The sequence below is a fragment of the Paenibacillus alba genome (genome assembly GCF_013204855.1).
GTDB lineage: Bacteria > Bacillota > Bacilli > Paenibacillales > NBRC-103111 > Paenibacillus_E > Paenibacillus_E alba.
Genome location: NZ_JABMKZ010000030.1, coordinates 57,672 through 105,310, shown reverse-complemented (window position 1 = coordinate 105,310; position 47,639 = coordinate 57,672). Strand labels below are relative to the sequence as shown.

39 protein-coding genes and 1 riboswitch (1 of these 40 only partly in view) are annotated in these 47,639 nt (G+C 50.3%); of the genes, 33 read left to right on the top strand and 6 right to left on the bottom strand.

Annotated features, from left to right (window positions below; genetic code table 11):
- Positions 1 to 842 precede the first annotated feature (842 nt).
- Positions 843 to 1,847: an N-acetylglucosamine kinase gene (locus HQN90_RS28045; RefSeq protein WP_173225038.1), complete on the bottom strand. Its 1,005-nt coding sequence runs from the start codon at positions 1,845 to 1,847 to the stop codon at positions 843 to 845.
- A 5-nt stretch (positions 1,848 to 1,852) separates the two neighbouring features.
- Complete coding sequence (locus HQN90_RS28040) at positions 1,853 to 3,148, bottom strand: 6-phospho-beta-glucosidase (protein WP_173225035.1); 1,296 nt, start codon at positions 3,146 to 3,148, stop codon at positions 1,853 to 1,855.
- 241 nt (positions 3,149 to 3,389) lie between these two features.
- On the opposite strand from HQN90_RS28040, the gene HQN90_RS28035 reads away from it, so the two are divergent.
- The 11 genes from HQN90_RS28035 to HQN90_RS27985 all read left to right on the top strand — a co-directional run bounded on the left by HQN90_RS28035 (position 3,390) and on the right by HQN90_RS27985 (position 15,531).
- Positions 3,390 to 4,256: a MurR/RpiR family transcriptional regulator gene (locus HQN90_RS28035; protein WP_173225032.1), complete on the top strand. Its 867-nt coding sequence runs from the start codon at positions 3,390 to 3,392 to the stop codon at positions 4,254 to 4,256.
- A gap of 176 nt (positions 4,257 to 4,432) precedes the next feature.
- On the top strand, positions 4,433 to 5,347 hold the full coding sequence (gene murQ, locus HQN90_RS28030) for an N-acetylmuramic acid 6-phosphate etherase (RefSeq protein WP_173225029.1): 915 nt from the start codon (positions 4,433 to 4,435) through the stop codon (positions 5,345 to 5,347).
- A 46-nt stretch (positions 5,348 to 5,393) separates the two neighbouring features.
- Positions 5,394 to 6,824 carry an ABC transporter substrate-binding protein gene (locus tag HQN90_RS28025; RefSeq protein ID WP_173225026.1) on the top strand — a complete coding sequence of 477 codons (1,431 nt, stop codon included), beginning with the start codon at positions 5,394 to 5,396 and terminating at the stop codon, positions 6,822 to 6,824.
- A gap of 93 nt (positions 6,825 to 6,917) precedes the next feature.
- Positions 6,918 to 7,829: a carbohydrate ABC transporter permease gene (locus tag HQN90_RS28020; RefSeq protein WP_173225023.1), complete on the top strand. Its 912-nt coding sequence runs from the start codon at positions 6,918 to 6,920 to the stop codon at positions 7,827 to 7,829.
- A gap of 16 nt (positions 7,830 to 7,845) precedes the next feature.
- The gene (locus tag HQN90_RS28015; protein WP_079410583.1) at positions 7,846 to 8,706 is read left to right on the top strand and encodes a carbohydrate ABC transporter permease; all 861 of its coding nucleotides are present in this window, start codon (positions 7,846 to 7,848) and stop codon (positions 8,704 to 8,706) included.
- Between the two features lie 30 nt (positions 8,707 to 8,736).
- Positions 8,737 to 9,708, top strand: a complete 972-nt coding sequence (locus HQN90_RS28010) for a GNAT family N-acetyltransferase (RefSeq protein WP_173225020.1) — start codon at positions 8,737 to 8,739, stop codon at positions 9,706 to 9,708.
- On the top strand, positions 9,705 to 10,409 hold the full coding sequence (locus HQN90_RS28005) for a PIG-L deacetylase family protein (RefSeq protein WP_079410588.1): 705 nt from the start codon (positions 9,705 to 9,707) through the stop codon (positions 10,407 to 10,409). The genes HQN90_RS28010 and HQN90_RS28005 overlap by 4 nt, the downstream gene beginning before the upstream one ends.
- An 87-nt stretch (positions 10,410 to 10,496) precedes the next feature.
- Complete coding sequence (locus tag HQN90_RS28000) at positions 10,497 to 11,639, top strand: exo-beta-N-acetylmuramidase NamZ family protein (protein WP_173225017.1); 1,143 nt, start codon at positions 10,497 to 10,499, stop codon at positions 11,637 to 11,639.
- Between the two features lie 29 nt (positions 11,640 to 11,668).
- Positions 11,669 to 12,586 (top strand): N-acetylglucosamine kinase, encoded by a 918-nt coding sequence (locus HQN90_RS27995; RefSeq protein ID WP_173225014.1) that lies wholly within the window; start codon positions 11,669 to 11,671, stop codon positions 12,584 to 12,586.
- Positions 12,587 to 12,652: 66 nt separating this feature from the next.
- Complete coding sequence (nagZ, locus tag HQN90_RS27990; RefSeq protein WP_173225011.1) at positions 12,653 to 14,302, top strand: beta-N-acetylhexosaminidase; 1,650 nt, start codon at positions 12,653 to 12,655, stop codon at positions 14,300 to 14,302.
- Positions 14,302 to 15,531, top strand: coding sequence for an anhydro-N-acetylmuramic acid kinase (locus HQN90_RS27985; RefSeq protein WP_420851091.1), 1,230 nt, complete (start codon positions 14,302 to 14,304; stop codon positions 15,529 to 15,531). Before nagZ ends, HQN90_RS27985 begins: the two co-directional genes overlap by 1 nt.
- A 684-nt stretch (positions 15,532 to 16,215) precedes the next feature.
- Here the strand turns inward: HQN90_RS27985 and HQN90_RS27980 are convergent.
- Together HQN90_RS27980 and HQN90_RS27975 are read right to left on the bottom strand one after the other, a co-directional pair.
- A complete protein-coding gene (locus tag HQN90_RS27980; RefSeq protein ID WP_173225005.1) occupies positions 16,216 to 17,868 on the bottom strand; it encodes an MORN repeat-containing protein in 1,653 nt (550 codons plus the stop codon).
- A gap of 50 nt (positions 17,869 to 17,918) precedes the next feature.
- Positions 17,919 to 18,305 carry a DUF4280 domain-containing protein gene (locus tag HQN90_RS27975; protein ID WP_173225003.1) on the bottom strand — a complete coding sequence of 129 codons (387 nt, stop codon included), beginning with the start codon at positions 18,303 to 18,305 and terminating at the stop codon, positions 17,919 to 17,921.
- 195 nt (positions 18,306 to 18,500) lie between these two features.
- Between HQN90_RS27975 and HQN90_RS39725 the strand changes: the two genes are divergently transcribed.
- The 11 genes from HQN90_RS39725 to HQN90_RS27920 all read left to right on the top strand — a co-directional run bounded on the left by HQN90_RS39725 (position 18,501) and on the right by HQN90_RS27920 (position 34,686).
- Complete coding sequence (locus tag HQN90_RS39725; RefSeq protein WP_173225001.1) at positions 18,501 to 21,773, top strand: stalk domain-containing protein; 3,273 nt, start codon at positions 18,501 to 18,503, stop codon at positions 21,771 to 21,773.
- 17 nt (positions 21,774 to 21,790) lie between these two features.
- On the top strand, positions 21,791 to 24,559 hold the full coding sequence (locus HQN90_RS27965; protein ID WP_173224998.1) for an adenylate/guanylate cyclase domain-containing protein: 2,769 nt from the start codon (positions 21,791 to 21,793) through the stop codon (positions 24,557 to 24,559).
- Between the two features lie 21 nt (positions 24,560 to 24,580).
- On the top strand, positions 24,581 to 25,069 hold the full coding sequence (locus tag HQN90_RS27960; protein ID WP_173224995.1) for a GNAT family N-acetyltransferase: 489 nt from the start codon (positions 24,581 to 24,583) through the stop codon (positions 25,067 to 25,069).
- A 56-nt stretch (positions 25,070 to 25,125) separates the two neighbouring features.
- Positions 25,126 to 28,158 carry a HEAT repeat domain-containing protein gene (locus tag HQN90_RS27955; protein ID WP_173224992.1) on the top strand — a complete coding sequence of 1,011 codons (3,033 nt, stop codon included), beginning with the start codon at positions 25,126 to 25,128 and terminating at the stop codon, positions 28,156 to 28,158.
- 40 nt (positions 28,159 to 28,198) lie between these two features.
- Positions 28,199 to 28,636 (top strand): ATP-binding protein, encoded by a 438-nt coding sequence (locus HQN90_RS27950; protein WP_173224990.1) that lies wholly within the window; start codon positions 28,199 to 28,201, stop codon positions 28,634 to 28,636.
- The gene (locus HQN90_RS27945; protein WP_173224987.1) at positions 28,633 to 28,968 is read left to right on the top strand and encodes an STAS domain-containing protein; all 336 of its coding nucleotides are present in this window, start codon (positions 28,633 to 28,635) and stop codon (positions 28,966 to 28,968) included. The genes HQN90_RS27950 and HQN90_RS27945 overlap by 4 nt, the downstream gene beginning before the upstream one ends.
- 54 nt (positions 28,969 to 29,022) lie before the next feature.
- Entirely contained in the window at positions 29,023 to 30,408 is a 1,386-nt protein-coding gene (locus tag HQN90_RS27940; protein WP_173224984.1) for a PP2C family protein-serine/threonine phosphatase, read from the top strand.
- A 126-nt stretch (positions 30,409 to 30,534) separates the two neighbouring features.
- A complete protein-coding gene (locus HQN90_RS27935) occupies positions 30,535 to 31,455 on the top strand; it encodes an eCIS core domain-containing protein (protein WP_173224981.1) in 921 nt (306 codons plus the stop codon).
- Positions 31,455 to 33,467 carry a hypothetical protein gene (locus tag HQN90_RS27930; protein ID WP_173224979.1) on the top strand — a complete coding sequence of 671 codons (2,013 nt, stop codon included), beginning with the start codon at positions 31,455 to 31,457 and terminating at the stop codon, positions 33,465 to 33,467. The genes HQN90_RS27935 and HQN90_RS27930 overlap by 1 nt, the downstream gene beginning before the upstream one ends.
- Positions 33,468 to 33,480: 13 nt before the next feature.
- Positions 33,481 to 33,999 carry a YbjN domain-containing protein gene (locus tag HQN90_RS27925; RefSeq protein ID WP_173224976.1) on the top strand — a complete coding sequence of 173 codons (519 nt, stop codon included), beginning with the start codon at positions 33,481 to 33,483 and terminating at the stop codon, positions 33,997 to 33,999.
- 429 nt (positions 34,000 to 34,428) lie between these two features.
- Positions 34,429 to 34,686, top strand: a complete 258-nt coding sequence (locus tag HQN90_RS27920) for a hypothetical protein (protein ID WP_173224973.1) — start codon at positions 34,429 to 34,431, stop codon at positions 34,684 to 34,686.
- A 168-nt stretch (positions 34,687 to 34,854) separates the two neighbouring features.
- On the opposite strand, the gene HQN90_RS27915 is transcribed toward HQN90_RS27920, so the two are convergent.
- Positions 34,855 to 35,826, bottom strand: coding sequence for a bile acid:sodium symporter family protein (locus HQN90_RS27915; protein ID WP_173224970.1), 972 nt, complete (start codon positions 35,824 to 35,826; stop codon positions 34,855 to 34,857).
- Positions 35,827 to 35,981: 155 nt separating this feature from the next.
- A riboswitch (TPP riboswitch) is annotated at positions 35,982 to 36,080 on the top strand.
- 113 nt (positions 36,081 to 36,193) lie between these two features.
- Between HQN90_RS27915 and HQN90_RS27910 the strand changes: the two genes are divergently transcribed.
- From HQN90_RS27910 to HQN90_RS27870, 9 genes are all read left to right on the top strand, one after another.
- Positions 36,194 to 36,814 (top strand): thiamine phosphate synthase, encoded by a 621-nt coding sequence (locus tag HQN90_RS27910; protein ID WP_173224967.1) that lies wholly within the window; start codon positions 36,194 to 36,196, stop codon positions 36,812 to 36,814.
- Positions 36,815 to 38,038: a glycine oxidase ThiO gene (gene thiO / locus HQN90_RS27905; protein ID WP_173224964.1), complete on the top strand. Its 1,224-nt coding sequence runs from the start codon at positions 36,815 to 36,817 to the stop codon at positions 38,036 to 38,038.
- Positions 38,035 to 38,238: a sulfur carrier protein ThiS gene (gene thiS / locus HQN90_RS27900; RefSeq protein ID WP_173224960.1), complete on the top strand. Its 204-nt coding sequence runs from the start codon at positions 38,035 to 38,037 to the stop codon at positions 38,236 to 38,238. The genes thiO and thiS overlap by 4 nt, the downstream gene beginning before the upstream one ends.
- A gap of 5 nt (positions 38,239 to 38,243) precedes the next feature.
- Entirely contained in the window at positions 38,244 to 39,011 is a 768-nt protein-coding gene (locus tag HQN90_RS27895) for a thiazole synthase (protein WP_173224957.1), read from the top strand.
- Between the two features lie 129 nt (positions 39,012 to 39,140).
- Entirely contained in the window at positions 39,141 to 40,013 is an 873-nt protein-coding gene (thiD, locus tag HQN90_RS27890; RefSeq protein ID WP_173224954.1) for a bifunctional hydroxymethylpyrimidine kinase/phosphomethylpyrimidine kinase, read from the top strand.
- Positions 40,010 to 40,657 (top strand): thiamine phosphate synthase, encoded by a 648-nt coding sequence (gene thiE / locus HQN90_RS27885; protein ID WP_173224951.1) that lies wholly within the window; start codon positions 40,010 to 40,012, stop codon positions 40,655 to 40,657. Before thiD ends, thiE begins: the two co-directional genes overlap by 4 nt.
- Positions 40,658 to 40,671: 14 nt before the next feature.
- Positions 40,672 to 42,456, top strand: coding sequence for a phosphomethylpyrimidine synthase ThiC (thiC, locus tag HQN90_RS27880; protein ID WP_173224948.1), 1,785 nt, complete (start codon positions 40,672 to 40,674; stop codon positions 42,454 to 42,456).
- Positions 42,457 to 42,742: 286 nt separating this feature from the next.
- Positions 42,743 to 43,345 carry an ArsR/SmtB family transcription factor gene (locus HQN90_RS27875; protein ID WP_079410647.1) on the top strand — a complete coding sequence of 201 codons (603 nt, stop codon included), beginning with the start codon at positions 42,743 to 42,745 and terminating at the stop codon, positions 43,343 to 43,345.
- A gap of 2 nt (positions 43,346 to 43,347) precedes the next feature.
- Entirely contained in the window at positions 43,348 to 44,463 is a 1,116-nt protein-coding gene (locus HQN90_RS27870) for an aminopeptidase (protein ID WP_173224945.1), read from the top strand.
- Between the two features lie 97 nt (positions 44,464 to 44,560).
- Here the strand turns inward: HQN90_RS27870 and HQN90_RS27865 are convergent, their stop codons facing one another.
- Entirely contained in the window at positions 44,561 to 45,412 is an 852-nt protein-coding gene (locus HQN90_RS27865; RefSeq protein ID WP_079410653.1) for an AraC family transcriptional regulator, read from the bottom strand.
- A gap of 155 nt (positions 45,413 to 45,567) precedes the next feature.
- Between HQN90_RS27865 and HQN90_RS27860 the strand changes: the two genes are divergently transcribed.
- Together HQN90_RS27860 and HQN90_RS27855 are read left to right on the top strand one after the other, a co-directional pair.
- A complete protein-coding gene (locus tag HQN90_RS27860; protein WP_173224942.1) occupies positions 45,568 to 46,419 on the top strand; it encodes a sugar phosphate isomerase/epimerase family protein in 852 nt (283 codons plus the stop codon).
- A gap of 911 nt (positions 46,420 to 47,330) precedes the next feature.
- Positions 47,331 to 47,639 carry the beginning of a TVP38/TMEM64 family protein gene (locus tag HQN90_RS27855; protein WP_173224938.1) on the top strand. The gene runs 357 nt beyond the window's last position, so only the first 309 of its 666 coding nucleotides appear in the window; its start codon is at positions 47,331 to 47,333; its stop codon lies beyond the right edge, outside the window.

Here is a 47,639-nt window from a genome sequence, read left to right as displayed (position 1 = left end):
GTAAAAAGCATAAAAACACCGCGCTTTCGATGAAATAGGCTTTATAGCTCTATATTCATAGTAACGCGGTGAATTGGTAAAGTTCAAGTATTTTCTCAACAGCCTGATAATCGCAGGCTTTCTGGCATTTTCTCTTGATTTGATCGAAGAAGCCTGCACTTTTGCAGGCATTCGACGTGAGGGTGTGGCTGGTTGGAATCTCGCTCTCGCCGATGCCGGCAGATGCCTTGGGAGCGTCTATGCCGCGATTTTTAGCAAATTCCTGCGAATATGCATCCTTTTCGTCCTCAGAATCAGCAAAATCGTGAAAAGCCTGCGATTATGCATCTTTTGGAGACCTTTTCCCGAATCCAGGAAGGAAAAGCTCAAAAAGCCTGCATAATCGCAGGCTTTCTGCTATTCTCACCCGATATGGCCGAAAATGCCTGCACTTTCGCAGGCTTTCAGCGTGGGGGCTGTGGCTGACTAGCTGGTTGGAATCTCGCTGGAATCTCACTGGAATCTCGCCGAAGCCGGCAGATGCCTCGGGAGCGTCTATGCCGCGATTTTTCGCAAATTCCTGCGAATATGCATCCTTTTCGTCCTCAGAATCAGCAAAATCGTGAAAAGCCTGCGATTATGCATCTTTTGGAGACCTTTTTCCGAATCTAGGAAGGAAAAGCTCAAAAAGCCTGCATAATTGCAGGCTTTCTGGCATTTTCACTTGATTTGATCGAAAAAGCCTGCACTTTCGCAGGTTTTAGCTTGACGGAGGGCTGTGGCTGGCTGGAATCTGCTGGTATCTCGCGAAATCTCGCCGAAGCTGGCAGATTGCCTCGAGTGCGTCTATGCTCTCATACCATCTAAGAAATCCGAAGCTCCACAGCCTCAATTGCTTTCCCGCGAGTCGCAGCATCCACTGGACCGCCGTGAGCAAGCTCAAGCGCCCAAAGAACTGCGCCCGTAGCTGGCGGGACTTGGAGAATAATGAACTGACAAGTATGATCGGTCATGCGAGTCACATAGTCCTTATAGGTTTGCAGCAGCAAAGGACTTTCGGCTTTAACCCAGACAGAGCCTGCTAGGATAATGTCGACGTTTTGCCCGAAATCCAGATTGTGCATACAGCCAACCGTGGAATAGGCCAATTGCTTGGCTGTATTATCGAGAATCGCTAGAGCTACGGCATCTCCCTGATCAGCGGAGGCAAATAGAATTTGCACCAGCTTGGTGATGGGAAGGCTTCGCTTCAGCATGCCATCGAGGGCAAACTCCATGAACAACTCTTTGCGGTCAACTTGCAGCAGCTCCATGACAGGGCTCTTCAGCTCGGTTTCCGGTCCCATTCGGTAGAGAGAATCATAGACGGCTCGAAGGGCTTTGCGGGCCAGGAAGAACCCGCCGGCTTCATCGCCGGATAATTCACTGCCCACGCCGCCCACCTGCAGGCGCTTGCCGCTTGGGGAAATCCCTCCGGTTACGGTGCCGGAGCCATTGATGGAACAAATGCCGTAACCTTGTGCACTGCCGGCTTTGACACCGAGGAACGAGTCATTGTCCAGTGCATAGTTCGTGAAGCCAATGCGCTCAATAACCTCGCACAATTGCTCCTTCTGGGAAGGGATGTCCGCGCCCGCCAATCCGAAGGCACCAGCTGCAATATCCGCCATAGACAACTGATTACGTGTCAGTAAATGCTGGATATGCTCGTTCATAATGCGGAAAGTGCTAACGTAAGCATCCTTGAACTGCTCATGGCTGCAGGTGCTGGTATGAATGTGATCAATAAAATTCCCTTGTGTATCAAACAAGAAGTAGTCGGTTTTGCTATTCCCGCCATCGACGCCAATGATATAGTTTCTACTCATAGCCTTTACTTCTCTGCATTGAAAAATTGAGGAAGATACGCTTTATGAGCTTCCTTCAATTCATTGAAACACTGATGGGCAGCATTGTAATCGCCAACAAGCGGGTTCATCAACAGCGCGCGCATTGCAGCATCTTCACTGCCGTTTACGGCTGCGGCTACCGTTTCGCGCTCATAAGCTTTGACCATGCGCATGTAATCAATGATATGTTGGTTGTTGAAGTCTTTCACTTTGATCGGTTCAGCCCCATTTTTCCCAATGACGGCACAGACTTCAACGGCGTCGGTGTCTTCCATGAATTCCAGTGCGCCCTTGTTAAGGAGGTTAACGACATGAACCTCTTGTTTGTCGTTATAGATAGCATCGACCAAACTGATGGCTACTTCCGAGTAGTTAGCGCCGCCGCGAGTGGAGAGCAGCTCCGGTTTGATGTGCAATTCGGAGTCCAAGTAAATGTTCAGCAGCTCTTCCTCGATTTGCATGCATTTTTCGCCGCGCGTCAATTCACTTTCTTTCAGCAATTTCAGCTTCTTCTCTTTGAAGTAATAATACTCCATATAAGAAGAAGGGATAGCTCCCACCATTTGAATGACCTCTTTGCTAAAGCCGCTGGAAGGGATGTTTTTCATCGCTTCGCTGTTAAGTCCCATTTCAAGGGCAGTTTTCACATATTCTTTGCCGTCCTGCTCAATTGCAGTAATCCAGCTTAGATGATTAAGTCCCACATAAGTGAAATTAGGATGGTCTAGGTGCAGCGTTTCACGAATGCTTTTGAACATATTGTAAGGAACGTTGCATAAGCCCAGCATTTTCACATCGGAATGGTTCAGCAGGGCTTCGGTAATAATGCCGGCAGGATTAGAGAAATTAATGAGCCAAGCATCCGGGCACAGCGCTTTCATCCGATCGGCAATATGGAGCATAACGGGAATGGTGCGCATAGCTTTGAAAAATCCACCGATACCGCATGTTTCTTGACCGATTAAATCATATTTCAATGGAATGGTCTCATCGAGTACACGGGCAGGCAGCTTGCCTACGCGGATTTGTGATAATACAAAGCTGGCATCTTGCAGCGCTTCATCCAGGTTCTCAGTAAGAATGACGCGGCAAGGCATATTCGCAGCAAGGATCATACGTTCACATAGCTTTCCTACAATATCCAGCTTCCTTGCATCAATATCCATCAGAACAAGCTCAGCTATCGGCAGCGCATCTTTTCGCTTAATCATGCCTTCAATCAGTTCTGGGGTGTAAGTGCTTCCTGCTCCAATGATGGCTATTTTTAACGTTGAATTCATTCCCGTATTCACCCTTCCTAGTTAACTCAAGTATGTCATAATTATAGCACCGTATTTTCAAGATCTGCAATATAATTTGGAATTTAATTTTATTTTGATAGTTTTATTTTGAAATAAAAATTTATTTACTAGTATGCCAAATTCCGTCAAATTTAGATATTCATCTTGTTTTTTTTGGAAATTATACGTATGATGAAAGTGAATTTCAGCTCTGAAACTCTAGGATGAGTAGGGAAAACATATGTCCATTAACGATAATATTTTGATTAAAATCCGCGAAATGAAAGATAGCTTAACACCGGTAGAGAAGCTGGTAGCGGATTATATTTTAGAAAATTTAGAAGATATCCCGCATCTTTCGATCAAGAGTCTTGCTCAATTAACGAAGACCAGCGATGCATCCGTGCTCCGTTTCTGCAAAACGATGGGGTACAAAGGGTACCGCAACTTCATAGTGAGTATTTCAGCGTCCATTGGTTCTATGGATGAAGAACAGCGGGATCAGTATACGGATATCCAGCCTGGAGATGACTTGTCCATTATTATCTCTAATATTTCTCGGAATAATAGCAAATCGATCGAAGACACGCTCAGTGTCATTGATAAAAACGAAATCGCTCGCGCGGTGAAAGTGCTGTGCGACAGCAATCGCATCGTATTTTTTGGAATCGGCGCTTCCGGCTTGGTCGGTATTGATGCGGAGCAGAAATTTTCGCGGATTAACAAGATGTGCCATACCTATACGGACGGGCATAGCCAGCTTACGGCGGCAACACTTTTGGGCAAAAGTGATGTGGCGATCTTTATTTCGAACTCCGGCAGCACGCTGGAAATTCTCGAAGCGCTCGACATCGCCAAAAAGAACGGTGCCTGCATTATCGCGATTACGAAATATAACAAAAGCGAGTTAGCGGACAAAGCGAATATTGTTTTAAGCATTTCGACGCCTGAACTCACGATCAGGAGCGGGGCCATGGGATCGCGCATTGCGATGCTGACGGTTATTGATATTCTTTTTGCCGGGGTTGCCAGCAGTGAATACAAGCATGTGAAGAAGTATTTGAGCAAAACGCATGATATTATTGCCAGCAGCAAACATCGGCGGTAATGAACAAGGCAATGGCAGGGAAAGATAAAGCCATTGTCTTTTTTTGTTGTAATTTAAAATAAAAAATCAAATTTTTATTGTAAAATAAAATAAAATTTCAAAATGTATTGACCATGATGAAATTTTTCGTTAGTATACAGGTATGAAATTCAAACAAACAGGACAGGAGGATGGCTATGGATGAGTATCTGTCAGGATTGACTACGGAAGAGATTAATGAAAATACGCTGACGATAGATGAATGTACAACGGAACAAATGCTTCGTTTGATGAATGAGCAGGATGCAAAGGTGCCAAACGCTGTGGCAGCTGAGATACCGCAGATTATGAAAGCGGTTGATATTTTGCATCAGGTTCTCAAGAACGGTGGCAGAATGTTTTACGTAGGAGCAGGATCCTCTGGCAGACTCGGTGTGCTCGATGCTTCTGAATGTCCGCCGACTTTTGGGATTGATCCGATGCTGGTGCAAGGTCATATTGCCGGAGGCGATGGGGCATTAAGAACAGCAGTTGAAGGCTTTGAGGATAACGCAGAGGAGGGGGTCGCACTCATTGAACGATGCGGCGTGACCGACAAAGATGCTGTGATCGGAATTACAGCCAGCGGAAGCGCACAGTTTGTCATTGCAGGCTTGAAGAAGGCAAGGGAGCTTGGGGCTGCAACGATTGGCGTTGTGAATAACAAGGATTCCAAATTAGTTGCCGTCTGCGATGTATGTATCGCGCCTGTTGTTGGGCCGGAAGTCATTATGGGATCTACCCGATTGAAAGCGGGCACAGCACAGAAGCTGGTTCTCAATATGCTGACAACTTGTACGATGGTCAAACTTGGGAAGACATACAACAACCTCATGGTCGACATGAAGGCAAGCAATATCAAGTTGTATGACCGTTCCGTACGCATTATCAAGATAGCGACAGGTGTAGAAGACAGCGTAGCCATTTCTTATTTGGAAAAAGCTTCGATGAATTGCAAGCTAGCGATTATGATGATCAAAACCGGCATGGAAGCTCAAGAAGCTGAGCAAGCCTTGAACCAATGTGACGGAAGCTTAAAAAAAGCAATAAGTACCTTTATCAAAGTTGTATAAAAAGCGCATTATAAAAAAGGTTCCTATACTGGGAGGTATGCTTTTTATGAAAAGAAAAATGCACGTATTAGCATCCGTCGTCGCTTTAACTATGGCTTTAACTGCTTGTGGAGATAAATCCAGCAACAATACGGCAAGTACTACGACGCCAGCTGCATCGGCAAGTACTTCAACGGCTAAAGATACCATTACAGCGCTGCTTCCACCGGTTTCACCTAACTTTCAGAAAAATTTCGAGCAAATTTCCAAGGATTTTACGGCTCAGTATCCGAATCTAACTTTGAAAATCGAACCAGCGAGCTGGGAAGATGTGAAGCAAAAGCTGGATACGCAGGTCAATGCAGGCAGCCCGCCGGATATCGCATTCGCTGGTTCTGAAAGCATCTCCAAGTACGTTGAGCAAGGTCTGCTTATGGACATTACAGATACAGCGACACCTGAAATGGTTGGCGATTATGACAAAGCGCCTCTTGAATATATGAAGAACGGCAAAGGGCTATACGGATTCCCAGCTTATATGGAAGTGCATGCTTTGGGCGGAAACAGGGAGTTCCTTGAGAAAGCCGGCATTGATTGGAAGAAAGTACAGCAAAATGGCTGGACTTACGACGAGTTCCGTCAAGCGATCAAAAAAGGTGTTGTAACGGAAAACGGCAAAACACGCTATGGCTTTGTGTTCGCGGTTAAAGGTGTTGCTGCGATTGACTATCTGGGCGTTATGGCGAAGAATGCCGGGATGCCTGCCGCTTTCAATAAAGATTTGAAATATGCGTATACTAGCAAAAACTACCTTGGCTTGCTGAAAGATCTTCGCGCATTGATCGATGACGGTTCCATGCCGAAAGAGCTTAGCTCCGTAGACGCAGGGAAACGCTGGAACATGTTCTTGACGGGTCAAACGATGATCACAGGTAAAGGTCTTGCAACGTTTGAGAACTCCGCCAAAACGAACAATGCCAAAATCAAAGCAAATGACGGAAGTGCCGTGAAAGACAGCATTCCAGTGGATTATATCGTATTGCCTGCTCCAACGTTCCAAGGCGCGAAGCCATCTTCCTCAACTGTTGTTGATGGATACTTGACATTCCGCGGGAAAAAGGAACCAACAGCTGAGCACAAAGCGAATGTGGTCAAAGCAGCTTACTTCTTAGCTAGCGGTAAAGTTGCCGCGACAACGAACAACGATCTATTTGCTGCTGGCATTACACAAACTGGGCGCAAAGCAGCTGAAAGCATGAAAATCGACAGAATGCCGGAGAACGTAACGGCTGTTGAAAACATGCTCAAAAATGCAACGCCAGCACGTCCTGATATCCCTTCTGATCTTGGTGCCAAAGCAATCAAATTGGAAACAGAAGTTATTGTTCCTAAATTCCAAGGTCTAATTGCCGGTGAAGTTACGCCTGAAGCGATGTATGAGGCTGTTAAAGCAGCTGCCATTGCAGCGTTTGGCGATAACGGAATTGTAAAAGACTAAATGAAGCTGTAAGCCTTTCGGATAGTCCTGTTGACCAAACATGACTATCCGAATTAGTTTAAACCAAGTTTTCTGAAAGGGGGGTTTGACAGTATGGCTCATATCGCCGGATCGATGAAGAAGAAGAGATTCAAAGCAATTAAAGGAGAAGGAGCTTGGGGTTATGCGTTTATTGCCGTCGCCTTAGTCGTATTTGCGATGTTCACCGCATATCCAGTCGTAAGCGCCTTTATCATTTCTTTGCAAAAATATAAGCCGCTAGGTTCTACCTATGTAGGATTAGAGAACTATACCAACACGTTAAAAGACGCTTTGTTTTGGAAAGCAATGCGGAATACGCTCGTCTATACGGTGTTGACGGTCCCTGTCAATTTACTCCTGTCCATGGCTATTGCGGTTTTAGTTCTGCCGCTTAGGAAGAAAACGCAGTCATTCTTTAAAGCCGTGTATTATTTGCCTGTTGTTGCTTCAGGCGTAGCTTTGTCGGTTGTATGGCTGTGGATCTTCGATCCTCTGGAGGGCGGTATTCTCAACCAACTCATGCGTTTCTTCGGTTTCAGCAATCAGAACTGGCTGGGCTCCAGCAGCACGGCGATGTTCTCCTTAGTTCTGATGTCCTGGCTATCCAGTCATGGCACAAGCATTATCATCTATTTGGCAGGTTTGCTCGGCATTGATGATTCCTATTATGAAGCGGCAGAGCTCGATGGTGCGAACTTTTTTCAAAAGCTGCAGTACATCGTGATTCCAAGCTTGAAACCAGCTACCTTATTTCTCTTGGTGACCGGAGTTATCGGTTCCTTCCAAGTGTTCCAAAACGCTTATCTGATGACAGGCGGCGGACCGAATAATGCAACAACGATGGTTGGCTTACTGATTTTCAATAATGCGTTCACGTACTTCGAATTCGGAAAAGCAGCGGCGCAATCCCTGATTCTAGCAGTTATCATTGCAGGAATTTCGGTAATCCAGTTTAAATATGCAGGCAAAGACGTCGAGTATTAAGAGAGGGGGATAAATAATGGCTTTATACAGTAATCACGCAGGGAATCCGAAGGTAAAAACCATTCGAAATTCAATCATTTTTATCGCCCTTCTACTTTTTGCTTTGGCGACCATATTTCCTATCTACTTCATGGTGATCTCATCCTTTAGTGATCCGGTTGAAGCCGGGGCAGTGAGCTATTCCATTTTACCAAGCAAATTTACATTCGCATCGTTTAAGTATTTCTTTGATTACAGTGAGTATTCGTATCGGTGGATCTTAAATTCCTTGATCGTAGCTGCGACTGTGACGGTTTCCAACGTGATTTTTGCCAGCATGGCCGGTTATGCCTTTTCCAAGCTTCGTTTTAAAGGAAGAGGTTTGCTGTTCGGTTTGCTGCTAGTCTCGATGATGATCCCTTATCAAGTAACGCAAGTGCCTTTGTACATTCTGGTAGTTAATGTATTTGAGCTTCAGAATACGTATACGGCATTAATTATGCCGGGTATTGTTACGGTCTATAATATTTTTCTAGCTAAACAATTTATGAGCAGTATTCCTACGGAAATTATCGAATCTGCCAAAATCGAGGGCTGCAACCAGTTCCAAATTTACTATCGAATTATTCTGCCTTTGTCCAAAACCGTCATGGCCGTTATGGCGATTCTGACCTTTATGGACAGCTGGAACACCTTCTTTTGGCCGCTTCTCGTCACAAATACGATGGATATGCAAACCATTCAGGTCGGCTTGAAAAACTTCCGATTTGCCAATACAACGTTTATCGCGCCAATGATGGCGGGAGCAACCATTTCTGCACTGCCGATGTTCATTCTGTTCTTCAGCCTGCAAAAGTACTTCTTGGAGGGTGTAACTGTAGGAGCGGTGAAGGGATAAAACAAGGCGTTTAGAGGAGGCAGCCTGATCATGATTGTGTCCTGGGATGATGCGTATACGCAGTCAGTCATTGATTTATGGAACGAGGAAGCCGTGAAAGATGGCTACAAAGAATTGTCGCCGGCAAGCTTCGAAGCTATCTTCTTGTCTAACCCTTATTTTGACAGAAGCAAAACATTTGTCTTCGTGGTATCGGATCAAGTCCAGGGCTTTGCTTGCGGATGTACGGGCGCTGACCTTCCTCTGGGAGATGTTGCCGGATATATCACCTGTCTTGTGCTGTCCAGTGAGAGTAGATCCAATGAAAACTATAGACGGATGTTAGATGCTTTAGAGATGAGCTTTCAAAACGCAGGAAAAAAACAAGCGGACATTCTCTTCTTTAATCCGATGTTATTGCCATGGTATATCCCCGATACGCCCAAGCATGAGCATAATAATGCACCGGGTGTACCGGTAGATAGCCGATTATACGATTTTTTGCTTGCTGAGGGATACACGGAACGGGCCAAGCAATGTGCGATGTACTTGAATCTCACAGGGTTCACCATTCCGCAGGAGATAAGAGCCAAGGAAGACAAGGCTGCTGCTCAGGGGTACAAGGTGGAGTTGTTTGACCCGGAGCGTCATTTCGGCGTGAAAGAAATGCTGAATGGCTTTAATAATTTACTATGGCAAAAGGAAATCGGGCAATGCGTGGCAGACAGCGTGCCAGTGGTCATTGCTGCATATAAAGATCAAGTGATCGGATTTGCAGGTCCTGTCATTCGCCAAACGAACGGCCGAGGTTATTTCGCTGGCATCGGCGTGCTTCCAGAGCATGAGGGACATGGTCTGGGCAGCATTCTTTTCTTCAAGCTTTGTGAAGCTTTTCAGGCAATCGAAACCGACTATATGTCTCTTTACACAGGCAGCACGAATCCGGCGATTCGCATCTATGAAAAGGCTGGGTTTAAAACCGTCAAACAATTTTCTGTCATGAGAAGGGAGTTTGTACAATGAGTGAAGAAAAGTTAACGATTCTGGCCATCGGTGGCCACGTAGGCGATATGGAATTGACGGCAGGAGGCCTGTTGGCAAGCCATTCGTTGAAAGGCGACCGGATCGTGACCTTGGCGCTGACAGCCGGTGAGCGCGGAGTTCCCGCTGGCAGAGATAGAATGGAATACCGCGAGCAGAAAGTTAATGAGGCTAAAGGTTTTGCCGAAATGCTTGGCGGGGAATCGTTCGTCTTCGACATTCCCGATGGCGAACTCCAGGATAACGATGAGATGCGCTTCCGCGTCTGCGATGTGATTCGGCAGGTACGCCCAAATGTGCTGATTACCCATTTCAAAAACAGCATGCACAAAGACCATATGACAACGCATCGCATTGTGAACGACGCTCGGTTCTATGCCGGTCTGTCTTCGTTCGAGCGAGAGCTTCCTGCGCATTTTGCATCCAGACTGTATTATGCGGAGAATTGGGAAGATGCTGTTGACTACAAACCTTATATTTATGTAGATTTTTCAGAAGAAGCATATGACTTGTGGGTGAAGGCGGTTTCTTTGCATTGGTTCGTAACCGGCAGCAAATCTTTCCCTTATCTGGAATACTACAAGCATTTAGTCCGGGTTCGCGGGATTGAAGCTAGGAAGCAATATGCGCAAACCTTCATGATTCCCGAAGAAAATATGCGTGTTTTCAAAACTGAATTATAAAAATCTAACGAACCTCTACAAGCGGCCGCTCTCTCTAGAACGCCCTCGATAGAGGTTTTCTACATCAAACAGGAATGAGGAGCTGTTATGATCCTTAACGGCATTGATTGTATTCAGCAGTACGCTCAGCTTTTCAAAGGGAAACGACTGGGGCTCATAACGGCGCCTTCTGGATTAGACCGCAACTTCGCATCCACGATCTCGATTTTGCATGAACAGTTCAACCTCGCAGCCCTATTCTCACCGGAACATGGCGTTCGTGGCGATCAAGCGGCTGGTGCCCTGGTAGATACCTATTTGGACCCGATCACACAAGTGCCTGTGCATAGTTTATATCGTAAAGATTCCAAGCGGCTAAGTCAGGCTCAGCTGGATGAGGTCGATATGATCGTCTATGATATTCAGGATGTGGGTACCCGGTATTATACCTTTATTTACACGATGCTGTATGCTTTGGAAGACTGTGCAAAAGCAGGGAAGCCGTTCGTCATTTTGGACCGCATCAACCCGCTGGACGGGGTGACGGTTGAAGGCAATCTGCTCAAGCCAGGCTATCAATCCTTTGTCGGCAATTATCCGCTTTGCGTACGGTACGGTCTGACTGCCGGCGAGGTGGCGCTTATGGCGAATGACCAAATGAACTGGCAGTGCGAGCTGCATGTGGTACGCTGCGAGGGTTGGGAGCGGAAGATGCTCTTCCCTGAAACGGGCCGCCACTGGGTCATGCCATCTCTGGGAATTCCCCGCTTTGACACGGCGCTGCTGTATCCCGGCACTTGTCTGTTCGAAGGCACCAATATGTCGGAAGGCAGAGGTACGACAGTTCCATTTGAAATTGTCGGGGCCCCGTTCATTGACGCTCAGAAGCTGGCTGACGAAATGAATGGCAAGAAGCTGCCAGGGCTCGTCTTCCGTCCGGTCTATTTCAAGCCTACCTTTTCCAAATTCCAGGGAGAGTCTTGCAGCGGCGTGCAGCTTCATGTGCTGGATGCTCGCGCTTTTCAACCCTTGGAAACCGCTATTTCTCTGATGTATACCATTCAGGACAACTACGAGCAATTCGCTTTTCTGTCGCCTGTCAAAGAGGGATCTAGACCTTTTATTGATTTATTGGGCGGAGATAAGCACTACCGGGAAGCGGCGGTCGATGTTCCGAGCTTATTGGAGCAATTCCGTGAAGAAAGCCGGCAATTTGCCCAGATGAAGAAGCAGTATCACCTATACGAATAAGTGCATTTCGGCAAAAAGGAAGTGATCAGATGAAGAGATATGTGGCGGGACTGGATGGCGGCGGTACCAAAACTGCGGTGAATGTAGCCGATGACAATGGCAGCTTGGTACACACATTTACATCTGGGCCCATTAACTATAATGGACAAGACGAGCTAAGCATCCAGAGGAGCTTTCAGGAAATTTTCAATACGATTGCCCAAGTTTGCGGCGGACTATCGCATTGCGCGCAAGTCGTCATCGGGGCGGCGGGTGTCAGCAATCCCATGGTTGCCGCTAAGCTTGAAGCCAATGTTCGGGCATGCGGATATCAAGGAGAGCTGCTCATTACGGGCGATCAAGAAACGGCTCTTTGCGGGGCACAGGAAAGCGAGCACGGCATCATTCTTATTGCAGGTACAGGTTCTATTTGTTATGGCAAAAATGAAGCCGGCGAGGCTCACCGCAGCGGCGGGTATGGCTACCTGATTGACGATGAGGGCAGCGGCTACAGCATTGGCCGGGATCTACTTGCAGCCTTGGTGCGCTCACAGGATGGTCGTCTGCCAAGAACTGTGATCACTGGGTTGGTCTATGAACAGCTCCAGATCTCAACGGTGCAGCAAATTGTCGGATTTGTGTATGACAAGCAAACCAACAAGAAGGATATCGCTGCGCTTGCTCCAATCTTGTCAACGGCCTGTGCGCAGGGCGACGAAGCAGCTTTGAGCATTGCGGTCAAAAGCGCACAAGCCTTATTCGAGCTTGCCGTTCCCGTCGTGGAGAAGCTGTCTCTGCACCAAGGATGCCTTGCGATGGCTGGAAGCGTGCTGCTTAAGAACACTTTTGTACAGCAAGCTTTGGTCCATCGACTGAATGAAAGCTATCCGGAATTAATCTGTATGACGGCCAAACAGGATGCAGCCAGAGGTGCTGTATGGATGGCGTTAAACCGTTTGAATAAATAAGTGAAAGCCGATTGGCTTGGCAATAGCAGCAGGTAGAGGTTTGCTCATGAGGGAGAGGGATAAAGAATGAAAAAGATTCAAGCAATGACGCTTCGGGAGAAAATTGGGCAAATGCTGCTCTGCGGTTTTGAAGGCACGGAAGTAACAGAAGAGCTGAAAGCGCTCATTACCGAACACCGCATCGGGGGTGTCATCTATTTTGCGCGTAATGTAGCGAATACCCAGCAAGTTGCCGGGTTATCCAACCAGCTGCAGCAGATCGCGATGGATGCCGGTGTTGCGCCACTCTGGATTTCGATCGATCAAGAGGGCGGCATGGTTGCTCGGATTACGGAGGGGATCGCTTTAATGCCTGGGCAAATGGCGCTGGCTGCTGGAGCAGATGCGAGTGCGGGAGAGAGCGAAAGATTAAACAATGGATCTCACGCGGCATATGAAGCTGCATGGGTATCTGGAACAGAGCTAAGGGCCCTGGGGATCAATATGAATTTTGCTCCGGTGCTGGATATTAACAACAATCCGGACAATCCTGTCATTGGTGTCCGCTCATTTGGCGAATCCAGCCAGCTCGTAGCTGAATTCGGGCAGAAAGCGATAGCGGGCTTTCAAGATGCCAATGTCGTTGCAACCGCCAAACATTTCCCAGGGCATGGGGACACGAGTGTAGACTCGCATCTGGATTTGCCAACGATTCAGCATGACCAAGAACGCATTCGCTCCGTGGAGCTGGTGCCTTTTGTTCAAGCCATCGAAAATGGTGTTGATGCGATCATGTCTTCGCACATTTATTTCCCGGCACTGGAGTCAGAGAAATTGCCGGTGACTTTATCCAAATCGGTCTTAACCGGCCTGCTTCGTGAGGAACTTGGCTACGAGGGTGTAATCATGACCGATTGCATGGAAATGCACGCTATTTCCGAGCATTATGGCACGGTCTCAGCGAGCGTTATGGCGGTCGAGGCCGGTGCTGATCTCATTCTGATCAGCCACCGACGCGACCTTCAGATTGAGGCTATTGCGGCAATTGAGCAAGCCGTAAGCGAGGGACGTCTAACAGAAGCGCAGATTGACGCTTCTGTCAGTAGAGTGCTCGCGCTCAAGGAGCGGCGCGGTGTGCTTGGGCCGCAGCTTGGCGAAGCAGCTGAAGTTGGAACGGAGGCGCACTGCGCAGTTGCGCAGCGCCTCAGCGAAGCGAGCATCACGCTCGTCAAGGACGAGCGGCAGCTGCTGCCGCTGCGCCGGACGAGAACGCTCGCGATCACCGTGGCCGCAGCCGTTTCGTCGGGTGTCGACGAAGCCTATGCGGGCCCCGCGAGCTTGGGAGCTGCGCTGACCGAGCACGGACTTGACGTGATCGACCGCGTGCTGCCGCTGCAGAAGGTCGGCGAGCTTCGCGAGGCGGTTCTTGCTGACGCGGAGCATGTGGAGCAAATCGTCATCGGGACGTACAACGCAAGATTCCATCCCGCGCAAGTCGAGCTGGTGCGCGACCTGCAGGCGCTTGGCAAGCCGCTGGTCGTCGTTGCGCTTCGAGTGCCTTATGACTTGCTGGAGCTGCCGGACATATCGACTTTCGTTGCCGCTTACGAAAGCCGCCCGCTGGCGCTGCAAAGCATAGCCAGATGCTTGCTTGGCGAGCTGATTCCGCAAGGCCGCTTGCCGGTCTCGCTCGGGACCAGCTACCCTGCGGGCTGGAGATGGGGGGACGGGCGATGATGCTCCGTACTCTTTTGAACCAAACATCGCTGACAGTAGTCGGCATCATGTCAGGCACTTCTCTTGACGGCATCGATGTAGCCATAGTCCGTATTGATGGCTGCGGCGTCGATGCCAAAGTCCGGCTGCTTCACTTCGAAAGCTTCCCTTACGAGGACGAAGTCCGGGAGAAGCTGAAGCAGTTATGCTCCATCGAGCATTCCAATTCAGCGCTTTTGTGCGGCATGAACTTCGCGATTGCCGAGCGCTTCGCTGAAGCGGTTCGTAAAACGGCTGCAGCCGCTGGGATGAAGGTGGAGGAGATCGATCTCGTCTCCACCCATGGGCAGACCGTGTGGCACATACCGGTGGCGGATGAGGCAGATCCTTATCTGCCGAAGTCGACGCTGCAGATCGGCGACTTGTCCGTTCTCGCCAAACGGACCGGAATACCCGTCGTAGGTGATTTCCGCACCGCCGACATGGCTGTCGGCGGCCAAGGCGCTCCACTTGCGCCTTACGGCGACTTCATCATGTTCAGAGATGCCACTAAAGGGCGGATACTTCAAAACATAGGCGGGATCGGCAACTGTACCGCGATTCCAGCTCAAGGGAGGGAAGTAACCGCTGCGAACTTCCCGACTTCCGTCTCAATCGATACCAGCAATCTGATTGCTTTCGATACGGGTCCAGGGAATATGATCATGGATCAAGTGGTCTACGAGCTGTCCGAGGGTCGTCTTACCTATGATGCAGATGGCGCATGGGCAGCGAGTGGGCAAGTTAACAAAGATCTGCTTGAGGAGATGCTGGCGCATCCCTATTTCACGCAGCTTCCTCCGAAGACAACGGGGCGCGAACTGTTCGGCAAAGCGTATACCGCTGCATGGCTTAATGCTGCTTTGGGGCGCGGGCTTGTCCATGAAGATATCGTCGCTACAGCAACAGCGTTTACGGCACATTCCATCGCACGCGCGTACAAGGATTTCATCTTCCCGCAGTGTTCTATTGCGGAAGTGATCGTGAGCGGCGGCGGGGCGCGCAATGCCACCCTGATGCGTATGCTGCAAGAGCTGCTCCCAGACCAAGCCGTCCTAGCTTCGGACGAGATGGGCATCTCCGGCGATGCCAAGGAAGCCATTCTGTTTGCCCTGCTGGGCAACGATTGGATTCACGGCGTACCGAATAATTTGCCTTCGGCGACAGGCGCTCAAACGTCAACAATTATGGGCAAGTTAGCCTTGCCGTAGTAGGTTGGCGTGGGAGTGAGGAGGGATAGTTAGAACGTCCTGCGAGCCAGCCAAAAAGGCCGTCTCGTCAGCGAAAAGCAGGCGAATCGGCCCGAAGTTGGCGTGAGCCGGCGAAAAACGCCGTCTCAGCGGCGGATGTGGAGTGAATGGCCTGCGAGCCTGCCAAAAAGGCAGTCTCGCGAGCGAAAAGCAGGCGAATCGGCCCAAAGTTGGCGTGAGCCGGCGAAAAACGCCGTCTCAGCGGCCGATGTGTGGTGAACGTCCTGCGAGCCTGCCAAAAAGGCAGTCTCGCGAGCGAAAAGCAGGGCAAACGGCCCAAAGTTGGCGTGAGCCGGCGAAAAACGCCGTCTCAGCGGCCGATGTGTGGTGAACGTCCTGCGAGCCTGCCAAAAAGGCCGTCTCGCGAGTGGAAAGCAGGCGAATCGGCCCAAAGTTGGCGTGAGCCTGCGAAAAACGCCGTCTCAGCGGCCGATGTGTGTGAATGGCCTGCGAGCCAGCCAAAAAGGCAGTCTCGCGAGCGAAAAGCAGGCGAATCGGCCCAAAGTTGGCGTGAGCCTGCGAAAAACGCGGTCTCAGCGGCCGATGTGTGGTGAACGTCCTGCGAGCCAGCCCAAATGGCCGTCTCGGCGGTCCATCTAAAATAAAACAGCTGCGAGGTCTGAAAGAGACGCCTCGCAGCTGTTTTTATTTGGTAGAGCTCACCTGGAGCAGGTGGGCTTCTTTGGTTTTGTTGAAGTGCGTCAAGGTGAAGAGATAGTCACCTTGGTAGTAGCTGTTCGTGTAGGTGTCAGCGCCTGCGCCAGCAGCAAGCTCCATCACGTTGTAGCCTGCCTCGTTAGGCTCGCCGCGCTTTTTGACGGTCTCGATGACGGGCTGCAGCAGCGCCAAAGGCTTCGAGCCCCAAATGCTGAGGGAAGTGACAACGGCCTCCTTCGGATTGCCCTTGGACGGCTCTACCAGCAGCGACAGCTGGTAGGCCGGATAGCTCAGCAGCAGCTTGACGGCTGCTGTCGCTGCCGGTTCGGCCTGACCCGCGGCCGAACCTTCCGCAACGGCGCCTGCGGCCGCCGTCTCCGCGGGAGCTGCGGGCGCCTCCTGGCCCGCAAGCATGACGCTGGCATCCTGCAGCGTCACCTCCCCAGGTTTGCCCAGCAAGTCTTCGACTTTCTTGCTGGACAAACCGAGGAAGCTCTGCAGGCTGACGTAGCCGCCTGCAAAAAAGCTCCGCAGCAGCGGCGCGCCATCTGCGTCAAACAAAGTACCAAGGCCGTCATAGACGCCAGCCTTGAAGTCGCCCTTGTAGACGAGTTTGCCCAACTCGTCATAGCCTTCTCCGGCACCGTTCAGGGTGCCGCCCTGGAACGTGCCTTTGAAGCGAGGCACGCCTTTGTCGGTGAACGCGGCGCCTTCTCCGCTGTATGTGCCTGCAAGGAACTGGCCTTTGTATTTGATCAGGCCATTCGCGTAGAACTCGGTGCCATCTCCGGAATAGCTGCCATTTTTAAAGCCGCCTTCATAGATGAGCAGGCCTTTCGGATCAAAAAGCTTGCCAGCTCCGTTATACTGACCCGCCGCGAATTCACCTTCATAGAGGGCGATGCCGCCTGAGGAGAAGAGCTTGCCTGCCCCATTGTAGAGGCCTCCGTTAAACGCGCCTTCATACAAGAGATCGCCGCTGGGCGCAAACAACTTCCCGGCCCCGCCGTATTTGCCATTTTGAAACTCACCGATGTAGAGTACTTTCTGGTTCTGGTCATACTGCGTGCCTGCACCATTAAAGGTGTCTCCGACAAAAGCTCCCTTGTACTGCATCGTACCGTGCTCGTCATAGAGCGTGCCGCTGCCCGATTTCTGACCTTTATCGAAATCACCTTCATAAGCGAGCTGACCATTTTTGTGGAAAAGCTTGCCTTTCCCGGCGTAAAGACCATCGACCAAATCCCCCGTATAGCGGGCATCCTTTTCTGTCCCTACCACTTTGCCGTTGCCGGAGAAGCTCGTTAATTTCGTTGAATTCTCCTGAAGAACAGGCACGCGGTTCAACCATTTATTCACAATCGCCGGCGGGCGGATGAAAATAAAGAAGAGAAGCACGAGAATAAACAAAGTGATGAACAGAAGCAATCGTTTGGAGATGTAGTAGGAGCCGACCAGCACGTAATTCTTAAGTGAGGTTTCGCGTGTCTGGAGCATAACCCGGAGGATTTGCTGAAACTTAATGATCGCTAGTTTAGGCAGCCTTCCAATCGTTGCGATGGCTTTCATAACATGGCCGATGAAGGGTGCGACGACGGGCCTTAGCACTTTTTCAATGGTTTTAATCGGCTGGATCTCCAACTGTGTTCACTCCTAGTGGGGATAATTAATGAGGTTGTTCATTAAGCGAGTTAAGGAACTTGTATGGTCATTTGGCCAGGTTGCTGAATTTGAATGACGCCGCCCCAGTTGCACATGCATTTGGAGGAATTGTTCAGAGCGGGCATATTCGCGACGAGTACGGTCGGTGAGCCAGGAGCCCAAGGCGCAGCGGTTACGGGTATGCAGGGCATAGGAGTTAAAACGCCAAGCGCAGCCGCAGTTGCCGCGGCAACCATCGGATTCGCCGGTGAATTGCACATGCCAAACGGCAAGATGTTGACCATGGGCTTGTTATCCATAATGTTGGCAATCGGCATGGCGGTCATGACCATATTGGCCGGAAGCACCATTAAGGTGCCGGGGGCAGCGCCGAATGAGCATTGCAGCATCGCTCCGCCGCAAACGAGATTTCCCATATGTATTTCTCCTAGTTAAGAAGTTGTCATATTTTTCGCAAGTTTCTATTACTTTCATACTACTAGAAAAGCAGATAACCAGCAATCTATTACTATATTCGATGGAATTCGCTAAATTTCTCCAAAAGAGAGTGCGAGAGTTAGAGAGATATTGTACTATAAAGAGAAGAGTAGTGCGGAGCGGAGGGGTTCATCGTGGCAAGGGGAAATGGAGCAAAATGGGGGCTTGTCCTGCTTCTTGGGGCGTCTTCTTTCTTAGCGGCAGGGTCCAGAGCGGAAGCTGCAGCAGTAAAATCCTTAACGATGGCGGAAGCGATGGACCAAGGTGTGAAAATAAGCCCTTTGTTACGGGATGCGCGGACGGAAATTTTGAAGAAAAAGCTGGAGCTGGAGCAAGCCCAGCATGCAGTCAAGAGTGAGGAAGCGAAAGCTTCAGGGCTTTTTGCCAAGCCGCATAATTTGAGTCAGGATCTGACGATCCGTTTGAAGGTGCCTGAAGCGAGCAAACAGCTGTATATCGCGCAGGAAACGCTGCGGCAATCCATGAATGGGGTGCGTATTGATGTACAGAAAGCGTATTTAACCGCTTTTCAGGATGCATCGGCGGAAGATCAGGCCCGGAGGAAATGGGAAGAAGCGAAGACGGCTGTAGATACGGTGAAAAAGAAACGACAATTCGCACTCGCCGATGAGGCGGAGCAGGATAAGGCGGATAAAGCTTTGGAGAAGGCTTCCTCTGACTACAAACAAGGCCAGCTGACAGCCAAAGCAACCAGGTTGGCGCTTGGCAAGCTGCTGAATATGGATATGGAGAACAAAGTCGAGTTCACCTTTGAACCGGATTATGCGGATCTGAATCAGAAGCAGCTGCCCATTTATAGTGCAAAGGCACTGAGCTCGTCACTTAGCTTGCTCAAGGATACAGAGGATCGTCGATTAGCGGATCATAAGCTGAATACAACTCGTGATTTGTACAGCTCTAAATTTGGCCCCGCACGCATGAAGGTAATCGATGGACTGTACAAATCTCAGGATGTGGATATGGAGCTGTTCCAAGCCAGCTATGAAACGACGCTTGCTCAGGTGAAGAAGGATTGGGAAGGTTTCTTTATGCTGCTTGGTTTCATTCCGATTCCGAAATCACTGCTTCAAGGGGAGTTTGATGGACTTCGTTATTTAGATGATCTGAGGGACGCCCTGCCGATTGCGACAATGGAGCAGAATAAGGCGATGCTTCAGGAAAAAGAAAGCCGCAATGCTGTAATTACTGCTGTGAGGCAGTTCTTTTTGGAAGCAAAAGGCGCGGAAGAGAGCTATGCGCAGGCGCTGCGCGATCGTGACAATGCCAAAATCGATTTGGACAAGGCAGCCCAAAAAGTGAAGCTAAGCTTGATGAAAACGGATGAGCTTCAGGCGTTCAAAGAGGCAGTGAGAACCACAGATCAACAAGTGCTTTCAGTGCAGGTTAGTTACAAAACAGCACTCGGCAAGCTGGACCTGGCTACCGGCGGAGCCGTAGAGAAGACGCTTCAGAAGGGGATTCTGCCCTATCGCAATCTCGATGATGGACTGGCGGCAGCCAAGCCGCAAAAGCCCAAAGCGCCTGTGGGAACTTGGAAGCTGAAGCCGGCTGTTGGTCCTTTGCTCAGTGATTTCAGCGTGACAGTGAATAAGAAGCTTGGTGCTACGGAGTATGCCGTGTTTACCAAAGAAGGTCGGGCGATTGGCAAACGCATGAAGATTACGAAGCCAATTCGGAACCTAACATTGAAGTTTAGCCAAATGGAGAACCTGAGGGTTGTTCTTTATCATAAAGGGAAGAAGCTGGATGAGTTTCTTTTGGAGGGGAAAGGAAATGCGGGGCAGCTTACGGCTGAAAGCGCGGGGGACGGCACTCCTGCTGGTTCTGGAAGCGGGGCTGCTGAGGGAGCAGGGAGTGAAGCTGGGGAATCAGAAGCTGCCGGATTAGGGACTGTGATCATCGGTGCCTACAAAATCCAACTCGACGCATTGACCCCTGCGGCCTATCAGGCAGCTTCGGCAACGATCGCGAAGTCAGGGCAAGGCATGTACTTTAAATCCGAGGAAGCGGGAGCCCCGTGGATTGCTCTGGATACTGCCGTAGACTCTAGTGCTTTAAGCGATCCTGCCAGCTCGGCCGTTCTTTCGAAGGAAGCAGCGGCAGCCTTGAAGGTAGCCGTTGATATAGCCAAGCCTGGTGCTATTGCATCTGTAGAAACGCCTGCGCAATTGCAGCAGGAGATCGAAACGTTAAAGAAGGATATCGTCAAGCTGAAAGCGGCGAAAGCCGCAGCCGTTACGGACTTGAAGCTGACCGATATCGCCGATTTGGCGGTACAGCTGAAGGATGCACAAGCCCAGCTCGGGATGCTGGAAGCGTTGCTGAACGGCGACGCCGCAGCTGCGCTGAAGCAGATGGAGCTTGTGAACAACCCGGACGCGCTGATCGCAGCGCTGTCCGAGGAAGCCGCCGCACCGCCGGACGGCGGCGGTAGTCCTGGCGGCTCTGAGCCAGCCGCCGGGAATGCGGCCAGCGAGGATCAGCTGGCCGAGCAGGCCGAGCTCCAGCAGATGAAGCTGGAGCAAGCCATCGCCGCCGGCGAGCCGGGCGCGGCAGCAGCTGCGCTGCAGCCGCTGCTGGCGACGCAGGCGCAGCTCGCGGATGCGCAAACCGGCGCATCCACAGGCATTGCTTCGCTCGCAGAGGCGAAGCAGAAGCTCCAAGCTGCGCTTAGCGCAGCGCAGCAGGACCCCGAGCGGGTCGCGACGCTGACCCGCTCGCTGGCGGCCGTCGACGAGGCGGTGCAGTCGATGGAGAAGGATGCGCTGTTCGCGCAGCTGGCTGCTGTGCAGGAGGTGGCGGCTGAGCTGCCGCCCGATGCTGCTGTGCAGCCGCTGCTTGAACAGCAAGTCAGCGAGCTGCTCGGGAAGCTGCAGCAGCAGGAGAAGGCGAAGTACAGCGCAGCGGAGCTTGAAGCGCTGGCCGACCTGTCCGCAAGGTTGGCGGACACCAAAGCCATCGACCTCGGCCCAGGTTCTGGTGAGGGTTCCGCTTCGGTTCCCAGCAGCGGCCTTGTACCAATCGCAATTCAACCGATTGCCGCAGAAAATGTCCTCTCGCCGAATATTTACATCAAATTCGACGCTCCGCCTGTTATAATAAACGGGCAGGCCTATTTACCTATACGATCGGTGTCCGAATCGTTCGGAGCGGCGGTGGATTGGGAGCAGGAAAGCATGACGGTAACCGTCAGCTCAGATTCTGCTACCATCACTTGCCGAATCAACGATGCCACGGCTTACATAGATGGCGAGCCTTTTCAGATCGAAGCCCCGGCGCTGCTATTGGCCGGAAAGACGTATGTGCCATTAAGATTCATTTCTGAATCCTTGGGCCTACAAGTCGATTGGAATGCGCCAACCCAAATCATTCAGATTGCTAATTAAGAGGAGATTAAAAAGCGATGAAGAAATCGATTGCGGCATTGCTGCTCGTCCTGCTGCTTCTGGGCGCTGCCGGAAGCTACCTGAGCGTGCACAGGGACAGCTTTACACTATGGCCTTTTCACAAAAGCATGCCGTTCGACGGCTTATCGAAGGCGATCTCTGATCATCAGAACAACTTGTTCGTCATTGACAACGCCAAGAAAACGATTCACAAGGTGAACAGCGCAGGTGTTCTGCAATTCTCCATTACGAGTGACTTGGGGAAGAACGGGGAAGTGTATCGTTTTAATGACATGGCGGTTGACGATCAAGGATACTTATATACGATTCGAACGCTGCTTGATCCTTACGGCATTGCGGTGAAATCAGAGCAGATCGTCCGCTATACGCCGAACGGGCAGTTCGATCGCAGCTTATTTACGCAAGAGTATACGGATTCGCAGACAAGAAGGTACAGACTGGGCTCCTTGCGAAATGTACAGGTTCGCGAAGGCATGGTGTACTTTTTCAATGATGAAGTTACACAGTTGGCCCTGTATAAACAACCAGTGAAAGAAATCTCCTCCACTACGCCCCAAATCGCTTACACTGTCAAGCTCCCTGAGAACAAATATGTGGCTGAGGCAGATGGCTATAAGCTGGGTGAGATTTATTTCTCGACGCGCAGCGGGGAAATTTATCGTGCTTTCCAAGATGGCCGCTCCGAACTTGTATATCCGTTGCCGGGCATTGACCGCACACGACGCAACTTTCCCGAAAGCATGCATTTGGATAACCAAGGACGCCTCATTTTTATCGATTTCAACAGCAAAACGATCTCTAGACTTGATCCCAAGCAGCCCTACATTATCGAGGGGCTTGTGAATGAAGAGAAGGTGAAAGCGAGCGGAGTTGAGCTTGCATTCGATGCAACGACGAGCAGTATTGCCGAGGACGACAGCCTCATTATCGTAGAACCGACACAGATCAATCGCCGTCTTCCGGACGGAACCATTACACCCTCTCTGTTTGAGGCTCAGTACAGCAGCGCCATGCAGACCAAGGTTATTATTTTGTGGTCCCTTGCTATCGTCGGAATTATCCTGCTGTTGATTGCGATCAAAATTATTTTCTTCAATCTGCTGCAACGCAGACTTCCTCTCATGATGAAGCAGATTTTCATTCTGGTGCCCGTCATTGCCGTGTCGATGATTCTGCTATCTACCGTTATTTACACGAGTTTCTCCAAGAAAATGGAAGAAGAAACCTTCAGTGAGCTTATTCTGCTAGCCAGAAATGGCCAAAACCTGATCGATGGAGATAAATTGCAAAGTCTCACGTCTCCGCTTGATTACAAAGGGACGATCTATAATTCCTTCCGCAAAAAGATTCAATCGGTCTTTGAAAACAATGAGCAAGATGATAACCAAGGCTTTTACAAAGCCGTGTACAAATATGAAAATGGGGTCATTTATCGTATTTTGGAAGACGATGACGGCATGCACATGTTTAATCCTTTCCAACAAACGCCGGAAAATCAACAAGTCGTTCTGGAAGGCAAGCCGGCAACCGGGCAATGGCAGGATTTCTCGGGCGAGTGGCGGTATGCCATTGCGCCGATTTACAATTCGTCGGGTAAAATTGTCGGTGTTTTTGAAACGAGCAAAAACTTGGATGGCATTTTAAGGCATCGCCAAATGGTATTAAACTCCATTATTCGCAACATTGCTTTTATCTCAATCGGCTTGCTGCTGGTCCTGTTTCTAATGACCTATGTGCTGCTATCCTCGATTCGCAAGCTGCGCAATAGCGTAGGTGAAATCGCCAAAGGCAACTGGGATACGGTCGTTACGATTAACACCAGAGATGAAGTGTCTGACTTAGGGGATAGTGTCAATATCATGGCAGCGCGCATTCGTGAATACATCACGAAAGTCGAAAATTTCAGTCAGTCGTACTACCGGTTCGTGCCCCAGCAATTCCTGCGGTTCTTGAATAAAGAAAGCATTCTGGATGTCGAGCTTGGGGATCAGGTTGAAAAAAATATGTCCATATTGATTTTCAATATTCGTGGTTTCTTTCACATTTCGAAGAAGCTTTCACCGGAAGAAAATTTCAATTTCGTCAACTCGTTTCTTAAGCGTTTTGGTCCTTATGTCCGCAATCATCAGGGGCTTATGAATAAATATCTAGGCGCGGGCTTCATGGCGCTATTTCCCAATCGGGCTGATGAAGCACTGCTGGCCTGCATTGAAATGCGCAGAGAGCTGGAAATATACAATTCCCATCGTGCCAAGGTAGGGTATCAACCTGTAGATTTTGGCATAGGCCTGCACAAAGGGCCGCTTCGCTTAGGCATTATCGGGGAGGAGCAGCGGTTGGAAGGCAATGTGATTTCCGATGGTGTCAATGTGGCTACGATACTGGAGAAAATGACAGAGCCGTTAGGCGCATCCATTCTGATTACCGATTATGTGGTGCAATCGTTGGAGCAGCCAGCGGGCTTCCATTATCGGAATTTGGGCTTGATTCAAGTTGAAGGCGTGAAAGAGCCGCTTCATTTGTTCGATGTGTACCAAGGGGACCCGGAGACGATCCGTACCTTGAAAGACAAGACCAAAGTCTTATTCGAGCAAGCGGTGACTTATTATCAAGTAGGACGATTTTATGATGCGCGGGAAGCTTTCTTAATGGTTATTAAACAGAACCGTCAAGATAAAGCTGCACAGCTTTATTTCTATCTTTGTGATGAATACTTCCAACACGGTACGACGGCTGAGTGGAATGGGACTTTATCGGTTTCCTAATGAAAAAGGGGAGAATCTGGCGTGCAAGTACATGAACTTACCACGGAACAAGATGCCTTGCGCATCACGAATTTTTATTTGTCCTCGGCATCTTTTGACGACCAGCGGCATACACCGGGAGAGCTGGAGCATTATCGCAATGCTCCCCTTCTTAGCTTAACGCAGCGCAACCATCGGCATTGGTTTATTGAGAATGAAGCCGGCGAAATTATCGCTGTGACCAGCTGCAAGGAAAATGAACATCAGTCCGGCGGCTTTCTATGGGATTATTTAGCGGTTCACCGAGAGTACCGCAGGCATGGATTTGCCAAAATTTTGTTTCAGGCCTTGGAAAGCTTTGCCCGTGGTGCGGAGGGAAGATACCTATTAACCTACACCTGTGATTTGCCTGAGTACCAGCCTATTCAAAAGATGTTTCGAGTAAATGGTTTTGAACTCATCGGCACGTATCCCAATTATTACTATGAAGGCGAAGCTCGATTGGCTTTCTACAAACCACTGTCCAAGTGACAGAAATGAACTGATAGATTGGACCTGATGATATGCAAGGAAGTTTAACCGGATGGATGGGACTACGTACAGAAGACATGCGCAAACTTTGGATGATGCTGCCAATTTTCTATTTTAGCGGGATTGCCGAATCCTTGAACTATACAGCTTTCATGGCGCTTTTTAACCAAAGATTCGGCGTGCAGTATTTGCCTTATATCTATATTTTTGAAGCGGCCATCATGCCGCTCGAGGGTTGGCTTTTGGCCAAATTGGCGAATCGGCTGCCCAAAGCGAAAATGATGACCACACTTTACCTGATAATGATTGGGCTTTTAGCAGTGAATGGAGCGGTATTGCTCGGATTTAAGGCAGGCGGCATTGATTTCCGATACTATTATCCTATTTTATTTCTGTCTTCGAACTTTGTTGTTCGGCAGTTGACGCTTTTGCTTTGGAGCACAGCTTTTGACTTGTGTCCAACGCAGCAAGCGAAGCGGATGATGCCCGTGTTTATCGCTTCTACGACAACAGGCGGGATTACGGCTGGGCTACTTGCCCATCAAATCGGTAAGCTGCTGGGGACGGAAGCCGTGTATGCGCTAGCTCCGGTGTTAATGGTGTTAGGGTTTGTGTTTTTCCGAAAAGCATTAGCTCGCTATTTAGTGCCATTGACGTTGAAGGAAGATATCCGATTGAAGACGCAAAGTGTTGCCGAACCCAAAGAAGAGACGCAGCTTCCAGCAGGCTATTATGCCAAACAGATGCTGCGCAGTCCGTTCCTGCTTTGCGCGGTTGCTTTGATGACGCTGATGCCAGCCGTCTACTTTATGATTGAATACCAATACTTTACGGCTGCCGAGGCCAAGTTTCCGGTTGAAGGAGATTTGACTTCGTTCTACGGCTTAATTACAGCGATCCAGTTCACATTCTGCTTGCTCCTGCAAACGGTGTCTACGCGACTAATGAATTGGCTTGGCGCAAGCAATATGCTGCTCGCGATTACCGTTGTTTTCTTCGGGGGCTTTGGCTTGACGGCTATGTTCCTGAACCAATCTCTTGGAATTTTCATGGTTTCCGGTTTCTATGCCATTTTCTATATCTTGCTGTACTACATAGCGGAGCCTTGTTATCAACTGTTCTTCAAAATGATGCCGATCTCCAAAAGGGATGGCTACCGCTATTTTGCTCAGGGTGTCGCTGCGTCTGGCGGCATTCTGATCGGTTCCTTGCTTTCACTTCTGCATTCCTTTGGCTTGCTGCAGCTGTCTCCTCTGGCTTGGCTGGGAGTGGCAGTAGCTGCAATTCTCGTTGTTGTTGCTTGGTTTGGCAGAAATCTGTATGTTCGTGAGTTGGTGAAAAGTGTGCAATCGTTGCACGCCGATCTATCGGAGATCGCAGGCTCCTTTATTGGGGGCATCCGCAGCTCCAAAGCTTTATCTGCGATGCTCGGTTATCTAAAGCACCCCAACGATTACGTGCGGGAGCTCGCGCTAGAGGTGATCGGGAAAGCGAAGGATTCCGCATTTCTGCCTCATCTCATCGGCATGATCGGCGAGGAAAGCTCACGAATCCGTCTGGCCGTGCTAAGAGCCATGAATCTGCAAGGCGCTACGATACAAGATCTCGTGCAAGTCGCTTCCTTCTTGGAGGATGAAGACCCGGAAGTACGGGCGGAATGCGTGAAACTCATATCCAAAGCGACGCATTTGCGCAGCCAATCCCATTTCTTCATTCGTGTGAAGCTGCTGGATAACCATCCGAAAGTGGTGCACGAGGGCGTTAAGGCGCTTTATGCGCTGGAAAGCGAAGAAAGCTATCAAGCTTGTGACGAAGCGATTATCAAAATGCTCGACAATGGCGGCGAGTGGGCCGTCTACGGCTGTCATACGGTCGCCGATTTGAAGCTTCATACTTATGCGGCATGGGTCTTGTCTTTGCTGGATGATCATCGTCCGGCAGTCAAGGTTGCTGCCGCCCATTGCATTGGACAGCTCCAACATGTGGAGGCTATTCCTTTCCTCCTCACGATGGTACCTCTTGCGGATCAAGAGATGCGCAAAGCGATACTGCAAGCATTCGTGGATATGGGCGAGAAAGCGTTGCCTGCCTTGTTGGCATACGTGAACCACGCGAATCCCTTTATATGGAACGCAGCTGTGACGGCGCTCGCTGAGCTGCTTGATGAAAGCATGCTGCGCAAGCAGCTTGTTGATCCCTGTGTAGCCCGCATGCTGGCATCCACGCAGGAAAGAGCATTGCCTGCAGCACTGAATGAGCTGGGGATGAAAGGATTGGCGGAGCTTGCGAGCCAGCGCTGCGCAGAGCTGCACCAAGCGCTCGTCGGAGGCGCTTGGGCGGTGATGGCGAAGTTCGCAGACGAGCGTGTGGTTGCAACTCTCCGCGAAGCTACGGAGGATGAAAGCGACGAGGTTCGCGATAACGGGCTCGAAGTGCTTGCTGAGGGGTTAGGTGACCGCCGTTTAGCGCTAGCCTTGCTGGAGCTGCTGAAGCAAGACTCCGCAACCCATAGCTCGGTCAAGCAAGAGCCATTGCTTATTTTGCAAGAGGCGAAGTCATGGTCGGATGATTGGCTCAAAGATATTGCCAGTTACGCACTAAGTTCATTGGAGCGTGTTGATATGAGAGAAGAACGCAAGTTTTTAACGATGCTGGATAAAGTTATTTTTCTGAAGCAAGTGTCTTTATTCGCGGATCTTTCGGTGGATGAGCTTGGCTTGATTGCCGGTATTGCTACAGAAGAAGTGCATGAAGATCTGACTTATCTGCTGCGTCGCGGGCAAAGCAATGCAGCGATGTATTTGATTATTGAAGGCAACGTAGAGCTGAGCAACGAGACGGGGGAAGGGGAGACCGGAACGATCGGTGTGCTTGGACCCAAACAAGCTTTGGGTGAAACAACCGCCTTGGACGGTTCGCCATCTTCGATTACGGCCCAGGTTATTTTTGATGAGGTCCGTGTGCTAACGCTGCAAGGGGAAAGCTTGTCTCGTTTAGTGAGACTGTATCCGGAGATTGGGATTGGGCTGCTGCATGCTTCAAGCGCCAGGGTGAGATTGCTGGAAAACATGCTCCTCAAAATGGCGTAAGTTCGGCTGGCGTTTAACTTTCAGCAAAGGGGCGACAAGCATGACCGTCGAGAGTATCAGGCTAAGCAATGATCTGAAGGAGCTGCAGCGGCTGGGTGCCTTCTTGCAAGAAATATCCGCGAGGATGGATCTTGACCAGATGACGCTGTATCGCTTGAATTTGGTCTGCGATGAGCTGGTGACGAACATTATTCTCTATGGATATCCAGAGGATGCGCCAGTGGCCCAAGCGATACGGGTCGATATTGGGAGGGTTCGAGAAGGCTGGGAGCTGCGCATTACAGATCGTGGCATCCCGTTCAACCCGTTGCTGAAGTCTGCTCCGCGTGTCGATTTGAGTGTTGACGAACGCGATATCGGAGGCTTGGGGATCCATTTTGTCAAGCAGGTTATGGATGATATTCGCTACGAGCGATTGAACAACGAGAACGTGCTTATGATGTTAAAACGACGCGTACAGGAGGAGGAAATATCATGAATATGACGGAACAAATAGTAGGGAATACGGTTCTTCTTGGCTTGAACGGCCGGTTGGATGCGAATACTTCGGCAGGCTTGGAATCTGCTTTCATGAAGCTGGTGGAGCAAGGGCATGGGAAGTTCGTATTTAACCTGCAAGGACTAGAGTATGTCAGCAGTGCGGGTCTTAGAAGCTTGTTGGTAGCGGCCAAAATGATTAAAGTCATTCAAGGCAAACTGGCGCTGGCCCATATGAATGATCATGTGAAGGATGTTTTTGAAATGTCAGGCTTCAGCACTATTTTTTCAATTTACGAAACCGAAGATGAAGCGGTTCAAGCCATTGCCTAGTTGTACATGCCGGCATGCGGCTCAATTCAGTAACCAAAGAAGGAGGCACGCTTTATGAATATCGTCTCAGGTGTGCTCCTTCTGGCTTGCCTTGCGGTTGTTGCCGGCTGGCTGCGCAGCGAGCGAAAGCGCAATTCAGCTGAGATGGAGCTTGGCAGAACGATGCAGCTATTCGATGTCAGCTTGGAAGTGAACTCGACGATTCACAAAGAGGATTTGCTTGTTAAAATCATGGAAACCTCTTCCCGCATCATGAATGCGGAGGCTTCGTCTGTTATTTTGGTCGATGAGGCAAAAGGGGAGCTGTTCTTCGATCTTGCGCTTGGTACCAAAGGCGACGAAGTTCGAGAAATCCGTCTCAAGATCGGAGAAGGCATTGCCGGCTGGGTCGCTCAAACCGGTCAATCCGTCAAGATTGACGATGCGGCGCAAGATGAGCGTTGGTCATCGAAAGTCGCAAAGCGGGTCGATTACCCCACGCGCAATCTGCTTTGCGTTCCGCTTATTAGCAAAGGCAAGATCATCGGTGTGCTGCAGGTGTTGAACAAGCGAGAGGGAGACCACTTTACGGATCGCGATGTACAGCTTCTGGAATCCATCGCCTCGCCGATTGCGGCTTCGCTAGAGAACGCGATGCTGTACGATGCGCTCGAGAAGACGACTGCGGCCAAAGAACGGATGCAAAGCGAGCTGCGCATTGCCACCGATATTCAGATGGGCTTCTTGCCTCGCGGAAGCTTGCTTGTGCCAGATGATTGGAGTGGAAGTCCGGCTGCCATGGCGGAAACACAGGCTTTCATTCGCCCTGCACGTGAAGTGGGTGGAGATTTCTATGACTTTTTTCGCATCGGTGATAATCGGTTGTTTTTCGTGCTCGGGGATGTCTCGGACAAAGGGATTCCTGCCGCTTTGTTCATGGCGGTGACCATGACGCTGCTGAAAGGGAAGATGACCGCCGAGATGACACCTGGAGAGCTCTTGACAGCTGTGAATCAGGAGCTGTACAAGGATGATTCCTCTATGTTTGCAACGATCTTCTGCGGCTTGCTTGATGTTGACACGGGACAATTGCTTTATTGCGATGGCGGTCATTGTCCGCCTTATATTTTGCGGCAGGCTGGGGATGTGGAGCAGTTGAAGGGCATAAAAGGTCTTCCGCTAGGCGTAATGGAGGACATGGCATACAGAGACAATGAAGTCACATTAGCGCTTGGTGATCGCCTTATCCTTTATACGGATGGGATAACAGAAGCAGAGAACAGCCAGCTTGAGCAATATGGCTTCACTCGTCTACAACAGCTATTGAGCCATGAACAGGCAAGTCATCAAACCCGCTTGTTGGAACGCATGGTTGAAGATGTCGATCATTTCACAAGCGGGGCCATTCAATCCGATGATATTGCTGTGCTTGTCGTCGACCGTAAAGCATCCAAAATGTAGCCTCAAACAGATCTAGGTATGATATAGTGAATGATATAGACTTCATGCACTCGGACACGGATATCTAAGGGAGTGCAAGCCCGCATCAATGAGTAAAAACTCAGCAGAAACTATAGGAGGTTCATCATGCCAATGAATCAAACGCGCATCAGCAGGCAGCCAGATACTTCTCTGCAAAGCAATCATCGTACCAAAAGCAGTACGCATGGGCAGTCGCAAGACCTTATGAACATACAAAGAACGATTGGCAACAAAGCAATGGGCAGCATGCTGTCTGTTCAGACGAAGCTAACGGTCGGGCCTGTTGGTGACTCCTATGAGCAAGAAGCGGATCAAGTTGGTAAAGAAGTCGCTGATCATATTGCAGCGTCCGAAAGCGGCGGTTCGTCCAAGCCGGACGTGCAGCGTACGGAGAGTGAAGGCGAGGGCTCGGAGGAAGAAGAGCTGCAGATGAAGCCATCGGCGGACGCGATCCAGCGTACGGAGTCGGAAGAGGACGAGAGCGAGCTGCAGATGAAGCCATCGGCAGACGCGATCCAGCGTACGGAGTCGGAGGAGGACGAGAGCGAGCTGCAGATGAAGCCATCGGCGGATGCGATCCAGCGGACGGAGTCGGAAGAGGACGAGAGCGAGCTGCAGATGAAGCCATCGGCGGATGCGATCCAGCGGACAGAGTCTGAGGAGGACGAGAGCGAGCTGCAGATGAAGCCATCGGCGGACGCGATCCAGCGTACGGAGTCGGAAGAGGACGGAGGGGTAGATGCTTCAATCGAATCCCAGATTAAGTCCAAGCAAGGCAGCGGCAGCAAAATGGATGTGAACATTCAAGCGAAGATGGAATCCGCTTTTCAAAAGGATTTTAGCAACGTTAATATACATAATGATACGGAGTCTACGAAGCTTAGCGCTTCTTTGGGGGCGGAAGCTTTTGCTACGGGGAACGATATCTTTTTTCGTGAGGGACGCTACAATCCAGATACCCGTGACGGTCAGGAATTGCTTGGTCATGAATTGACACATGTCGTTCAGCAGCGAGGCGGGAAATAATGCCACAGGGAAAGCAGCTGCAAGCTAAATCAGCCAGTCCATCACATCAACAAGCCGCTCAATCGCAAGCCGCCCAAACCAGCAGCACAGCGTCCCAAGTGTCTCCTCTATCAAGGGATTTCTTCATGCAAATGCAGCGTACGGCGGGCAACCGGGCAACACAGGCTTATACGAATCAGCTGATTCAAAGGAACCCCACAGCTGCTCAGCAGCAGGTAGTACCTGTGCCTGCGACGACTGCGGCTCAAACGCCAGCGCCTCTGGCAACGACAAGTCCAGCACCTACGCCTGTGACAACGCCTGCTGCAACGCAGGTGCCTAGCGCACAAGTAGTCCCAGGCACGCCAGCGCTGGCAGCGCAAGTAGTTCCGGGTACGCCAGCGCCGGCAGCGCAAGTAGCTCCAGGCACGCCAGCGCCGGCAGCGCAAGTAGTTCCGGGCACGCCGGCCCCGGCAGCACAAGTAGTTCCGGGCACGCCGGCCCCGGCAGCACAAGTAGTTCCGGGCACGCCGGCCCCGGCAGCACAAGTAGTTCCGGGCACGCCGGCCCCGGCAGCACCCGTGACAACGCCTGCGGCTCAACCGGTCTATGGAACATTGGATGCACCGGATACGGCCAGCAGTATCACAGATGCACAGGGTGGAGCGGTTTCAACGTTCAGTGACAGCTTTGGAGCGAGAGCAGATGACCTGAAGGACTCCTATGATAAAACCAGTGACGCCAGTACAGGACAGCAGGCAGCTTCCTTTGGCGCCGTCGCCTCAACCGCTGATTTGGTAGCTGGTCCTTTTCAAATTTTGAACGCTATTCGTGAAACGATGGAAATTTCTGGAGATAGCAGCAGAACCGTGCATAACAAGAACTGGAATTACGCGGCAACAGGATCATCCATGATTGAATCTACAGGTAAAATGGTCAGCGGATCGGCTGGGCTTGTCGATAAAGCTGCGAAGTCCTCCGGGCAAGTGGATGGGGTCGGAGCTTCCTCGGCTGTAAGCGATTATGCAGGGACTGTCGGCGAAGCCATCTCTGCGGTCAAGAGTACGATTATGGCGGTTAAAGGCATTTATGATCTGTACGACAAACACAGCAAAAATGGCGGCTTGGACAAGGGAGAAAAATCCAAAGGCGCCATTGAGATTGTTAGCAACGCCATTTCTGCGGCGCACTCCAGCCTCAAAGTGGCGAAAGGCATTATGGAAATCATGGAGACCGGCGCAGGCAGTTTGACCTCGGTTATTCCTGGTGTTAGTATCGCAGTAAGCGGTGTGAAAATAGCCATTAAAACCGTCGATGTGATCAAAGCAGGGCTGAATCGATCAGCCATGACGACGTTGAAGCGCGAGTTCAAAGGCAAGTATGCGAATGCTTCCTACATCAAGGCCAAGCGCTGGTTCGGCGGGAATGCTGGTGTCGATAAAGTGAAGATGGACTTGCATAAGCAAACCCTTCGGGATAAGATAGCGAATGGCAATGCCCAAGAATCAGCAGATGCCCAGATCGAACTCGATGAAATTATCCAGTATGAGCTAGCCAAAGAGATGAAGAAGATTAACGTGAAGCGCACCACGCGCGGAGGCTTGCAAATCGGACTCGAGTTGACTAAGATTGCGGCAGATATCGCGACCTTGACAGGTGTCGGAGCGCAGGTTGGAACGCCGCTGAAAATTGTGGCATCAGGTGTCGGCGCAGCCATGCCGGTGGTTCGTTCCTTGAAGCAGGCAGGACGCGATCGAGCGGCCAAAGCAGACGCATGGGGCATTACCAAGGCTGTATTTAATGCGGATAAATCAACGGAGAAGAAGCATGCCAAGCGGGTCCAAGATGCTGAGTTAATTCTCGACATGATCCATAAGCTGCCTGCCAGAGCAAGTGCAACGCCGGATGCGTACATCACTGTTGACAGATTTATCGAGGCTGCGGGTGTAAGTACGCTTCAACTGGATAAATATAAAACAGATTTGCCTGAACTGAGAAAATTCCTTGTTGATGCTATGGCTAAACGAGAATAGGAGAAGTGAATAAATGCTGCCTGACCTTGTACATGCTCGTCACTTGGCGCAATTAGGATTGCTGAAAGATATATTGGATGAAACAGGACTAGCCACGAATTTATTGGAAAAATCGGAGGCGATTCCGCTTCACGTTTTGATGGCTGGCTTCCAAGAAGATAAGAAAGGCCGTGAGCGTTTCCTTCACTTTAGCTTTTTGCCGTTAAATGATGAAGAAATCGGCGCCATTCAATTATTGCAAATTTATAGCACGTTGCCCTTTCATCTGCAAGAGGGAAGACGCGGGGAAGTCGCTTCTGTTCTGCTGGAAATCAACACAAGACTCCCGATCGGCCATTTCGGCATCAATGAACAAAATGAACTGCACTACCGATACGTGTACAGCATTCCAGCAACAAGCACCTTTGAAAGCGAAGAGGTTCTGGAAATTCTCAGCTTGTTCGTCTATATGTGCGATATGTTTGCTGAGCATGTGGAGTTGGTAGCTAGCGGCGAAGCTGGCGCGGAGCAGGTTATTCAGGCTTTGCGGTAGGGAATGGCAATGGGAAGAAACCGATTTTATCCGTTAGGATGAGATCGGTTTTTTTAAATATATAAGAGTTTATATGTTTTGGAGTGAGCGCGGAGTTACTCCAGCCGCCTTGTGCGAACAGAGGGAACTCCAGTCCTCTATTCTAGCCAAAAGTATCCATATCGCGGGGGTGAGGGAACTCCAGTCCGCTATTTTGCTGTTTCAAGGCAAATTCAGCGTTTTTCGTGGAAATAAGACCTTGTAGTTCCGCTAATACCATAGCATCCCTGCTATTTGCCTATATAACGTCCTACAGTTCCCTTAACAGGTTTTGTCGCTACTAAGAGCTGATCTCTCAGGGCGGCGAAGCCGTTTTTCTCTAGCTTCCCGATCCAGTGATTGAATCTAAGTATGGTATAATTAAAAAAAGGTTTGGTGGAGGTGACGAGAATGCGATGGGATGAAGTTAGGGAGCAATTTCCAGATGAATGGGTTGTTTGTGAAGCTATAGCCTCTCGTTCCGAAAATGGGTATTGCTATATTGATGAAGTCGCTATAATTGATCGTTTCGAGGACTCTAAGATTGCGATGAAGCGTTACTATGAACTACATCGTGAGGAACCAAACAGAGAATATGGTTTTTTTCATACGTCTCGTGAAACTTTGCAGCTTCGCGAGAAATGGGCTGGCGTTCGGGGGCCTAGATGAATATTGAGGTGATATATGGCTTGCCTTTTGTTACAGTAACAATATGCTTCCGTAACAAAATGCTAGTATTGACGCGTGTATTACTGGATACGGGTTCTGCTGGATTAGTTATTCATTCCAAAGACTTACAAATAAATGTGTCTCGCTAATTTAACCGATCTCACTCCGTTAGGATGAGATCGGTTTTTTTAATGTATTGCTTTTCAAAGCATACCGTCGATTCAATAAATAGCCGAAAAGCGAAGCAAGCGACTGCTGGAATAACATGCCTAATACAACGGGAATCGCCACAGGAGGCGGGAAATAAGCAACGGCGAGGACGGCGCCCGCACTGATATTGCGCATGCCGCTGTTGAAAGTAAGAGCAACAACGACGTCCTGCTCCCAGCGCATCAGCTTGGCGACAAGCCATCCCAGCATATAGCCAAGAGAGGCTATGAATAGAACGAAACCAGCTAAGCCTAGTAATTTAGCATTGAAATCTCGCAAATAGGGGGCAATCACGGAGCTGTTGATAGCGACAACGATGCCCATTGTTATTTTGGAAAAAGGACCGAGACGTCCGCTCCATTTTTCTTTGATCTGGCCTTTGGTCCATTGGTTTAGCAGCATCCCGATTAAAGACGGAACTACGATCATGAAGAAGAGACCTTTCATCATGGCCAAAGAGTCCAGTTGGACTTTCGTGCCGATCAGAGCCGATAAGGTATAAGGAACGACAAAAGGGGAGAGAATCGTGTCCATCAAAATAATGGATAACGTCAGCACAATGTTGCCGCGATAAATCGCTACCCAGACGAAGCTGGTGATCCCTGTAGGTATGGCAGCTGCTAAAATAAGACCCGTTATCGTCAAAGGCTCATCACTATAGACGGCATGTCCAAGTCCTAATGCAATCAATGGCATTCCGACATGCAAGATAAGAAGAGTGGTGATCAGCGGAAGCGGTTGAACGACCACTTTAACAAATTCTTTGAAGCTTGAGCTTATGCTGCCTGAGAAGGTCATGAAGGCAAACAACCAAGGCGATAGGAAGGTGAATCCTGATAAATGACTTCCCAGCAGAACACCAATCAGAACGCTGACGGGTGTGATGAGGGGCAAGATTTTTTCCAGTTGACGATTGAATTGTGACAGCATCTGGATGAACTTCCTTTCAAGTAAGTTGGCTCTGAGTTCTATCAGTCTCCCTATTATAAGAGCTCCTAAGCATAGTGACTAGATGAAAGCGTGGAGGAAACTTTCTGTTTCCAACTGCTGGATGACGTGCTATGATAAATAACAATTGAATATCTAAGTATCCCTAGGGGCGCCGTAAGGCTGAGACAGAGTTATCTGAACCCTTTGAACCTGAACTGGGTCATACCAGCGGAGGAAAGTGGAAAACGAACATCGGCGCCTCATCTATGCATGTTTATTATGCGGCAACCTACAACCACTTTTCATTGCGAAAAGTGGTTTTTTTGTGTGGTTTTTAGACCTTTTGAACAAAGGAGGGCAATCTTCGATGCCAAAATATGAACTGCATGTTATATCCAATGGAAAACTGGGATGGACGGAGCTGGCAGCAGCAGCAGCCAAGATCCACCCTTATGTGACAGCGATCCATATTCGCGAAAAAAAGAAGTCGATGGACGAGAACTATATCGGTTTGCAGTTTCTGCTGGACAAAGGTATTCCTGCGAACCGTCTTTATGTGAACGGACATCCGTGGATGGCGGCAGCTGAGAAGCTTGGAGGGCTTCAGCTTCCGGGCCAAACGATGCCGCTTCCTAAGATAAAAGGCCTCTACAGCGGCGTACAGCGGATAGGGATATCCGTACATAGTGCGGAAGAAGCGATTCTGCGTGAGCAGGAGGGAGCGGATTATGTGTTGTTTGGTCATATCTACGAGACGAAATCGAAGCTTGGCGTCATGCCAAGAGGGTTAGAGGAGCTGCGTCATGTTGCGGATGGAGTCACACTCCCCATAATCGCAATTGGCGGCATCACACCTGAACGAGTGAGTTCTGTGCTGGAAGCGGGAGCTTCTGGTATTGCGGTTATGAGCGGCATTTGGGAAGCGGTTGACCCTGTAGAAGCTGTGCAGGCCTATGTAAATCAGCTTAAGCAAACGGAGATGAGATAAATGAAGCAGACGAAAGAAGTGATCATCGTCGGCGGTGGCGTGATAGGCGCATCCATTGCCTATTATTTAGCGAAGCGCGGCCAATCCGTAACGCTGCTGGAGCGCAGCAGACTGGGTACCGAGGCCTCGGCCGCGGCGGCGGGTATGCTCGGCGCACAGTCCGAGATGGAGGATACGGGCCCGCTCTTCCAGTGGGCGCGGCACAGTCGAGCGATGTTCCCGAAGCTGAGCGAGGAACTGAAATCACTCACGGGCATCGACATTGGCCTCGTCCGTGAGGGGCTGCTGAACGTCGCGCTCAGCGACGATCAAGAGCTCGAGCTGCGCGCGCGGGAGAAGCTCCAGCGCGCAGCGGGCGAAAGAGCCCAGTGGCTGAGCGCAGCCGCAGCCGCAGCACTGGAGCCCGCCCTGAGCGGGGCGACACGGGGGGCCTTGTACCTGCCGGATGACGGGCAGGTAGAGGCACCGCTGCTGGCGGCTGCATTCGCTCAGGCAGCCCGGCTGCTTGGGGCGGAGGTGCGAGAATTCGCCCAAGTGCAGGCGCTGCTGACAGAGCGGGAGCGCGTCATCGGCGTGATGACGAGCGAGGGTCCGCTTCTGAGCGACCACGTCATTGTAGCGGCGGGCACGTGGAGCGGGCAATTGCTGGCTGGCATCGGTGCCAAGCTGCCGATGTATCCCGTGAAGGGCGAGTGCTTCTCGGTGCTGACACAGAAGCAGGAGCTTAGGAAAACCCTGTTTACACTAGGGTGCTACATCGTTCCTAAAGCTGGCGGGCGACTCTTGGTCGGCGCCACAGTTGTACCGCACAGCTACGATCGCAAGGTGTCGTTGGCAGGACTTGCAGAGCTGATGGATCGTGCGAGGCAGCTCATGCCTGCTCTGGGCGCAGCCGAGTGGGAGAAGGCTTGGTCGGGGCTGCGGCCGCAGACAGCCGATGGGCTGCCGTACATCGGCCGAGTGCCGGGGTATGGTGGTTTGTATGCTGCTTGCGGGCATTATCGCAATGGGATTTTGCTAAGTCCGATTACCGGCAAGGTGATCGCGGAGCTTGTTTTGGGTGAGATGGCGGGAATTCAGCAAGGCGAGCTGGAACTAGGCATGGAACCGTGGCTGGATGCTTTTAGCCCGGATCTGTCAGCAGCATCCAGACGTATTCGTCAGCAAGGGCAAGGGCTATTTTCAGCAACACAAGCAAAGGGAAAGGAGCTGCAAAGCATTTGAAGCTGCACATTAACGGTGAATCTGTGGAAGTTCCGGATAAGATTCGGACCATTGACGAGCTGCTCACGTATTTTGAGCTGGGGGAGAAAATGCTGGTCGTGGAACATAACCACATTATTTTACAAAAGGAAAACCATGCGAAAGCTGAGCTTTTTGAAGGACATCAAATCGAAATCGTACATTTTGTCGGAGGGGGATAATCAACATGTTAAAAATCGGTCCATATGAGTTTCGTTCACGTTTATTGCTTGGCACGGGGAAGTTCCCGGATTTTGATATCCAGAAACAGGCTGTCGCTGCCAGTGAGTCACAAATTTTGACGTTTGCTGTGCGCCGGATGAACATTTTTGAGGCGAGCCAGCCGAATTTCTTGTCGATGCTCGACGTTTCCAACTTCACCCTGCTGCCTAATACAGCAGGCGCCAAAACAGCCGAAGAAGCGGTGCGTATCGCGAAGTTAGCAAAAGCCTCCGGTCTTTGCGACATGATCAAAGTGGAAGTAATCGGCGATGAGAAAACGTTGCTGCCTGATCCCGTTGAAACTTTAAAAGCGTCTGAGATGCTGCTCGAGGAAGGCTTCATCGTGCTGCCATATACGTCGGATGATGTTTTGCTGGCTAAACGTTTGCAAGCACTTGGCGTGCATGCCATTATGCCTGGCGCTTCACCGATCGGGACGGGTCAAGGGATCATCAATCCGCTGAATCTTAGCTTCATCATTGAGCAATCGACGATCCCGGTCATCGTGGATGCGGGTATCGGAGCTCCATCCGATGCTGCGCTTGCTATGGAAATGGGCGCGGATGGTGTGCTGCTGAATACAGCCGTTTCAGGCGCCAAAGATCCGATCAAAATGGCATACGCCATGAAGCTTGCTATTGAAGCAGGACGTGCCGGCTTTGAAGCGGGGAGAATCCCCAAAAAGCGCTATGCTTCGGCGAGCAGTCCGATGGAAGGCTTTAGCCGGGTTTAATAGGTTTGGGGGGGCGAGCTGAGCCTGCCAAAAAGGCATTCTCGGGGCACGAAAGTGTGAAAACGCTACTGAGCCTGTCGAAAAGGCAGTCTCAGTCCATGGGAAATGAAAGCGGAGAGGAGGAGCGAGATGTCGATCTACAAAGCACTGACAATTGCAGGCTCGGATAGTGGTGGAGGTGCGGGAATTCAGGCGGACTTGAAGACTTTTCAGGAGCTTGGCGTGTACGGGATGTCGGTCGTTACGGCTGTGACTGCTCAGAACACGCTTGGGGTTCAAGGCGTTTATCCGATGAGTGTGGAGGCGATTGAGCAGCAGTTGGCTTCTATTGGTGAGGATCTATCGCCTGATGCCTTGAAGACGGGGATGTTGTTCAGCGGTGACATCATCCGAGTCGTCGCTGCTGCCGTGCGGAAGTACAAGTGGGAGCGGGTTGTCGTTGATCCTGTCATGATTGCCAAAGGCGGTGCTTCACTGCTTCAACAAGAGGCGATAGACGCGATGATCCGCTATTTGTTGCCGCTTGCCGATGTGATTACACCAAATATTCCGGAGGCGGAAGCTCTTAGCGGCATTGCGATTACCGACAATGGGTCGCGTCAAGAGGCAGCCCGACGAATTCATGGATATGGCTGCAAGCATGTCATGATCAAAGGCGGACACGAAGAAGACAGCGAGCAGGCGACAGATTTGTTATACGATGGGAAATCGTTTACGGAGTTTTCCGCGCGTCGGTTGGTGACCCGTCATACGCATGGTACGGGCTGCACGTTTGCGGCTGCAATTACTTCTGGGCTGGCGCAAGGTTTAACCATGAAGGCTGGGTTTCAGCTGGCCAAAAGCTTCATTCAGGCGGCCATCGCGGAGCCACTGCATATCGGAAGCGGGCATGGTCCGACGAATCACTGGGCCTATCAGCGCGGCATGAGAGCGTTGTCGAGCGGTGAGCAAATGAATGCGGTGATCATCAACGAAAATGTGGCGCTTCGAGGTGCGCGATGAATAGCCAACAGTTGCGGGACGCGCTGCGTTTGTACTTGGTCATGGGCAGCCCGAACTGCGGCGGGGCTGACCCTTATGCGGTGCTGGAGGCCGCGATTGCCGGCGGCATCACGATGTTTCAGTTCCGCGAGAAAGGCGCCGGAGCCCTGGAGGGGCCGGCGAAGCGCGAGCTGGGCGCGCGGCTGCGCCGCCTTTGCGCGCAGCACAAGGTCCCCTTCATCGTGAACGATGAGGAAGGGCTCGCTCTAGAGCTGGAGGCCGATGGCATTCACATCGGCCAAGAGGACGCCCCAGCCGCCGCTGTGCGGCAGCGGCTGAAGAACATGATCGTGGGCATTTCGGCCCACGACTCAGAAGAAGCCCAGGCGGCGCTGGCCGAAGGCGCCGACTACCTGGGCGTAGGCCCCCAGTATGCCACGCGCACGAAGCTCGATGCGCGTGAGGTTCGGGGGCCGGCCATGATAGAACGGATACGCCGAGGCGGTATCCGGCTTCCGTTAGTCGGCATCGGAGGCATCGATGCCACGAATGCCGCGCCCGTCATTCAAGCCGGGGCGGATGGTATTGCCGTGGTGAGCGCGATTGCCGCTGCAGGCTCACCGCGTGAAGCAGCAGAGAAACTTTGGCGAATTATCAATAGGTAAGAGGGGGAATTCCATTGACAACGACAAGTAAGGAGCCTGTGAAAGACATCCAAGTAGGCGCATTTCCAGGCAGCCGCAAAGTGTATGTACAGGGTTCACGACCAGATATCCAAGTGCCTATGAGAGAGATCGCTTTGGGAACATCGACCCATATGAGCGGGGAAGAAGTGGGCAACGAGCCCGTCCAAGTCTATGATACCAGCGGTGTATACACGGATACGGACTGCCAAACCAATATTCGGCAGGGGCTGCCCGCGAATCGTTTGCCATGGATTGAAGAGCGTGGTGATGTGGAAGCCTACACGGGGCGTGAAGTGAAGCCGGAGGACAATGGGCTTGCTTCGCCAGATGCAAAAGGAGCAGCTGAGATATTTCCAGGCTTAACCCGCAGACCGCTGCGCGCGAAAAAAGGCTGCAATGTGACGCAGATGCACTACGCGCGGCAAGGAATTGTGACACCGGAGATGGAGTACATTGCCATTCGCGAGAATTTAGCTGCGGAGTTCGTTCGCAAGGAAGTAGCCGAGGGCCGCGCCATTATCCCCTCTAATATTAATCACCCCGAAAGCGAGCCGATGATTATCGGACGCCAGTTCCTAGTGAAAATAAATGCCAACATTGGTAATTCCGCAGTCGCTTCTTCCATTGAAGAAGAGGTGGAGAAAATGACATGGGCGACCCGTTGGGGCGCAGATACGATCATGGATTTATCAACGGGCAAAAACATACATACAACACGCGAATGGATTATCCGCAATTCCCCGGTCCCCGTAGGAACGGTTCCTTTGTACCAGGCTTTGGAAAAGGTGAACGGGAAAGCCGAGGATCTTTCGTGGGAAGTTTTCCGAGATACGTTAATTGAGCAAGCGGAACAGGGTGTGAGCTATTTCACCATACATGCAGGCGTCTTGCTGCGCTATATCCCAATGACGGCTAACCGTGTGACAGGCATCGTATCTCGCGGCGGTTCGATTATGGCTGCCTGGTGCTTGGCACATCATCAGGAGAATTTCCTGTACACCCATTTCGAGGATATTTGCGAAATTATGAAAACCTACGATGTCGCGTTCTCCCTCGGAGACGGGCTGCGCCCCGGTTCGATCGCCGATGCGAACGATGAAGCGCAGTTCGCCGAGCTGGACACGTTAGGCGAACTGACACAGCGGGCTTGGCTTCACGATGTCCAAGTGATGGTGGAAGGGCCTGGTCATGTGCCGATGCACCTGATCAAGGAAAACATGGATCGTCAGCTGGATGTCTGCAAAGAAGCGCCATTCTATACGCTTGGACCGCTGACGACCGATATTGCGCCGGGCTACGACCATATCACCTCCGCCATTGGGGCGGCGATGATCGGCTCGTTCGGCACGGCGATGCTGTGCTACGTGACGCCGAAGGAGCATCTCGGCCTCCCGAACAAAGAGGACGTCCGAGTTGGCGTCGTCACCTATAAGATCGCTGCGCACGCGGCAGATCTGGCCAAAGGTCATCCTGGCGCGCAAATACGCGATAATGCGCTGTCGAAGGCGCGCTTTGAGTTCCGCTGGCGCGACCAGTTCAATCTCTCGCTGGACCCGGAGCGGGCGCTCGAGTTTCATGACGAGACGCTCCCTGCTGAAGGAGCCAAAACGGCACACTTCTGTTCCATGTGCGGACCGAAGTTCTGCAGCATGCGCATAACGCAGGACATCCGGCAGATTGCCTATGCGCAGGGGCTGGACGAAGAGAGCGTGCGCAACAGCGGGATGGAAGAGAAGTCCAAGCAATTCCGGGAAACGGGCAGCCGTATTTACCAGTAAAGAAATTAGGGGCGTTTTTCACCATTAATGTGGTGACAGAAACGCCCCTTTTTGCTACCATAGAGGAAAGCTTAACTTCGGTAATCCGTTAAAGCGCTGAAATGGTTACAGGCAAAGAGATGTCATGCTGATGGAAACCGCAATTGACATGAATTCCTTTTCGCATTATGATACGGTTAAAAAGATTTGACCGTCGTTTAATTAATCTTGTTAAGAGATTAATAGTTGACCAAGAAGCCGTTATTTCATGGGCTGAACGGGTACATTAGAGGAGGTCGAGTCTAAGATGAAGCTGCAACCGGTATATATTATTGAAGATCTTGAGCAGTTAAAAACGGTAAGCGATCCACTGCGAGCAAAGGTGCTGCTTTATTTAATCGAAAAAGCTTACACTGGGCAGCAATTGGCCAAAATGCTAGGGATGGCTCGTGCCAAAGTGCATTACCATTTAAATGAACTTGAAAAGCATAACTTGATTTCGGTTGTTCGTACGGAACTCAAGAATGGGATCTTGCAGAAATTTTACCGCGCTGTTGCACGTGGCTTCGTGCCTAGTGAAGCGCTGCTTCCTTATGTGTCCGAAGTGGAGAACTATTATCGTGAAACGACGCTGAACGTACTCGGCCGTGCGAGACTTCGCGCGATTGCCGCGCCGGAGGAAGCTTTCCAAATTCCTTCTTCCGATCGTGCACAGTGGCATCGGATGTCCACACAGCTTGAAGTGAAGATGAGCAAGGAGAAATTTGCGGAATGGCTCAGCAAGTTTCGTGCGCTTATTTTTGAACTGGACGGGCAGCAGGAGGAGAACGGCGAATGGTTCTATTTAACAACGGTCGGATTTCAAATCAATGAGCCGTTCTTTGCGGTGGATGAAGAAGAGGAGAGATAACGATGCTAGACCCAAGACTAACGAAGCTGGCTGATGTCCTTGTGAACTACTCGGTTAAAGCACAGCCCGGCGAAAATATTTTGATCGAAGCTTACGGCATTGATGCTGCTCTGGTGAAAGAAATTGTGAAACATGTTCACGCCGCGGGCGCTCATCCTTATGTTAATATCCGAGACCACGCGATTATGCGTCAGTTGATCATGAACGGGACAGAGGCACAAATGCAGACATGGGCGGATGCCGATGCGTTCCAAATGAAACAAATGCAAGGCTACATAGGCGTGCGCGGCGGAGCTAACATCTATGAACTGTCGGATATTCCTGCAGATCGGATGAAGCTCTACAATTCCATTTATTATCAACAGGTTCATTTTGATGTCCGTGTGAAAGATACGCGCTGGGTCGTTCTTCGCTACCCTACGTCTTCCATGGCGCAGCTGGCCAGCATGAGTACAGAGGCATTCGAGGAATTCTACTTTAATGTATGTACGATGGATTACGGCAAAATGTCCAAAGCGATGGATGCTTTGAAAGATCTCATGGACCGCACAGACAAAGTTCGTCTTGTTGGACCAGGTACGGATCTGTCGTTCTCGATCAAAGGGATTGGCGGCGTGAAATGTGATGGTGAACTGAACATTCCGGATGGCGAGGTTTACTCGGCTCCTGTTCGTGATTCCGTCAATGGGGTCATTTCCTTCAACACTCCAACGCCTCATGACGGCTTTATTTTCGAGAACATCGTGCTTGAGTTTGAAAATGGGAAAATCATTAAAGCGACGGCTAACGATACTGACCGCATTAATGAAATTTTCGATATGGACGAAGGCGCACGCTATGTAGGGGAATTCGCCATTGGCGTGAATCCATACATTCAACACCCGATGAAAGACACGCTCTTTGATGAGAAAATCGACGGCAGCTTCCACTTCACACCAGGTAATTGCTACGATGATGCTTACAACGGCAACAAATCCTCGCTGCACTGGGATATCGTCAATATCCAACGTCCGGAATACGGCGGCGGCGAAATTTGGTTTGATGATGTGCTGATTCGCAAGGATGGCATCTTCGTCTTGCCTGAGCTAGAGCAGCTTAATCCAGAAAACTTGAAATAGCTTATATAGCGCAAAAAGGTTGTCCAAAGTCATAAAGACTTGGGCAACCTTTTTTTGTCTTGTCAGCGGTGCTCAGTGCACAGTGCTCAGCCTTGCCTCAAACCCGCCGCTGTTGCGTCTGATATTGCCGAGGAGGCAGGCCAACAGCCTTCTTAAAAGTTCGGATGAAGTTGGAGTAGTCGTTGAACCCCGCTAGCTGGCACGTATCTGTGACGGTTGAGCCCTCGCGCAGCAGCTGCTTCGCTTTGGCGATGCGTTTGAATAAAATATGCTCATGAATCGTACTGCCAGTATGTTTTTTGAACAAGCGGCAAAGATAAGAGCGGTTCATGAATACGACGTGTTCGAGTACCTCTAGGGACAGATCTTGATCTAAATTTTCATCAATATACGTGAAGAGTGAAGAAAGTTTGTCCGGAATCATCACCTGTTCTTCTTGCTTGCCTTGATTTTGAAAGGTGCGATTGATGAACACAAGCAGCTCGATAAACGCAGACACATAGAGGATTTCTGAGCCTGGGAGCGCTTGGGCGCGGCTATGGGTTTCCATACGCTCATAGATTTTCATAATATCGTCGATCTGCTGGGGTGTCAGTCGCATACGATTTTGTTCGCCGAATACGCGATTGTTGAAGCAATCCAGCAAATTAAACTGCGGAGAGCTGAATCCCTTGAGCACCGCGGGGTTGAAGTGAATGACGACATTTTCGTAGCGCTGCTTTTTGGATTGGAAATTAGGGCGGTGCAGTTCATTGCTGTGCATAATCAGCAGATCTCCGTATTGCAAGGGGTACACCTGTTTTTCGATAAAATAGTGAACATCCCCGGTGAGGAAGAAGTAAATTTCGTAATGGTCTTGATGCTGATGGAAATCCAGCGGAATAGGATCATGTGTCACAGCATGTCGGAAACTGATCATTTGGTTTAGATTCTGGTATAGGTCCTGCATGTGAGGCTCTCCTCTATTAAACTGGAGTCAATATTAGCAAACTTTTGCCCAATTAATGCAATGAATACGTTTTTATTATACTGCAAAATAAACAATAGATAAACAAACTGCTTCGTCAAACACGCGTATCTTGATAACGCCGAGGAGGATCTACCATGAAACTATCTGTATTTACTGTAGCAACACCTGATTTGACCCCTGTAGAACTAGCAAAAGCGGCCGTTGCAGCTGGGATTGAAGGCATTGAATGGCGTTTTAAAGATATTCCTGCGGATGTTGCTAATGAAAAGCCTTCGTTCTGGAGAAATAACCTTTGTTCCATTGATCCGAATGCTACGGATGAAGAGCTGGAACAATTCCGCCTCATCGCGGTTAATCATAATTTGGTGAATTTAAGTGTGACGCCTTACCTGAACAGCTGTGATGTTGCTGAAACAGAACAAGCGTTTAAAGCAGCTCGTAAAGTGGGAGCTTCCTTCATGCGCGTCGGCGTTCCTGGCTATGATAAAAGCCAAAACTATAATGATTTATTCAAAAAAGCTGTTGACTATTTGCATCAAGTTCAAGAGTTTTCTCAACAATATGGCGTTAAAGGCATTATCGAAATTCATCATAACACAATCACGCCAAGTGCTGGTTTGGCCCATAGATTGATTTCAGGCTTCAACCCTGATTATCTGGGTGTTCTGCATGATGCGGGCAACATGGTTCATGAAGGATATGAGAATTACCGGATGGGCCTTGAATTGCTTGGACCTTATTTAACACATGTGCACGTGAAAAATGCAAGATGGGTGCCAACAGGAGAAGAGCAGGATGGCATTAAGCTTTGGAGAAGCGAGTGGGCGCCACTGGATGAAGGCATCGTGAATTATAAGCAATTGCTGGATGACTTGAAAGCGGTAGGTTATGATGGCTATCTGGGCATTGAAGATTTCAGCGGTCAATTGGGCTCGCAGGAGATGCTGACTAATTTTGCAACGAAAGTGAAGCAGTGGTTGGCTTAAGATATAGATCAGAGAGAGTAGATAAGTGAAATAGGTGGATAAAAGAGGTTGCCTCAAAAGTCCAAAATGACTGCGAGGCAGCCTTTTCTGTTTTAGAGGCTTCAGTTGGTGCCGCCTAGCCGAAGCCCGAATTCGAATCCGAAGCCTCCACCGCCCAACCTGAACCCGAACCCGAACCCGAACCCGAACCCGAACCCCAACCCGAACCCCAACCCCAACCCGAACCCGAACCCGAACCCGAACCCGAACCCGAACCCGAACCCGAACCCGAACCCGAACCCGAACCCCAACCATGTTGCCAAAATTCCACTGTAATAACTCCAGTGTTTTTGAATTTCGGAAGGCGGGGATGCTACTTTGACTGGAGTTCATCCAGTGAAATGCAAAAAAACGCCTTCCTAGAGGCCGCAAACCCAAATTCCACTGCAATAAATCCAGTGTTACCTCGGCTGTGGGTGGTCGAGATGCTACTTTGACTGGAGTTTATCCAGTGAAATGCAAAAAACTGCCCTCCTAGAGGTCAGAGAGAGAGGCAATTTGTTATGGTTGCTTCTCTGTGAGCCGCGATGCGCCGAAGCGAGGTTATTTTGTGCGCGAGAATCAGTGCAGGCGGAACTACAGTACGCTAATTGACGGAAAAGAGAGCAATTTATACAGGTAAGGGAACTGGAGTACGCTATTTGTTGCAATTCGCACGCTTCGGGGCTAAAAACAACGAAATAGCGGAGCATAGTTCCTCTTCGACGATTTTATTGCTATTTTCACTGAAATAGCGGATCTCAGTTCCCTTTGCACAATGCTAACCCTCATAACAAGCCTCCCGTTATTGATATGCAACCCCGAATTTGTGTAAGATGAAAGGCAAGAATAACATAGAGACTATTGAATGTTTGCATGGAGGAGGAAGAGCTATGGCGCGCTCGAAGCCGCTTTGGTTGTTAATAATGTGGTTTCTGGCCGCCGGAGCCGGCCTGCTCATTTTGAAGTGGACCGGGGTATGGGATAGCTTGGATTTGGACGTAATCACCGAGTGGCTCAGAGATTTAGGACCACTAGGCGGCCTGTTTTATATTATCGTCTACACGCTCCGTCCGTTGGTGCTGTTCCCGGCAACGCCATTAACACTCTATGGGGGCTATGTGTTTGGCGCGTTCTGGGGAACCATTTATGATTTCATTGGTGCAGGCGCAGGTGCTTTACTATCTTTTTATATTACGCGA

What these genes read in the sequence shown, in the direction of transcription:
- HQN90_RS27930 (WP_173224979.1), top strand. Translation starts at nt 31,455, where the DNA reads ATGCCACAGGGAAAGCAGCTGCAAGCTAAATCAGCCAGTCCATCACAT.
- HQN90_RS28005 (WP_079410588.1), top strand. Translation starts at nt 9,705, where the DNA reads ATGAGTGAAGAAAAGTTAACGATTCTGGCCATCGGTGGCCACGTAGGC.
- murQ (WP_173225029.1), top strand. Translation starts at nt 4,433, where the DNA reads ATGGATGAGTATCTGTCAGGATTGACTACGGAAGAGATTAATGAAAAT.
- HQN90_RS27910 (WP_173224967.1), top strand. Translation starts at nt 36,194, where the DNA reads ATGCCAAAATATGAACTGCATGTTATATCCAATGGAAAACTGGGATGG.
- HQN90_RS27870 (WP_173224945.1), top strand. Translation starts at nt 43,348, where the DNA reads ATGCTAGACCCAAGACTAACGAAGCTGGCTGATGTCCTTGTGAACTAC.
- HQN90_RS27985 (WP_420851091.1), top strand. Translation starts at nt 14,302, where the DNA reads ATGCTCCGTACTCTTTTGAACCAAACATCGCTGACAGTAGTCGGCATC.
- nagZ (WP_173225011.1), top strand. Translation starts at nt 12,653, where the DNA reads ATGAAAAAGATTCAAGCAATGACGCTTCGGGAGAAAATTGGGCAAATG.
- HQN90_RS28025 (WP_173225026.1), top strand. Translation starts at nt 5,394, where the DNA reads ATGAAAAGAAAAATGCACGTATTAGCATCCGTCGTCGCTTTAACTATG.
- HQN90_RS27975 (WP_173225003.1), bottom strand. Translation starts at nt 18,305, where the DNA reads ATGGGAAATCTCGTTTGCGGCGGAGCGATGCTGCAATGCTCATTCGGC.
- HQN90_RS28010 (WP_173225020.1), top strand. Translation starts at nt 8,737, where the DNA reads ATGATTGTGTCCTGGGATGATGCGTATACGCAGTCAGTCATTGATTTA.
- HQN90_RS27920 (WP_173224973.1), top strand. Translation starts at nt 34,429, where the DNA reads ATGCGATGGGATGAAGTTAGGGAGCAATTTCCAGATGAATGGGTTGTT.
- HQN90_RS27915 (WP_173224970.1), bottom strand. Translation starts at nt 35,826, where the DNA reads ATGCTGTCACAATTCAATCGTCAACTGGAAAAAATCTTGCCCCTCATC.
- HQN90_RS28035 (WP_173225032.1), top strand. Translation starts at nt 3,390, where the DNA reads ATGTCCATTAACGATAATATTTTGATTAAAATCCGCGAAATGAAAGAT.
- HQN90_RS27875 (WP_079410647.1), top strand. Translation starts at nt 42,743, where the DNA reads ATGAAGCTGCAACCGGTATATATTATTGAAGATCTTGAGCAGTTAAAA.
- HQN90_RS27860 (WP_173224942.1), top strand. Translation starts at nt 45,568, where the DNA reads ATGAAACTATCTGTATTTACTGTAGCAACACCTGATTTGACCCCTGTA.
- HQN90_RS27940 (WP_173224984.1), top strand. Translation starts at nt 29,023, where the DNA reads ATGAATATCGTCTCAGGTGTGCTCCTTCTGGCTTGCCTTGCGGTTGTT.
- HQN90_RS28045 (WP_173225038.1), bottom strand. Translation starts at nt 1,847, where the DNA reads ATGAGTAGAAACTATATCATTGGCGTCGATGGCGGGAATAGCAAAACC.
- HQN90_RS27995 (WP_173225014.1), top strand. Translation starts at nt 11,669, where the DNA reads ATGAAGAGATATGTGGCGGGACTGGATGGCGGCGGTACCAAAACTGCG.
- thiO (WP_173224964.1), top strand. Translation starts at nt 36,815, where the DNA reads ATGAAGCAGACGAAAGAAGTGATCATCGTCGGCGGTGGCGTGATAGGC.
- HQN90_RS27895 (WP_173224957.1), top strand. Translation starts at nt 38,244, where the DNA reads ATGTTAAAAATCGGTCCATATGAGTTTCGTTCACGTTTATTGCTTGGC.
- thiE (WP_173224951.1), top strand. Translation starts at nt 40,010, where the DNA reads ATGAATAGCCAACAGTTGCGGGACGCGCTGCGTTTGTACTTGGTCATG.
- HQN90_RS28040 (WP_173225035.1), bottom strand. Translation starts at nt 3,148, where the DNA reads ATGAATTCAACGTTAAAAATAGCCATCATTGGAGCAGGAAGCACTTAC.
- HQN90_RS28020 (WP_173225023.1), top strand. Translation starts at nt 6,918, where the DNA reads ATGGCTCATATCGCCGGATCGATGAAGAAGAAGAGATTCAAAGCAATT.
- HQN90_RS28000 (WP_173225017.1), top strand. Translation starts at nt 10,497, where the DNA reads ATGATCCTTAACGGCATTGATTGTATTCAGCAGTACGCTCAGCTTTTC.
- HQN90_RS27955 (WP_173224992.1), top strand. Translation starts at nt 25,126, where the DNA reads ATGGGACTACGTACAGAAGACATGCGCAAACTTTGGATGATGCTGCCA.
- HQN90_RS27935 (WP_173224981.1), top strand. Translation starts at nt 30,535, where the DNA reads ATGCCAATGAATCAAACGCGCATCAGCAGGCAGCCAGATACTTCTCTG.
- HQN90_RS27965 (WP_173224998.1), top strand. Translation starts at nt 21,791, where the DNA reads ATGAAGAAATCGATTGCGGCATTGCTGCTCGTCCTGCTGCTTCTGGGC.
- HQN90_RS27945 (WP_173224987.1), top strand. Translation starts at nt 28,633, where the DNA reads ATGAATATGACGGAACAAATAGTAGGGAATACGGTTCTTCTTGGCTTG.
- HQN90_RS27865 (WP_079410653.1), bottom strand. Translation starts at nt 45,412, where the DNA reads ATGCAGGACCTATACCAGAATCTAAACCAAATGATCAGTTTCCGACAT.
- HQN90_RS27925 (WP_173224976.1), top strand. Translation starts at nt 33,481, where the DNA reads ATGCTGCCTGACCTTGTACATGCTCGTCACTTGGCGCAATTAGGATTG.
- thiD (WP_173224954.1), top strand. Translation starts at nt 39,141, where the DNA reads ATGTCGATCTACAAAGCACTGACAATTGCAGGCTCGGATAGTGGTGGA.
- HQN90_RS28015 (WP_079410583.1), top strand. Translation starts at nt 7,846, where the DNA reads ATGGCTTTATACAGTAATCACGCAGGGAATCCGAAGGTAAAAACCATT.
- HQN90_RS27950 (WP_173224990.1), top strand. Translation starts at nt 28,199, where the DNA reads ATGACCGTCGAGAGTATCAGGCTAAGCAATGATCTGAAGGAGCTGCAG.